The sequence below is a fragment of the Bradyrhizobium uaiense genome (genome assembly GCF_010811875.1).
In the GTDB taxonomy this organism is placed as follows: Bacteria; Pseudomonadota; Alphaproteobacteria; order Rhizobiales; family Xanthobacteraceae; genus Bradyrhizobium; species Bradyrhizobium uaiense.
In genome coordinates this window covers 1-45765 of record NZ_VKHP01000045.1, presented here as the reverse complement: position 1 = coordinate 45765, position 45765 = coordinate 1, and the positions used below count along the sequence as shown (strand labels likewise).

Sequence of the window (45765 nt, the reverse complement as noted above, 5' to 3'; positions counted from 1 at the left end):
AGCCGTCGAGCCTATACGGCGCGCCCGCGCCGGAGCGGCCGTTTTCCCAGGAGGTCGGCCGCGATCCCGGCCATCGGCGCATCAGCTACACCGACAAGTCGCCGGATTGCGGCCACGATTGATTTCGCGCAGAGCCTGCCGCGGGAGGTGATCGACGCTGCCGCCGACAGGGACGTCACATTCACGTTCCGGAGCGACCAGGCTGTTCACGGGCAAGTCCCTGATCCTGACCTTCAGCGTCCCGCAGTTCTTCTTTCACGTCGCAACGGCCTACGACATCCTGCGTCATGCCGGCGTCGATCTCGCGAAGAAGGACTTCCTCGGACCGCCGCGGCAGCCGCAGGATTAGGCCTCGTTGCGGTCCTTGCTCGCCTGAAGGGCGGTCGCGGTGCGGCTGATGATCTCGTGCCTGAACTGCTCGAAGCGCCGCCGCGCTTCCGCTTCGCGATCGTCGACGAATTTGATTGCGGCGTCCCTGTCCATCGGGCCGTTGACCAGCGGGGTCGACCCTTCACCGACGGTCTCGTCGACGAAGTATTCGGCGCCGTCCTCGCGCACCGTCCAGCGGAAGCGCAGCGCGGCCATCGGACCCGGGCCGGACTTTGAATAGCCGTTGGCCTCGATCGGTTGGGGCGGCTGGATCGGCTCCGGCTCGCTCGGCTCCGGTTCGTCCACTTCCGGTTCGACCGCTTCCAGCTCCGGCTCGTTGAGCTCGGCCTGTTCGATCTCCGGCTCGGCCTGTTCGAGCGGCGGCGGCTCGATCGCCGTCGGTTCGGCCTCAACGGAAACCGCCTCGACAGCAGCGACCGTGATGGAAGTGGGCAGAGGCGGTGGCATTGCAATGGAGGCCGGCGGCTCCTGAGCGGGCTCGGCTGCCTTGTCCGCCGTCTTGTCGGACGACTTGTCGGCCGATTTGGCCGTCTCGGGAGGTGTCGTCGTCTGATCGAGAATGCTCGCAATCGCAGCGAGCGCATTGTCGGTCGGATCACTCACGGTTCGGTCTCCCAGGCACGACGCCAGCGGAATCGCGCCGACGCCCTTTCTATCTACCTGATCTGACTACCCTTTGTCAGCCCGGCGCTTCTGCTCCGGCGCAGCCTAAGCGCAGACCGGCGGACGCCGGTCCTTCCAGGGGCGGACCTGCTCGAGCTGGCCGGCGAGGCGGAACAGCAGCCCTTCCTCGCCGAGCTTGGCGGCGAACATCATGCCGAGCGGCAATCCGGCCTTGTTCCAGGCGAGCGGCACCGACATCGCCGGTTGGCCGGACATGTTGAACATCGAGGTGCCCGGCATGTAGCGACGCAGGACAGGCGCAATGTGGGTCAGGTCCTCTGACATCGTGTTCAGCTCGCCGAGGCGGAGCGGCGGCGCGCACAGCGTCGGGCTGAGGAAGATGTCGCAACCTTCGAAGAACGTCGCGAGCCCGCGCGAGATCTGGAATGCCGCCAGCTGCGCGGCGACGTAATCCGCCGGTGTCATCTTCACCGAATTCTCCGCGCTCGCCAGCGTCAGGCGCTCGACGTCGTCGGAGGTCAGTCTGCGCCCGACGCGCTGCTCGAGCAGCCGCACCGTCAGCGCCGTGTTGCCGCCGACGATCGTCGTCATGGTTGCTGCGGGATCGGCCGCAAGCGGCGGCGCGCGCTCCTCGACATGATGGCCGAGGCCCGCCAGCAGCTTGGCAATGTCACGGACCGCCGCGGCGATCTCGGGATCAATCGCGTCGCCATACGGCGACTTGTCGGTGAAGCTGATGCGCAGATGGCCGGGATCGCGGCCGACCTCCTGGGAAAACGGCCGCTCCGGCGCGGGCGCGACGTAGAGGCTCGACGGCTCAGGCCCATGGATCGCGTCCATCATGACCGCACTATCGCGGACGCTGATGCTGAGCACGTGGCCGACAGAGAAACCGCCCCAGCCTTCGCCGCGGTCGGGACCGCAGGGGTTGCGGGCACGCGTCGGCTTCATGCCGAACACGCCGGAGGCGGAGGCGGGGATCCGGATCGAGCCGCCGCCGTCGCTGGCGTGCGCGACGGGCAGGATGCGCGCTGCGACCGCGGCACCCGCGCCGCCGGACGAGCCGCCGGAGGAATGTTCGAGATTCCAGGGATTGCGGGTCGGGCCGAACAGACGGGATTCCGTCGTCGGCATCAGGCCGAATTCCGGGCTTGCGCTCTTGCCGAAGATCGCAAGGCCGGCATCGAGAAAGCGCTGGGCCAGCGTGCCGTTGTGGTCGGCGACGAAGTCCTTCAGCAGGCTGGCGCCCGACGTGGTGCGGGTGCCTTCGAGCAGATCGAGGTCCTTCAGCAGGAACGGCACGCCGGTCAACGGACCGTCGGGCAACCCCTTGGCGATCTGACGCTCGGCGTAATCGTAATGCTTGACGACGACGGCGTTGATCTTCGGATCGACCGCGGCAGTGCGCGCGATCGCCTCCTCGAGCAGCTCCTTTGGCGTCACGTCCTTCTTGCGGACGAGCTCCGCAAGTCCGACCGCGTCATAGTTGCCGAATTCCTTGAAAGCCATGTGCATGCTCCGCATCGCCGGGGCCGATCTTGGGGTGTCGGCCACGGCGCAATTGAGGACGGCTGAAAGCTCAGCCGAGGACGTCCTGGTTGATCACATTCTGGCGCAGCGGATTGCCGTCCAGCACGCTCAGGATATTGCGCGCGGTCTGCTCGCTCATGCGATCGACCGCCTCGACCGTCACGCCCGCAACATGCGGGGCCATGATCACGTTGGGCAGGGCGTGCAACGGCTGGCCGACCGGCGGCGGTTCGACCTCGAACACGTCGAGGCCGGCGCCGGCGAGCTTGCCCGACACCAGCGCGTCGTGCAGCGCGTTCTCGTCGACGATGCCGCCACGCGCGGTGTTGATGAGATAGGCGGTCGGCTTCATCAGCCTGATCCGCGCCGCGTTGAACAGGCCGACCGTTTCGGGATTCTTCGGGCAATGGATCGTGACGAAATCCGCCCGCGGCAGCGCCGCCTCCAAGCTCGGCACGGCCTCACAGCCGGCCGCGGTGATCTCGCTGGCGGGCTTGTAGGGGTCGTACACCAACACATTCATTTCCATCGCAAGGCAGCGCTTGGCGGTGCGGGTGCCGATGCGGCCGAAGCCCACGATCAGGACGGTCTTGCCGTAGAGATCGAACGGCAGCACACCGAGCCGGCTCGCCCAGGTGCCGTCCTTGACCACCGCGTGCATTTCCTGCGCGCGCTTGGCCAGCGTCAGCATCATGAACAGGGCTTGTTCGGCGACCGACGGCGAGTTCGCGGTGCCTGCGACCATCAGCGGCACCTTGCGGCGGGACAGTGCCGGAACGTCGACGGCGTCGTAACCGACGCCGATCCGGGTCACCACCAACATGCCCTTGGAGGCCTCAAGCTCAGCTTCGCCGAAGCGGGTCGCACCGAGCGCGACGCCATGGACCGGCGCATGCTGTTCGAGCATGACCTGAAAATCCTTGGCCGAGATCAGGTTGGGAAATTCGATGAGTTCTACGTCGTCCCGCTCGTTGAGGAGCACCCGCGCCCCCGGAGACAGAGTCTGGGTGATGAAGATCTTCTTCTTGTTGGTGGCCATTTCCTGCCCTTGAGGTTTCTTGTGCGCCGTCAAAGGACGGCGCCGGTCACCTCGTTTAGCAAATGCATATTGTTGAGGTCCACTGCCAATCGGAGCGGGCTGCCATCCTGCGCGCCGGCGTTGGGACTGACCCGACCGCAGACCTGGCTGCCCTCGAGCGTGAAATAGACCAGGGTCTCCATGCCCATCGGCTCGGTGACGTCGAGCATCGCATCGAACGGCTCGACGCCGGGCTCAGCATGCGGCCGCGCCTCCATGACATGCTCGGGCCGGATGCCCAGCAGAAGCTTGTCGGTGCGGGAGAGTGCCTGGTAGCGGGCGGCGCGTGCCGGCGGCAGCGTGAAGGCGAGGCGATCCGTCAGCCGCACGTTGAGCTTGCCTGCGGCGTCCTCGAGCCGGCAGGGTACGAAATTCATCGCCGGCGAGCCGATGAAGCTCGCGACGAACTTGGTCGCCGGCTTGTGATAGAGCTCGTTGGGCGTACCGATCTGCTCAATCCTGCCGTGGTTCATCACCACCACGCGGTCGGCCAGCGTCATCGCCTCGACCTGATCGTGGGTGACGTAGACTGTCGTGGTGCGGACTTTCTGGTGCACCTTCTTGATCTCGATCCGCATCTGCACGCGCAGCTTGGCATCGAGGTTGGACAGCGGCTCGTCGAACAGGAACACCTTCGGATTGCGCACGATTGCGCGGCCCATCGCGACGCGCTGGCGCTGGCCGCCGGAGAGCTGCTTCGGCTTGCGGTCGATCAGGTCGGTGATATCGAGCATGCGGGCGGCTTCGGTCACCCGGCTCTTGATCTCTGCCTTGGGATAGTTCTTCAGCCGCAGCCCGAACGACATGTTCTCCGCGACGGTCATGTGCGGATACAGCGCATAGTTCTGGAACACCATCGCGATGTCGCGGTCTTTCGGCGGCACGTCGTTGACGACGTCGCCGCCGATCATGATGTCGCCGTCGGAAATGTCTTCGAGGCCGGCGATCATCCGCAGCGTCGTCGACTTGCCGCAGCCGCTCGGCCCGACCAGCACCACGAACTCATGGTCGGCGATATCGAGGTCGATGCCGCGCACCGCCTCGACCTCGTCGTAACGCTTCACCACCTTGCGCAAACTCACGTCGGCCATGAATCCTACCTTTGTCGCGTTCAACCTTTTGTCGCACCGGCGGTCAGGCCGGCAATGTAGTAGTCCATCAGGAAGGCGTAGATGATCAGGGGCGGCGCGGCGCCGAGCAGGGCGCCAGTCATGATCTGTCCCCAGTTGAAGACATCACCCTTGATCAGGGTCGTGATGATGCCGACCGGCAGCACGAGCTGGTCGGTCGAGGTCGTGAACACCAGCGGATAGAGGAACTGGGCCCAAGAGACGGTGAAGGCGAAGATCGTCGCCGCGATCAGGCCGGGCAATGCGACCGGGATGAAGATCCGGGTCAGCGTCTGGAACCAGCTCGCGCCGTCGATGATCGCGGCCTCGTCGAGCTCCTTCGGGATCGAGGCGAAATAGCCGATCATGATCCAGGTGCAGAACGGCACCGTCAGCGTCGGATAGATGAACAGCAGCACGTACCAGCGATTGACGAGCTGGATGCCGGTCAGGTCGCCGAACACCGCGAACATCTTGAACAGCGGAATGAACAGCAGGCTGTCCGGAATGAGATAGGTGAGGAATACGCCGGTTGCGAGCGTCGCCGAACCCCAGAACTTCATCCGCGCCAGCGCAAAGGCTGCCGGCACGCTGATCAGCATCGTGACGGTGACCACGATGATCGAGACCCAGGCCGAATTCCAGAAGAAGCGCAGGAACTGGTTCGACGTCAGGAGCTGGATGTAATTCTCGAGGGTGGGTTGGTGCACCCACCACGGATTGGTCGCCGCCGAAATCTCCGCGCTGCCCTTCAGCGACGTGATCAACATGTAGAATGGCGGCGTCAGCGAGAAAATCGCAAACAGCGTCAGGAAGAAATAGGACCAGCGCAATGCCCAGGTCCGGTCGCGGCTCATGCTGCCGTATTTGACCTTGCGGGTCGGCCCGGACTTGTCGATCGTCATCGTGCTCATCAGGATTCGTTCCCGCGTTTGGTGATGTCGCGCAGGATGAAGATCGCCGCGACCGCGAGGATCGGCACCATGAACAGCGAGACGCTGGCGCCGAGTGGAATATCGCTGCCCTCGATGCCGACACGGAACGCCCATGTCGCGAAGATGTGGGTGTGGTCGAGCGGCCCGCCCGCAGTGAGGATGCGCACGATGTCGAAATTGGCGAAAGTGACGATCAGCGAGAACAGCGTGGTGATCGCGATGATGTTGCGCATCATCGGCAGCGTCACATACCAGATGCGCTGCCACCAATTGGCGCCGTCGATCGCGGCCGCCTCATAGAGCTGCTCGGGCACCGATTTCAAGGCTGCCAGATACATGATCATGAAGAACGGCGCGCCGTACCAGACGTTGACCAGGATCACCGAGAAACGCGCCCACATCGCGTCGCCGGTCCACGGGATCGGTCCGATGCCGAAGAACGACAGCGTGTAGTTGAAGGCGCTGTAGGAGGGGTCGAACAGCCACAACCAGGCCAGCGTGCTCATGGCCGGCGGGATCACCCATGGCACGAGCAGCATGCCGCGCCATTTGCGTTGCTTGTTGGCGGGCACATTGTGCACGAAATGCGCGACGATGAAGCCGATCAGGGCTTTGAAGATCACCGCCGAGATCGCGAAAATGCAGGATTGCTTGACCACCAGCCAGAAGGTGTCGCGCTTGAATAGAAACTCGAAATTGCCGAAGCCGACGAACTTCGTCATCGCCTTATTCAGCGTCGCGAGGTGCACCGAGTAGAGGGCCGGATAGATCACCAGCACGGCGATCAGGAGGATCAACGGCAGCGTCATCAGGAACGCGGACATCGACTTGCGCCGCAGCGCGTTGCGCAGGCCGACGCGCCGTCGCCCCGCCTGGGCTGCAGCTGTGCGGTTGGATTGAAATGCGACATCAACCATAACGCAGGTCCCTCGCGCGGGTTGGTTGCACAGCTCGCCGGCTCGGCGTCCGTGATGTGAAGACGGGACCCCGCGCGGCCGGCACGATCGGCGGCCGCGCGCGAACCCGTCCGCTCGTCAGCTTCGCATGAAGCCTTCGCACTCGCCCTCGGCCCAGGCGAGCGTCTTTTCCATGCTTTCACCCTGATAGTATCGCAGACACATCTTGGTCAGGGTGGCCTGGAAGTAGATCTGCTGGGCGACCTTGGGCGGCGCAGGCGAGGCGGCAATCGACAGCGTCTGGTGCTTGTAGGGGTTCGGGTAGTGATAGAGCGTGCCCTTCGGCGGCCCTTGCTCCTCCCAGACCTTCAGCGTCGTCAGCTTCTCGTAGGCCGGCAGGTCGTAGCCGCCGCTCGCGACCACCATCTTCTCGATCGATGCTGGTTGCGACAGGAAGGACAGCAGGCTCTTGGCCGCCTCCTTGTTCTTCGAGAACGACCAGATCGACCAGAAGAACGGCAAATAGGGGGCGAAGCGTCCCTTCGGCCCGGCCGGGAACCCATGGGTCCAACATTGCTCGGCGATTTGCGGAGCATCGCGCTTGGCGACCGCCCAAGCGCTCGGCGGATTCATGATCATGGCGCCCTTGCCGGCGACCAGCCACTTGTTGTTGGAGGCATCGTCCCAGGCGGCAACATCGGGCGGCAGGAAGGCGAGCAGCTTCTTGTAGAACTCGAGCGACTGGCGCACCGCGTCGGTCTTGACGGTGAGGTCGCCCTTGGCGTCGACCAGCTGCGCACCGAACGACTGGAAGATCGCGCCGGCGGTGTCGACACTGTCGCTGGTTTCGCCGAGGCCGATGCCGAACGGGAAGCCGGCCTTGTGGCAGGCTTCAGCCGCCTTGAGGAACGTATCGAGGGTCCAGTTATCAGCCTTCGGCGGGCTTCCGGCCGGATACATCTCCTGGACATCGATGCCGGCGTGCTTCTTCATCAGGTCGATGCGGGAGCAGGGCCCCTTGATCTGGCTGCCGACGCTGGCGGGAACGCCGAGCCATTTGCCGTCGGCCTGGCCGAGATACTTCACCGTGCCGTTGACCTCGCCGTTCAGCTTGATGAGCGGGTCCATGATGTCATTGACGGGCTCGAGCAGTTCCGCATTGGCCTGTGGCCACCATGTCGGCATCTGGAAAATATCGTGACCGGATTTCGCCTGCGCTTCGGCGGCGATGGTGACGATGTTCTTGTTGCCCTGGCTGGTGATGTAGTCGATCTGGACCTCGACCTTTTCCTTGGCGGCCCACTCGTTGACGAGCTCGGTGGACGCACTGTTCGCGCCTGGCACCCAGTGATCCCAGAAGCCCATCGAGAGCTTTCCGGCTGCATATGCGCCACGAACGTAGGGGGCTGTAATCAAAGCGGCCGATGACAGCGCTGTCGCTGCAACGAATTCTCGGCGTGAAAGCTTCTTCCGTGACATGGCGATCCCTCCCTGGCAGCCGACGGACAAAGACTTTGCATCCCGTTGTTGTTTTGTGCGTCGCGTTCGCGCGGCGTCGCGGGATTTCGTTGGCACCGATCAGAACAGAATTGCCGGCTGCTGTCGAGAAACGAGATGCTTGTGCCACGTAGTACTAACGTTGTGGTCAAATCGCAGGCAGCGTCGTCGGCGTCATCGTGATTGCAGGCCGTTTGCAGGCTTCGTGCGCTCATGCTGCGACGCACGCAAAATTTGGCGCGGACACCTTCGCAGACGGTGCGCGGTTGAGCCGCAGGTCTCCGGTCAACCCCGGCCGAGTTGTGTTCCGTCATGTTGATGCCCGGCCCGACCGATAGACTTGCGGAAGCCGGAAACGATAAAGTCCGGATTCGTCGAACCTACCCCTGCCTCAAATTCTGCAATCCACCATCGATCATGGAGACCCGATCATGCTCATCCCGGTAGCGAAGCTGCGAGCGCAATGGAGATTGTGCGTCGCGGTTGGGGCCGCCACCATCACGCTGCTCGCCATGCCTCATCTGGTCGATGCGCAGATCGTGCAGGGCGTCGAAAAGGGCGCGCGCGAGGGCAACAAGGCCGCCGGACCGGTCGGCGGCGTTCTTGGCGGAGCGATCGGCGGCGTTGTTGGGGTGGTGACCGGTGTGACCGGGGTGTTCACCGGCAACAATGCCAACAACGCCAACCCGAATGCCGGCAGCGGCAAGAACGCACAGACGCCGGCGCCCGGCGACAAGCAGGGCGCCAAGGCCACCAAATCGGCCAAGGCCGCCGCCAAGGACAAGGGCGCCAAGCAGGCACCGGCCGTGCTGACCCAGGCGGGCGCACCGCAACTCACCGCCGAACAGATCGTCGCCAACAGCGACGCCAACATCGAGCGGATCAAGAAGGAACTCAATCTGACGCCGGAGCAGGAGAAGAATTGGGCCGGCTTCAACAGTGCGATGCACTATCTCGGCCACAATGGCGCCGACCGGCTCAACCTGCGCATCGCGCGGGCGCAACGCGATCCACCTGACGACATCATCGAGCAGATGCGCAACGAGGCCCAGTTCCTCAACGACCGCGCGGGCGACCAGCGCAGCGTTGCCGACGCAGCCGAGCCGCTCTTTGCGAGCCTGGACGACAAGCAGAAACAAGTCTTCATCAACGAAATGGTCCGCCTCAGCCACGAACGCGGGCTCGACTAGAGCCGTTTCCGTTCCGATCGTCGGCGAAGTGGGGACGAATAGCCGGGCCACCATGCCCTGGGGTAGGTTAAAGGCGCAGCACCCGGCTATTCTGCCGCAGCGGCGCGGCCCGGTTAATTCGTCATTCAATGTTGAAGAAAAACGGACCGGATCACGCCCGAGTGATGGCCGAGTCAGGGCCATGTCGGGAACCAGTTTGGCGAAATGAAAAATGGCCGATGCTGGCTCAGCTCTTCGGGAAGTTCAGCTCCACACCGACCCCATCGGGATCGTAGAGGAAGATCTGGGTGTCGCCGGTGCGCGGCACGATCTGCTCGCGGAACGTGACGTTCTTCGACTGCAGGCGTTTGCGCACGCCTTCGACGTCGGTGGCGGCAAAGGCAATATGGTCGAGGCGGCCGGTGTCCTCATATTTCTTCTCGGTGCCGCGCACGACGATGCCGTCGCGCGGCTTGCGAGTGCCCATTAAATGGACAGTGGCCTGGCCTCCGGAATAAAGCCAGTAGCCGGGGAAATCGAGCGGCGGCCGATCGCCGTTCTCGAGCCCGAGCACGTCGCAATAGAACTCCTTGGTCTTTTCCAGATCCTGCGGCTCGATGGTGAAATGCTGTAGTCCGCCCAATGGCATGGTTCTTCTCCTTGAGAAATCGCGTTAGAGCGCCGGGCGCTAGACGAAGCTCAGGTCGGCATCGACGCCGAGCATCCAGGCGCCGACGGTCTCGAAATGACTGAAGCGGCCCTGCAATTGCTGGGTCACGGTGTGGATGTCGCGGAAGCGCCGTTCCAGCGGATGGCCGTCGAAGATCGCGGTGGCACCGGCCGTGTTGTAGGCGAAGTCGACCGCTTCCCGCGCCTTGTGGATGGCGTGCGTCGCGGCCACCCGGATCGTCATGCGCTGCGCGACCGTGATGCTGTGGCCTGCGACCAGATCCTTCCAGATGTCGGCCATCGACTGCAGCAGGAAGGCGCGGGCGGCACGCAGATTGACCTCGGCCTGGGCAAGGCCGGACTGCACCACCGCATTGTCGCGCAGCGTCTTCGCCATGCCGCGCGGCACCTTGTTGCGGGCGACGTCGACGAAATTGTCCAGCGCGCTGCGGGCAATGCCGCAGGCGACCCCGGCGAATCCGATCTGATAGCAGGTGTGGTTACTCATCCGGTATAGCGGACCGTTCTCACGGCACTCGCGGTCGAATTCCCGGGTGATCGAGCGGTCCGCGCGGACGAAGAAGTCGTTCAGCGCGAACTGGTCGCTGGCGGTGCCGCGCAGCCCGACCGTGTTCCAGATGTCGGTCCATTCGACGTCCTCGGTTCGCACCAGCATGGTGCGCTCGACTTGCTCGCCGTTGGTGTCGCGGCGGGGCGAGCCATCGACGGCATAGATCGGGCAGTGCGCACCGAGCCAGGTGGCGTGCCGCCCGCCCGAGGCAAACGACCAGACGCCGGTCACGCAGTAGCCGCCCTCGCATTCGATCGCCTTGACCCTGGGGCCGGGGCCCCAGGCCAGCACGGCGCGCGGGTCGGCAAACACCTCCTGAGCGACCGGCAGGTCCAGATAGGCCGCCGACATCGCACAGCCGCCGGCCTGGCTCAAGCACCAGGCCGTCGAGGCATCGGCTTTGGCGATGGTCTCGATGGCATGGAAGAAGGTGACGGGATCGGTCTCGATCCCGTCGGTCGAACGCGGCAGCAGCAGGCGGAACAGCCGCGCCTCGTGCAGCCGGTCGAGCAGATCGGGCGGCAGGCGTCGCGTCGTCTCGATCTCGGTGGAGGCGGCAGCCACCGCGTCCCTGATCGCCTCGGCGCGGGCGATCACCTCGCGATCGCCTGCAAGATCGGCTGAAGTGACGCTCATGTCCGCCTCCCTCAGGCGCGCCGGATGGTTGCGGAGGCCGCGACGTCAACCGTCGCGCTGAGCTCCCTGTCGATCTGCTCGATCGACTTGCCGCGGGTCTCGATCCCGAAGAAGAAATAGACGGCACCCGCCATCAGGAACCAGCAGCCGAGATAGACGAAGGCGGTCGGGATCTGGGTCAGCGGCACATCCGGCTTGAGGTAGTTGTTCGAGCCGACGATCAGGGCGAGCCCGACCGGCCCGATGATCTTGCCGATGCCGCCGAAGCCATAGGCCGACCCCATGCCCGTGGTGCGCAGATGCGACGGCCAGACCTCCGCGGCATAGGGCCCGACGATCGCAAAGCCGCCGTCGGCGAAGAAGAAGGCGGCCCCAAGCAGCAGCCAGAATGCCGACATGCCGAACAGCGTCGCGTCGTAGTGATAGCCGGCGACGATCGTCAGCGCGCCGGCGCCGAAGCCGAGCAGGCCGCCGGCGACACGTCGTCCCAGCAGCTCCGAGAACCACGAGAACGAGATCCGGCCAAGGAAGCCGGTGATGCTGAGCAGGATCATCATCTTGGCGGCCTCCTGCGGCGTAACCTTCAGGAGCAGCACGAACAGCGCCGGCGCCCACAGCGTGATGCCGTAGACGCCGGTCTGCGCGCCGGCATTGCCGAGCCAGGAGACGACCAGGCTGCGCGGATATTTGAACAGGTCGAACCAGCTGGTCTTGACGATCGGGCCGGCGTCGGCCGCGCTCGGCAAGGGCAGGTCGGACGGCGGCACCTGCAAGGCCCAGGCGAGCGACTTGCGGGCTTCGTCATAGCGTCCTTGGCGGCACAGCCAGCGCGGCGATTCCGGAACCCAGAGCCGGACCAGCAGCACCAGAACCGACGGCAGCACGCCGATCGCGAACAGCAGCCGCCACTGATCGGTACCCATGATCGCTCCCAGCACTGCGCCGAGGCCGACGCCGAGCGGGATCACGCAGGTGACGAGCCCGCCGACCCAACCGCGCTTGTGCGAGGGCATGAATTCCTGCACCAGCGGCAGGTCGACACAATAAAGCCCGCCGACGCCGGTGCCGACGAAGAAACGCAGGATCGCCAGATAGACCCAGCCATTGTCGGGGGTGAAATAGAGCAGACCGGTCGCGATCGAGAAGTTCAGCACCGTGCCGATGAAGACGATGCGGCGCCCGACCCGGTCGGCGAGCCAGCCCCAGAGATAGGCGCCGAGGATGGCGCCGATACCGGAGCTCATCAGCACGGTGGCCGACTGGCCGAAGGTGAGCTTCCATGGCCCGATCAGGAACGCGAGCACAAAGCCGATCAGGAAGTAGTCGAAGAATTCCAGCGCATCGCCGATGATGGCCGCCGCAAGGATCTTGATCTGGTTGCCGGTCAGAGTCGTCCGGCGATCGAGAATCTCGAACATGGCGCGTCTCCCCATGGCGCCTGTTCATTATTGTTCGGAGCGTGCGTCGCGCCAGCGCATCGCTCGTCGGGTGAGGCTATCCTCGCGCCGTCGCGAACGGCAAGCCCGCGCCGACGCGGGGCTCATCTGCACGGACGCGATAAGCAATTCGGCCTACTGCTGCGCACAAATGGTGGTGCGAAAGCCCGGCGTGAGCCGGGGGAGCCGTTGACTCCTGCAATGCCGATCGCCCACGTTTGCCCCGAACAAAGCTGGGGAGCAGGCTGAGTGGACGAAAAGCGCAGGCATCCGCGAACCGAGGTCAATGAACCCGGCTATGTCTCGTCGGGTGGTTCGGTCATGCACTGCACGATCGTGAACATATCATCGGAAGGGGCGGCCATCGAGGTCGAGAATCCGGCCTTCGTCCCGCATCGTTTCCGCCTGATGATGGCCCGCGACGCCTCGGTCGTCTACGAGTGTCAGGTGATCTGGAGCAAGAAGACGCGGATTGGACTAAGCTTCGTGACGACCGCCTGAGCAATCGATGGGGACGCCCATGATCGACCGTACCAGGGGTGCCCGGGTTTTGTTTCTGCAACAGCAGGCGATACGCCGATGACTCCGGAACCTGCAACGATCTGCCTCGGCTGCTGGCAAAACCTGCACATGCCGATTCCGCTGCGCGGCCCCTTGTCGGCGCCGTTCCGCCTGTTCGGTGTCCGGCCGAGCCGCATGAACCCGAACGTGTGCACGATCTGCGAGATGGCCTTCTCGAAGATCATGAAAGCGCGCGCCGTGACCATCGACGCCACCATCCTGTTCGCCGATCTGCGCGGCTACACCACACTGACACAGACCATCGCGCAGGACGGGCTGACCTCGCTGCTCGATGCGTTTTACGACGACTGCGCCGCCGCGATCTGGCGCTATGACGGCATTCTCAACAAGACGATCGGCGACGCCGTGTTCGCGATCTTCAATTTTCCGGTGCGGCGCGACGACCATGCCGCGCAGGCCTTGCTGGCGGCGCGCGACATCCAGCGGCGCTTTCACGACAGGCACGACGCGCTGGTGCGGGCGATCGGCGCGGGCGACATCGAGCTCGGCATCGGAATCGGGATGGATAGCGGTGACACCAATTTCGGTGAGTTCGGTCAGGCCCATCGCGACCTGACCGCGGTCGGCACCGTGGTCAATCGCGCGGCACGCGCCCAGGCGATCGCAAAGTCGGGCGAGATCCTGGTCACATCAACCGTGCGGGATCGAACCGGCGACATGGTCACGGCAGCCGGTTCCGACTACATGCTGAAGGGCTTCGCCCAGCCCGTCACGCTGTTTCCCGCGTGAATTGACGCGGCGCAAAAAAGACGGCTCCAGCGCGGAACACCGCGCCGAAGCCGTCTGGGATGGTCGTTTGCCGATTACGAACGCCGCGTCAACGCCGGGCCGGCAGCTTCGTTCCCGCCCGCATGCAGAAATCCTTCGGACCGGCGTCAGCGCCACATCCCGCGCATTCGGGCGCCGATGTCGATCGGCGGCGCGCGGCTGGCGGAGGCGGCCTGTGCGGCCGCGGCGCGCGGCCACGTGGTCCGCTCGAACATCGGCAGCAACCGTTCCGGGATGAAGCGGGTGCGCGAGGCGTACATGTGGCGGTCGCCCTTGGCGGCCTGGCCGTGGACGAAAAAGCGCTGCGGCACCAGCAGATGCAGATCGTCCTTGGCGCGGGTCATGGCGACATAGAGCAGGCGGCGCTCCTCCTCGAGTTCCGCCGATGTGCCGGCGCCGAGATCGGAGGGCATGCAGCCGTCGACGACGTTGAGCACGTAAACCGATTTCCATTCCTGGCCCTTGGCGGAATGGATCGTCGACAGGATCAGGTAATCCTCGTCGAGCAGCGGCACACCGGCCTGGTCGCTGGTGGCATCAGGCGGATCGAGCGTGAGCTCGGTGAGGAAGCGTTCGCGTGACGGATAGCCGGCAGCGATCTGCTCCAGCTGAATGAGGTCGGCGCGGCGGACCTCGCTGTCCTCATGGATGCGATCGAGATGCGGCTCGTACCATAGCCGCGCGCGCTCAATGTCGACCGGCCATTCCGAATAGCGGAGGTTCTCGATGGCCTCGACGAACAGCCGCCAATCGGCGCCGGCGCGCGGCGGGGCGGGCAGCGCGGCAAGCGCGGCAATCGGATCGGCGGCCTCGGTCATGTGGTCGAGCACGCGCTGCGCCGAGGCTGGCCCGACGCCGGGCAACAGATGCAGGATGCGAAAGCCTGCGACCCGATCGCGGGGATTGGCGGTGAAGCGCAACAGTGCCAGCATGTCCTTGACATGCGCGGCGTCGAGGAATTTAAGCCCGCCGAATTTCACGAAAGGAATGTTGCGGCGGGTCAGCTCGACCTCGAGCGGTCCGCTGTGCGAGGAGGTGCGGAACAGCACCGCTTGGTGCTTCAACAGCGCGCCTTCCTCCCGATTGGCCAGCACCTGCTCGACGATATAACGGGCTTGATCGGCCTCGTCGCGGATCGTGACCAGCAGCGGCTTGCGGGTCGAGGTCCGGTCGGTCCACAGGTTCTTGGTGAACCGTTCCTTGGCCAGCGAGATCACGCCATTGGCGGCCGCCAGGATCGGCTGCGTCGAGCGGTAGTTGCGGTCGAGTGTGACGATCTCGGCGGGCGGGCTGAATTGGCTCGGGAAGTCGAGGATGTTGCGCACGGTGGCGGCGCGGAACGAATAGATCGACTGCGCATCGTCGCCGACCACGGTGAGCCCGCGTCCCGCCGGCTTAAGCGCCAGCAGGATGGAGGACTGCAGGCGGTTGGTGTCCTGATATTCATCGACCATCACATGGTCGAAGCGGCCGCCGATCTCTTCGGCCAGCGCAATGTCGGTCACCATCTGCGCCCAGTAGAGCAGGAGGTCGTCGTAATCGAGCACGTTCTGCCGCTGCTTGGCTTCGACATAGGCCGCGAACAGTTGCTTCAATTCACCGGCCCAGCCGGAGCACCAAGGGAAGAACTGGCCGAGCACGGCTTCGATCGGCATCTCCGCGTTCACGCAACGCGAATAGATCGCAAGGCAAGTGCCTTTGGTGGGGAACCGGCTTTCGGTGCGCGAGAAACCGAGGTCGTGGCGGACCAGGTTCATCAGATCGGCGGAATCCTCCCGATCATGGATCGTGAAGGCCGGGTCGAGCGCGATACGTTCGGCGAATTCGCGGAGCAGCCGCGCGCCGATGCCGTGGAAGGTGCCGGCCCAGTTCAGCGCATCGGTCATGACGGAGGCGCGGTCACCGAGCACGCGGCGCGCGATGCGCTCGACGCGGCCGGCCATTTCCGCCGCGGCGCGCCGCGAAAAAGTCATCAACAGGATGCGGCGCGGATCTGCGCCAGCGACGATCAGATGCGCGACGCGATGGGCGAGGGTGTTGGTCTTGCCGGAGCCTGCGCCCGCAATCACCAGCAGCGGCGCGCCGACAATGCCGTCTTGGCCGACGCCGTGCTCGACGGCGCGGCGCTGCTCGGAATTGAGCGCATCGAGATAGGCTGTGTTGGCAAGATCAGGCACGAATCACCCCCACGAAACGCTAACAGACATTGCGATTCAGTGGAGCCGACACGCCCTGGCGTGAGCCGAGAAATTAGATTGACATTAGCGCGGCGCGGAGCACAACCGCGCCATGGGTGACGTATCAAAATCCGACACGCCGCTGAAGGCGACATTCAAGGTGCGGCTCAACGGCGAGACCGTGACGCTGGCGACCGTTGGCCAGGCCTATCGCTTCATCAGCAATCTCAGCGCCGTCGAATGGATGGAGTTCCGCGCACTGCATGACGACGCGGTTGCTGCGCTGGAGCTGGCGGCTGGCAACGCCATGCTGACGGTGCAGGCAACCAACGCGTTGCGGGTGCTGTTCGTCAGGGCAAAACTGCTCTGAAAAAAGAAGTGGGCCGCCTTGGCCCTCCAAGGCGGCCCGAGAGTGCGGCCGAGCGCATTGCGCACCAGCCGTCGCGTGTACCGCCGTTACCTTGTTTGCGGCCATAACGAACAGGCCGTACGAAACCGCCGCCGATTCGGCTGTAGCTGCTGCACCACAATCACGTGCCGACGTCGTCGACGAGCCGGTCATATACGAGGGCGGAGCGCATGTTCATCGTTGCGATCTTCAGATAGCCGGGTTCGCGCATGGCGTTGTTGAACATCATGATCGCCGTCTTCCAGTAGCCGCGCTCGCGTTGATCCACGTTCAGCGCGGACAAATAGTCCGCCGCATCGCCGACAGTTGCGAGCGTTCGGCCGTCCTTCAGCGTGATCGGGAACGCAAGCGGCGATCGCTTCTCCAGCTCCAGCACGTAAGGCTCCCCCAGGACCAAGCAGCAATAAGACAAAGCGGCAATAAGCAACAACAGGAACAGAACTAGCTGCGCCGCTATATCAAAGCCTTAAAGGGCTGTCCGGCCCGGTCGGGTACGGGGGTCAGAAAGAATCCGCCAGCGCGATCTCGGCCTTCAGGGCATCGATGCGCCGCTCGGCTTCCTCGGACGTCAGGTCACCCGCGAACTGGTTCGGCTGATAGGCCTCCTCGGCAAGGCTCCTCAACCGCAACGCCTGCGCACGGGTCATCAGTCCGCCAAAGCGTTCCGCAACCCCGCCAAATCTCACCGCTGCCATGCCCATCGCTCACCTCGCTTGCTGGATCGTGACTTGACAATATGTTCTATTTTTGTTCTAACAAGGCATGGACAACAAGATCAATGAAATTCGTCGGAAGATCAGCACCTTGCGGGCCGAAATGACGCTGGTCGAGGCGTCGATCCGGGACCAGGTCAACCGCGACCTCGATTGCAGCGAAGCGTCGTACCGGCTGATGGCGATGCGCGCCGAAGTGGCCGAGCTGATCGGTCGCTGGAAGGCTGCGGGCGGCGGCGACCATCTTCCGACGGTTCGGGAGCGGCTGAGCCGAGGCTACGGGGATCGCCCCGTTGCGGCTGTCAAGCCGGACAAGGCCAGGCCCAGGCCGGGCCACAGCAGCGCCAGAGCGTGATGCGGCCCGTTGGCCGAAGGACGGGCTAGCAGATCGCCTCGGGCTCAAATCAGGTTTCAGGGCGGGAACCCGAGCCGCAGGATCTGCATTTTCTTGTGGTGAGAGCCAACACTATAGCATCGCCCAGCGCCATGATCGCCGATCCGACCGCGCCACCGCGGGTATCGATGAATGACGATCGCAGCCCGTTGCTGACGCTGATCTCCTGCATCAGCTGCGTCAGGACGATGCGGCTTGAGAGCAGCTCTCCGGGCAGTGAGGGCAGGGACATCCTTCAATACCGCTGCGAACAATGCAGCCGCATCGAACGGGTGCAATTGGTGCGGCGGACCTGGCCGGCGGACCGTTAGCCCCTCGATTTGAATTTACGAACGCGCTCTCGCTTTTCTGTGCGCTTCATCTGCTGGGGAATCGATCTCGCTCGACGCGTGTTCAGATCGTTGCCCGGTCAGCTTCGACAGTTCGCGGCTGAGGTCGTGAATGTGGTACGGCTTGCGCAGGACCGGAAAGTCGGATCGCACGTCGCGTGCACTCTCGCTGTAGCCTGTCGTCAGCAGGATTGGCAGCGCTGGCTTCCTGTGCCGGATCGCGCGCGCCAACTTCAGCCCATCCATCTTGCCGGGCATGACGATGTCGCTGAACACCACATCGATCCCGTTGGCGTCGATTTCCGATAAGGCAACTTCTGCGTTGGACGCCCAGCGCACCGTGTAGCCGAGCTGTTCGAGCAGGCCCGTGCTGGCATCCGCGACGGCGGGGTTGTCCTCGATCAGCAGGACGGTTGCGGAGCCGCGCACGCTGTGACCTTCGGTCGTATCCGTTGCGTCCGCCGTCCCGCGCGGGAGGTAGATGCTGACCTTCGTGCCCTTGCCGAGCGTGCTGGCAATTTCGATCCGGCCGTCGGCCTGGTGCGCAAAGCCGTGGACCTGGGACAGTCCGAGGCCGGTCCCTTTGCCAACGGGTTTGGTGGTGAAAAACGGGTCGAAGACCTTGCTCAGCACATCCTGCGGGATGCCTTCGCCGGTATCGACTACGTCGACGGCGACCTCGGTGGTTGCGGGTACGTTTCGGGCCGAGACAGTCAGCGTACCGCCATTGGCCATCGCGTCCCGGGCATTGACGACGAGGTTGATCAGCGCGGTCTCAAACTCGTTCGGGTCGACGAAGACCGGCCAGAGATCCGGCTGAATATCGATGTCCAGCCTGATCGCGCCGCCGAGCGCGCTGCTCAGGACCTCACGGACCGCCGTGATCCGCTCAGCGACATCGACGGTCTGCGGGTTGACGCTCTGGCGGCGCGCGAAGGTGAGCAGTTGACTGGTCAGGGACGCTGCGCGCTCGGATGCGGTTTCGATCGCGCTCAGGGCGAGCCGGCCGCGCTCGCTCGTCACCTCGCGCCTGATCCGGTGCAGATTGCCGGAAATGATCATCAGGAGATTGTTGAAGTCGTGCGCGACGCCGCCGGTCAATTGGCCGAGCGCATCCATCTTCTGCGATTCCGCCAGCTGTCGCTGCACCTGTTCGAGCTTCTGCTGCGCCTCGCGCCGCTCGGAAATGTCCCGCGTGATCTTGGCAAAACCGACCAGGTTGCCGTCGCTGTCGCGGATCGGATCGATCACGACGCTGGCCCAGAAGAACGAGCCATCCTTGCGGACCCGCCAGCCTTCCTCCACATAGTGCCCTGTCTCTTCCGCGATCTTGAGCGCGCGGGCCGGCTTTCCGGCGGCCTGGTCGGCCGGCGTATAGAACCGCGCGAAGCTCTGGCCGATGATTTCGCCCGGTGAATAGCCCTTGATGCGTTCGCCGCCGGCGTTCCAGTTGGCGACGATGCCGGCCGGCGTCAGCATGTACAGCGCGTAGTCCGTGACGTTGCTCACCAGCAGTCGGAACTGGCTTTCGCTGGCCTCGAGATCGGCGCGCGCCTGCCGCCGCTCGGTCACGTCGCGGGTGACCATCGCGTAGCCGACCAGCTTGCGCTTCTCGTAGATCGGATCGATGACGACCGAGGCGAAGAATTGCGATCCGTCTTTGCGGACGCACCAGCCCTCGGCCGCGGCGTGCTTCTCCTTCCGCGCCAGCTGCAGTGCCTTCGCGGGAATGTCCGATGCGCGATCCTCTTCAGGGTAGAAGACCGAGAAGTGCTTGCCGAGAACTGCCTTGGCCGGATAGCCGGTGATGCGCTCGGCGCCCTTGTTCCAATGGATCACCCGCCCATCGGGGCCGAGCGTGCAAATCGCATAGTCGATCGCCCCTCCGGCCAGCAGCCGGAACCTGCGTTCGCTCTCGAAAATGCCTCGTTTGAGCTGATCTGATTTTTTAACCATCGCAAGTCCTGCCAACGCCGGAACGCTCCGGGAGGGCCAATGTTCCAATAGAGTCTTGGCAACCAAGCAATACGAACGGCTTACGCCAGTCGGGAAAGAGTTCCAATCCACATTGGAACCTTTAGTTCCATCCGCGATTAAGCTACTCGGTTTGCGTCACAAATCGCGGTTTTGGCGTTTTCCCGCTTGAATCAATCAAGGGCAGTCATTCTTATGGTCACACTGGCTTTTCCGAGTCCCTGGATTCGTAGCCGGCGCGTAGGGGAAATTACATGACCGATCTCGGTTCGCCGCCTCGTCCCCGCGCTGATACACGCCGCGCCCAGTCATCGAATAGAAGCCTCGATTCCTCGCATGATCTGCTGCAGTCGCTGCAGGCGATGCGCGGCGGCGATTTCTCGGTCCGCATGCGCGGCGACTATCTCGGTATCGACGGCAAGATCGCGGATGCCTTCAATGAAATCGCAGCCGCCAACGAGCGTATGGCGCAGCAATTGGCGCGCGTCGGACAAGTGGTCGGCCGCGAAGGACAGACCCGCCAGCGCGTCAATTTCGGTCTCGCCAGCGGCGCCTGGGCCGATATGGAAAGTTCGGTCAACACCCTGATCGACGATCTCTTGTGGCCGACCCGCGAAGTCACCCGCGCGGTGGCGGCGGTGGCACAGGGCGATCTGCTGCAAACCGTGCAGCTCGACGTCGAGGGCAGGCCGCTGCGCGGCGAATTCCTGCAGTCGGCGAACATCGTCAACACGATGATCAAGCAGCTCTCGGTGTTTACCTCCGAGGTCACGCGCGTTGCCCGCGAAGTCGGCACCGAGGGCAAGCTCGGCGGCCAGGCCCAGGTGCCGGAAGTGACCGGCGTCTGGAAGGACCTGACCGAGAGCGTCAACTCGATGGCCAACAATTTGACCGGCCAGGTCCGCAACATCGCCGAGGTGACGATCGCGGTCGCCAACGGCGACTTGTCCAAGAAGATCACGGTCGACGTCCGCGGCGAGATCCTGCAGCTGAAGGAGGCCATCAACACGATGGTCGATCAGCTGCGTTCGTTTGCGTCGGAAGTGACGCGCGTGGCCCGCGAGGTCGGAACCGACGGCAAGCTCGGCGGCCAGGCGATCGTGCCCGGCGTCGCCGGCACCTGGAAGGACCTGACCGACTCGGTGAACGCGATGTGCGGCAACCTGACCGCCCAGGTCCGCAACATCGCCAACGTGACCACGGCCGTGGCGCGCGGCGACCTGTCGCGCAAGATCACCGTCGACGTCAGCGGCGAGATCCTCGAGCTGAAGGACACCATCAACACGATGGTGGACCAGCTCAACTCGTTCGCCTCGGAAGTGACGCGCGTGGCGCGCGAGGTCGGCACCGAAGGCAAGCTCGGCGGTCAGGCTCAGGTGCCCGGCGTCGCCGGCACCTGGAAGGATTTGACCGACAACGTCAACTTCATGGCCTCGAACCTGACCGCGCAGGTTCGCAACATCGCCGACGTCGCGACCGCGATCGCCGGCGGCGACCTGTCGAAGAAGATTACGGTGAACGTGTCGGGCGAAATCCTTCAGCTGAAGGAAACGCTCAACACCATGGTGGACCAGCTCAACGCCTTCGCCTCGGAAGTGACGCGCGTGGCGCGCGAGGTCGGCACCGAAGGCAAGCTCGGCGGCCAGGCCAACGTGCTCGGCGTTGCCGGCACCTGGAAGGACCTCACCGACAACGTCAACTTCATGGCCTCGAACCTGACCGCGCAGGTCCGTAATATCGCGGGCGTCACCACCGCGGTCGCCAATGGCGACCTGTCGAAGAAGATCACGGTGGACGTGCGCGGCGAGATCCTCGAGCTGAAGGACACCATCAACACGATGGTGGACCAGCTCAACGCCTTCGCCGGCGAAGTGACGCGCGTGGCGCGCGAGGTCGGCACCGAAGGCAAGCTCGGCGGCCAGGCCGAGGTGCGCGGCGTCGCCGGTACGTGGAAAGACCTTACCGACAGCGTCAACTCGATGGCGTCGAACCTGACCGCGCAGGTCCGCAATATCGCCGAGGTCGCGACTGCGGTCGCGAAGGGCGACCTGTCGAAGAAGATCACCGTGAACGTGTCGGGCGAAATCCTTCAGCTGAAGGAAACGCTCAACACGATGGTGGACCAGCTCAACGCATTCGCCGGCGAAGTGACGCGCGTGGCGCGCGAGGTCGGCACCGACGGCAAGCTCGGCGGCCAGGCCGAAGTGCCCGGCGTCGCCGGCACGTGGAAAGACCTGACCGACAGCGTCAACTCGATGGCCGGCAATCTGACGGCGCAGGTCCGCAACATCGCAGAGGTCGCGACCGCGATCGCCGGCGGCGACCTGTCGCGCAAGATCACGGTCGACGTCCGCGGCGAGATCCTTCAGCTGAAGGAAACCCTGAACACGATGGTCGACCAGCTCAACCGCTTCGCGGGTGAGGTGACGCGCGTGGCGCGCGAGGTCGGCACCGACGGCAGCCTCGGCGGCCAGGCCAACGTGCCCGGCGTCGCCGGCACCTGGAAGGACCTCACCGACAACGTCAACTCGATGGCCGGCAATCTGACCGCCCAGGTCCGCAACATCGCCGAGGTGACGACCGCTGTGGCGCGCGGCGACCTGTCTCGCAAGATCACCGTCGACGTGAAGGGCGAAATTCTCGAGCTGAAGAACACCATCAACACGATGGTCGATCAGCTCAACGCGTTCGCCGGCGAAGTGACGCGTGTCGCGCGCGAAGTCGGCACCGAAGGCAAGCTCGGCGGCCAAGCCGAAGTGCCCGGCGTCGCCGGCACCTGGAAGGACCTCACCGACAACGTTAACTTCATGGCATCCAACCTGACCGCACAGGTCCGCAACATCGCCGAGGTGGCGAGCGCGATCGCCGGCGGCGACCTCTCGAAGAAGATCACGGTGGACGTGCGCGGCGAGATCCTGCTGCTCAAGGACACCCTGAACACGATGGTCGAACAGCTGCGCTCATTCGCTGCCGAAGTGACGCGCGTGGCGCGCGAGGTCGGTACCGAAGGGCGGCTCGGCGGCCAGGCCGTGGTGCCCGGCGTCGGCGGCACCTGGAAGGACCTGACCGACAACGTCAACCTGCTGGCCGCGAACCTGACCACCCAGGTCCGCAACATCGCGGAAGTCACGACCGCCGTGGCGCGCGGCGACCTCTCGCGCAAGATCACGGTCGACGTGAAGGGCGAAATCCTCGAGCTGAAGAACACCATCAACACGATGGTGGACCAGCTCAACGCCTTCGCCGGCGAGGTGACGCGCGTCGCGCGCGAAGTCGGCACCGAGGGCAAGCTCGGCGGCCAGGCCGAGGTGCGCGGTGTCGCCGGCACCTGGAAGGACCTGACCGACACCGTCAACGTCATGGCGGCGAACCTGACCGAGCAGGTGCGTGGCATCGTCAAGGTGGTGACCGCTGTCGCCAACGGCGACCTGAAGCAAAACCTCACAGTGAAGTCGAAGGGCGAGGTGGCCGCGCTCGCCGACACCATCAACAACATGACCGAGACGCTCGCGACCTTCGCTGAACAGGTCACCAGCGTGGCGCGCGAAGTCGGCGTCGAAGGACGATTGGGCGGTCAGGCCAACGTGCCCGGCACCGAAGGCACCTGGAAGGACCTCACCGGCAACGTCAATTTGCTGGCGGCCAACCTGACCTCGCAGGTGCGCGCGATCGCGGAAGTGGCGACCGCGGTGACCAAGGGCGACCTGACGCGCTCGATCCAGGTCGACGTGCGCGGCGAAGTCGCGGAGCTCAAGGACAACATCAACACGATGATCGGCAACCTCCGTCTCACCACGGAGCGCAACACGGAGCAGGACTGGCTGAAGACCAACCTGGCGCGGTTCACCAACATGCTGCAGGGTCAGCGCGATCTCGCGACCGTCGGCCGCCTGCTGCTGACCGAACTTGCGCCGCTGATCAACGCGCATATGGGCGTGATCTACCAGGTCGACAATCCCGAGAATGCGCAGCTGCGTCTGCTGTCGGCCTATGCCAGCGACAGCAGCAATCCGCATCCGCAAATCGTCCAGTTCGGCGAGGGACTAATCGGCCAGTGCGCGCTCGACAAGCGCCAGCGCCTGGTCTCGGACATTCCCGGCGATGCGGTGCCGATCAATTCGGCGCTGATGCGGATCATGCCGAAGAACCTCGTCGTATTCCCGGTGCTGTTCGAAAACCAGGTCAAGGCGGTGATCGAGTTGTCCTCGATCTCGTCGTTTACGACCTCGCAGATTACGTTCCTCGAACAGCTGACCGACAGCATCGGCATCGTGCTCAACAGCATCGAGGCGACGATGCAGACCGAGGCCTTCCTCAAGCAGTCGCAGACACTCGCCGGCGAGCTTCAGGCCCAGCAGAGGGAATTGCAGCAGACCAACGATCAGCTCGAGCAGAAGGCCCAGCAGCTTGCCGAGCGCAATGTCGACGTCGAACGCAAGAACCAGGAAATCGAGCAGGCCCGCCGCGCGCTGGAAGAGAAGGCGACCGAACTGTCGCTGACCTCGAAGTACAAGTCCGAATTCCTCGCCAACATGTCGCACGAGCTGCGGACGCCGCTGAACTCGATCCTGATCCTGGGCCAGCAGCTCACCGAGAATCCGGACGGCAATCTAACCGGCAGGCAGGTCGAGTTCGCCCGCACCATTCATGGTGCCGGCACCGACCTGTTGAACCTGATCAGCGACATCCTCGATCTATCCAAGATCGAGTCCGGTACCGTGACTGTCGATGCCGAGGAAATTCTGACCTCGAGCCTGCTCGAGACCGTTGGACGTCCGTTCCGGCATGAGGCGGAGAACCGGCATCTCTCCTTCAGCATCGATGTCGACGCCAACCTTGCGCGCAGCATGGTCACCGACTCCAAGCGGTTGCAGCAGGTGCTGAAGAATCTGCTGTCGAACGCGTTCAAGTTCACCGCGGATGGCGGCGTCAGCCTCACCGTGTCGGCGGCGCTCGGCGGCTGGAGCGCCGAGCATCCGATCCTCAATGCGGCGCCTGCCGTCGTGGCATTCGAAGTCTCCGATACCGGCATCGGCATTCCCCAGGAGAAGCAGAAGCTGATCTTCGAGGCGTTCCAGCAGGCCGATGCCGGCACCAGCCGCAAATATGGCGGTACCGGTCTTGGCCTTGCCATCAGCCGCGAGTTGGCGGGCCTGCTCGGCGGCGAGATCCATCTGCGTAGCGCGCCGAGCAAGGGCTCGACCTTTACGCTCTATCTGCCGCTGAAATATGCTGGACCGTCGGTAGCGCTGCGTCCGCAAACCCAGCCGATACAGATGCCGCAGACCTCGGCACCGTCGCTGCAGGCATCGGGCACGCAGGAACGTGTGACCGAGCAGCTTCCGGACGACCGGCTCGATCTCGAGCCCGGCGACACCATCCTGTTGATCGTCGAGGACGACCCGCATTACGCACGGGTGTTGATCGATCTGGCGCGCGACAAAGGCTTCAAGGTGTTGGTCGCAAGCCGCGGCGCCGAGGCGCTTGATCTTGCGAAGCAGTTCCAGCCGAGCGCAGTCTCGCTCGACGTCTTCCTGCCCGACATGCTGGGCTGGACCGTGCTGAGCCAGCTCAAGCACAATCCGTTGACCCGTCACATTCCGGTCCAGATCATCACCCTCGACGAGGATCGCCAACACGCGTTGGCGCGCGGCGCGTTCTCTTTCGTCAACAAGCCGACCACGACGGAAGGCGTCAGCGCGGCGCTGTCGCAGATCAAGGAATATGCCAGGCCACGCCGCAAGCGCCTGCTGATCGTGGAAGACAATGCGGCCGAGCAGCTCAGCATCACCGAACTGCTCGGGCATGAGGATATCGAAATCGTGACCAGCGGCACCGGAGCGGGGGCGCTCGCAACGCTGCGCGAAAATCCCTGCGACTGCGTCGTGCTCGACTTGCGCCTGCCCGACATGAGCGGCTTCGAGGTGCTCGATCAGATCCGCAAGGACGAGACGCTGTCCAGTATTCCCGTTGTCGTGTTTACCGGCCGGGAACTTTCGGCGGAGGAAGACGCGGAACTGCACACGATGGCGCGCAGCATCGTCGTCAAGGGTGTGGAGTCGCCGGAGCGGCTGCTCGACGAAACGTCACTGTTCCTGCACCGTGTGATCACGGAATTGCCCGTCGAAAAGCAGAGGATGCTGGAGAAGCTCAACAGTTCCGATGAGGATCTGATCGGCAAGACCGCGCTCCTTGTCGACGACGACGCCCGCAACATCTTCGCGCTGTCGAGCGTGCTGGAGCGGCGAGGTATGAAGGTGTTGACTGCGACAACCGGTCACGAGGCGATCTCGCTGGTCGAATCCAATCCGAAGATTGCGATCGTGCTGATGGACATCATGATGCCGCAGATGGACGGTTACCAGACCATCGGCGCCATCCGGCAAAATCCCGCCTTTGCGCGGCTGCCGATCATCGCGCTGACCGCGAAGGCGATGAAAGGCGACCGCGAGAAATGCCTGGAGGCAGGCGCGTCCGACTATCTGGCGAAACCCGTGAACACCGAACAACTGCTGCTGGCGATCCGCATGTGGCTGCACCGCTGATCGGCGATCGAACATGATGGACCATGAAAAGGTAAACATCCTTCTGGTCGATGACCAGCCGGCGAAGCTGCTGGCCTATGAGGTCATCCTGAAAGAGCTCGGCGAAACGCTCGTCGCGGCATCGTCGGGCCGCGAGGCGCTCGAGTTCCTGCTCAAGAACGAAGTCGCAGTCATCCTGGTCGACGTCTGCATGCCCGAGCTCGACGGCTTCGAGCTCGCGGCGATGATCCGCGAGCATCCGCGTTTCCAGAAGACCGCGATGATCTTCATCTCGGCAATCCAGGTCAGCGACATCGACCGGCTGCGCGGCTACGAGATGGGCGCGGTCGATTACGTTCCGGTGCCGGTCGTGCCCGAGGTGCTGCGCGCAAAGATCCGCGTGTTCGCCGAGCTCTACCGCAAGACACGGCAACTCGAACGCCTCAATGCCGAGCTCGAGGACCGCGTGCGCGCGCGGACCGCCGAGCTCGAGCAGTCGACCACGCGGCTGGTCGAGAGCGAGGCGCGCCGCAGCATGGCGATCGCCGCGGGTAAGATGGGCTCGTGGGACTGGGATTGGGTCAACGGCGACTGGATGTGGGACGAGGGGCAGTACAAGATCTTCGGCGTCGACCCGAAATCCTTCACCCTGACATCAGACAATATCCAGGCACTGTTTCACCCCGATGATGTGGAGGAGCTGAAGCAGGCCTGGGCCGGGTTCGGCAACGGACGGACGTCTTATGAAGCCGAATTCCGCGTCATGCGGCCGGACGGCGAGGTGCGCTGGTGCGTCGGCACGGCCGCGGCCACTAGTGACAGGAACGGCAGGGTGGTGCGGGTGAGCGGTGTTACCGTCGATATTACCGATCGCAAGAAGGCCGAGGAACGGCAGAGCCTGTTGACCCGCGAGGTCGACCATCGCGCCAAGAATGCACTCGCGCTGGCGCAATCGATCGTGCGGCTGACGCGCGCCCACAACGTGACGGCCTATGTGCGGGCGGTCGAGGGCCGCATCACGGCGCTGGCGCGGGTTCACACCGTGCTGTCGCTGTCGAGCTGGCAGGGCGCCGAGATCCGACGGCTGGTGACCGAGGAGATCGCGCCGTATTCCGAGGCCGGGCAGATCCAGATCGAGGGTGCCGAGGTGCAGTTGCAGCCCGCGACCGCACAGACGCTGGCGCTGGCACTGCACGAGCTCGTCACCAACTCCGCCAAATATGGCAGCCTTTCGGTGCTGTCAGGCCGGCTCGCGATCACCTGGGAAGTGCAGGATGACACGCTGATCCTGGCCTGGGTGGAATCCGGCGGACCGCCGGTGACCAAGCCGAAGCAGAAGGGTTTCGGCACCAGAAGCGTGATCGCTAGTATCGAGACCCAGCTCGGCGGGCGGGCCGATTTCGATTGGCACGTTGAGGGCCTGGTGTGCCGGCTCACGGTTCCGCTCAAGGCGCTTGTCGGGGAGACCCCGGCGTATCGCGACCTGTCGGCAGCCGCGCGTAAGCCCATGGTCGGTTCCAGGGCCATCTGATCCCGCGCACCTCGATCATCGCGCCGTGCAGTCTGACGGCGTCGCGCAAGGGGATCGAAGCAGACGACATTGTGACCGCAGCCGGCGGTGGAACTGCGCTATGAACTCTGCGACCGACGGGGACGTCGCGCGAGGAGCATATGCTTAAGACAAATCTTGCCGGCGTGAGTCTGTTCGTCGTCATCCTCGCAGCAATCAGCGTCACGCGGTCGGGTGCCGAGCCCGTGCTGAAAGGCGGGGAGGCCTTCGGCGACTGGCGGCGCGACAAGCCGGGCACGCTGCGTCTGATCAGCCCGCAGGACTTGCCGAAGCCGGGGGCTACGGCCTCCAGCAGCAATTCGTCGCGCGTCGTGCAGAGACCCGCATCGGCGATGCCGCAGGTGCCGGCGGGGTTCAAGGTCGAGCTGTTTGCGAGCGGGTTGAGCGGCCCGCGGATCATCCGGACCGCGCCCAATGGCGACATCTTCGTCGCGGAAACCGGCCCCGGCCGAATCCGTATCCTGCGCAGCACCGATGGTGCCACCAAGCCTGCGACCAATGAGGTCTACGCCACCGGATTGAACCGGCCATTCGGCATCGCGTTCTTCCCGAGCGGCGACAATCCGCAATGGCTCTATGTCGCCAACACCGACAGCGTGGTGCGCTTTGCCTACCGCAACGGTGATCTCAAGGCACAGGGAAAGCCCGAGACGATCGTCGCAAATCTTCCGCATGGCTACGGCCACTCCACGCGTGACATCGTGTTCACACAAGACGGCAAGCGGATGCTGGTGTCGGTCGGCTCCGCAGGCAACGCAGGCGAGGGGCTTGGCCAACCTCCTGGCGGCATCGAGACCTGGAGCCGTAACCACGCGCTTGGCGCGGCCTGGGGAGCCGAGACCGATCGCGCCGCGGTGCTCGCCTTCGATCCGGATGGCAAGAACCAGAAGCTGTTTGCCACCGGGATCCGCAACTGCGTGGGACTTGCGATCCAGCCCGGAAGCGGCACGCCGTGGTGTTCGACCAACGAACGCGATGGCCGCGGCGACAACCTTGTGCCCGATTATGTGACGCGGATTCGCGAAGGCGCGTTCTACGGCTGGCCCTGGTATTATATCGGTGCCAACGAGGATCCCGCGCATGCCGGCGCGCGGCCCGACCTGAAGGACAAGGTGACGGTCCCCGATGTACTGTTGCAGGCGCATTCGGCCTCGCTTGGCCTGACCTTCTACACCGGCAGCAAGTTTCCGTCCGAGTATCGCGGCGACGCGTTTGCCGCCGAGCATGGCTCGTGGAATCGATCGAAGCGCACCGGCTACAAGGTCATTCGCATCAGGCTGAAGGATGGCGTGCCGACCGGCGAGTACGAGGATTTCGTCACCGGCTTTGTCGTCGGCGACAACGAGGTCTGGGGTCGTCCGGTCGGCGTGACCATGGCGCGCGACGGCGCGCTGCTGATCTCCGAAGACGGCAATGGCACGATCTGGCGCGTCAGCCACGACTAGCCGTTCGATCAGCTGCCGCTATCCGAGGCCATCCTTGAGGCCGTAGTCCTCGTAGATCGTGAGCGGGTCGGTATCCGGAAACAACCGGCACTTGGCCTGCGCCAGATGCAGCGTGACCGCCCCGGCCTCGCATCTCGCGGTCAGGATTTTCCGGACATCCTCCATATGCGCACGCGGCTGATGCTTTGACGGCAGCTGTTCGAGCGCAACCAGCGCGGTAGCCAGGGCCTCCGTGACCACCCATTCGTCATGTCCGGTAATTCCCTTTCGCGGCATTGCGACATCCTCCGTAGCACCGGCTGCGGCATTGTAACGCGAGAAGGGTGGGGGCTGTCATCAGCCAACATGGGCAGGGCAGCAAGGAACCGGTTCGCGCGAGCCATGCCACGATGCGTCGCAGGGAACCAGCGTGGCAACGCGCGGCGGCAATGATAAGAACGACGGTCGCGCCCTTTCATCGATAACCACGCTGCCGGATGTTCGAACCCTATCTCTCGGCCTGGAGCCTCGTCCCAGACGGCGACCCGATCGTGACGCACGCCGCAGGGTTGCTGCCGGTACGGCGGCACGGCGAGCCCGCAATGCTCAAGCTCTCGCACGAGCCGGATGAGCGCCTCGGCGCCATCGTGATGGAGTGGTGGCATGGAGACGGAGCGGCGCGCGTCCTTGCCTGTGACGGCGATGCGCTCCTGCTCGAACGGGCGATGGGTTCGGCGTCGCTCAGCCGAATGGCGCGAACCGGCCAGGACGACGAGGCCTGCAGAATTCTCTGTGCAACGGCCGATCGGCTTCACGCCCTGCGAGCGAAGCCACGGCCGGATCTGACGCCGCTTGCGGACTGGTTTCGCGAGCTATGGCCGGCGGCCGGCGCGCATGGCGGCATTCTGAACCGATCGGCTGAGGTCGCCCAGGCACTGCTTTGCGATCAGCGCGAGATCGTGGTCCTGCATGGCGACCTGCACCACGACAACGTGCTCGACTTCGGGGCGCGGGGCTGGCTCGCGATCGATCCAAAACATCTCGTCGGCGAGCGCGGCTTCGACTTCGCCAACATCTTCACCAATCCCGACCTTGCGGACCCGACATCGCCGGTCGCGACAGAGCCCGGACGCTTTGCGCGGCGTCTCGACATTGTGGTGGAAGCAGCGCGGCTCGATCGCGGGCGCCTGCTGTCATGGATCCTGGCTTGGACCGGTCTGTCGGCGGTATGGTTTCTCGGCGACAACGATCCGCTCGCCGAAATCGACCTGCAGATTGCAAAGCTTGCCGCGGCCGAGCTCGACCGGATGGCGTAGCGCCGGCAGCGGCTACGCCGCCGCAGTACTCGCTCCACTCAGCGATACACTCAGGATTCGCCACTTCGAAATATCGAAGAAGTAGGCGGCCTTGATGCGCGCGGATGCGGGGTCCGGCGCCTGAATCGCCGTGTGGAATTGCCGCGTCCCATCGCTCAGCGAAATCCGGAATGTCTGCATTGGTCGAACCTCCACGCGCGGATGCTGCGGCAAGGAGGGTTAACATCCGGTTCCTGCGACCGTGATTGCACGGTGCGCTCGCATCCGCGCGGTCTCTTTCTCCGCTAGGCCGACGGCAAGCGCACCATCGTATCCTCTGCGCCGACGACACGTCCGTCCTGCGCGCGCAGTTCGAGCCGCCGCACCGGCAGGCCGCTCTTGCGGTCGACCAGCAGCACATGCGCCTCGTCGGGCTCGAAGAAGAAATCCTCGCCCCATTGCCGTAGCGCGACGAGGAGACGGAATAGCCCGCGTCCTTTTTCGGTCAGCACATATTCCTGATAGGGGCTGCCGTCCGCCGCGGGCACGGTCTCCATGATTCCGTGCGCCAGCAGATTGCGGAGCCGGGCCGAGAGGATGTTCTTGGCAAGCCCGAGGCTCTTCTGAAACTCGCCGAACCGGCGCAGCCCGTCGAACGCGTCGCGCACGATCAACAGCGACCACCAGTCGCCGATCGCATCCAGCGGCCGGGCGACGCCGCACATCGAGTCCCTGTGGCTCACTCTCTTGGCCATTGCGATTCGCCTGACGCTCCTCATTCCCTGCGTTGATCGGCTCGGTCTCGCGGCCGCTGCGACCGTCCGATCATGGCTTCGATATATCGGTTGCAAAGTAAAACCTCAAGCGATAGACGATGGTTTCAAATTGAAACCATACGAGATCGACCATGATCCAATCCGACGCCACGTTCGACGGTACCTTTCCCTTCACGCCGCATTTCAGCGCGGCTCCAGGCTTCCGGATGCATTATGTCGACGAGGGCCCGCGGCACGGCGAGGTAGTGCTTTGCCTGCATGGCGAACCGACCTGGGGCTACCTGTTCCGCCACCTCGTGCCGGCCCTGTCCGCGACGCATCGCGTGGTCGTTCCGGATCACATGGGCTTTGGGAAGAGTGCGACGCCGGCGCAGCGCAGTTATTGGCTGCAGGACCACGTCGATAATCTCGAGGCGCTGGTTCACGCGCTCGATCTCACCAACATCACCCTCGTCATGCATGATTTTGGCGGGCCAGTCGGCATGGGCTTCGCGACCCGCCATCCGGATCGGATCCGCCGGATCATCTCGGCCAACGGGCCGACGCCGTTCGGGCAAAGCGATCTGTTCGAGCGCATCACGGCGAATGCGCGGGTCTCGCCCTGGTTTCAATGGATCGCCAAGGCCGAGGCCAACGGCGAGCTCGAGCCGGTTCTCGGACAACTCGGCTTCAACATCCTGAGCACGCTGAAACTCAACGGCTTCGAGAACAATGCCATCATCACCGACGCCTGGCTCTCGGCCTACGGCGCGCCCTTCGCACGTCCGGCTGACTGCCTCGGCGCGATCGGATGGGCGAAGGGCTTTGCGACTGGCGTGCACACGTTCGCAACGCCCGATCCCGTCGCCGACCGTTTGATCCGCAGCAGACCCGCGCTCGCCATCTGGGGCGAGGCGGATCGCACCCTGCACGCGGAGCATTTCCTGCCGCTGTTTTCCGCGATCTTCCCGGCAGCGCCGGTCAGGCGCCTTGCCGGCGTCGGGCACTACTGCTTCGAGGATGCCCCGGAGGAAATCGGCAACCTGATTGCGGAGTTCATCCGGCAGACGTGACAACATGCCGGCCAATGCGGGGCAGGGCGCACCGATCATGCTCGACATCGGCGCGAATGGCGCCCCAACTCGGTACACGGGCTGGGGCGCTGCACGATGGGAAAGGGCGGCCCTTGCGACGGCGGTGTATCGGCAAATTCCGCGATGACGCAACGAAACGTCGGCTAAAAAGATCGCTTCAGCAGACGACTGCTTCAATGACCTGCGCGATGATCCCGCGTGCCTGTTTTGGGATAATAGCTGGCTCCGCAGGCGTAGGTCTCTCCGCAATGTCGGCCGAGGTTAGCCCCCGGCGTATTGGATACGGATACTCCGCCTTCTCCCTGCGCTGAACCGCGATGGTCGCGGACGGATGTTGCGAGTGGCGCGAATGCGTGCCCGCCGCCACCGGCACCCGCGAAAGCTGATGATCCTGAGAGAAGTGCGATGGTGACGCCAACCGCGGCAATATACTTGTTCATCTAATCGCTCCCTTTGCAAACCGGATCATTCCGGCGACGGCAGGACCTTGCGCAGAGACGGGGACAAATGCCGTGACTCGCGTCACGTTCGGCTATCGAGGCGCTGACGCGGCGTGACTTGCGCGGCTGGAAAACCAGATTTCGCAGCGGAAGTCTGAATTGCCCACGCGTGTTGTCGCGGCGGGCGGGTTGCCAAAGTCGCTCCGACGGATTTCAATGTCGACATGGAAATCAATATCCGATGCCCGCCATCCATGATCCCTCATCTGCAGCTGATCCAGCGCGGTGAGTATGACGTCCCATACAATCATCCCCGCCCGATCATCCTCGACGTCGGCGCGAATGTCGGCGGCTTCGCGGTCTGGGCGATCAAGCGTTGGCCGGGCTGCGAGATTTATTGTTACGAGCCGCTGCCGGACAATTTCGCGATGCTGGAAGCAAATGTTGGCATTCTCGCCACTGCTCGAGTCTCGAACAGCATCCATGCTCACAACTTCGCCATCGGCGACCCACTACACACTCAGATGTTTCTGGGGAAGAACAATTGCGGCGAGGCCAGTTTCTTCGACCTCGGAGAACAGGCGCGAAGTTCAGTCTCGGTCGCCACCAAGCCGCCGACGGTCATGCCGCCGGCACAGATCCTGAAGATCGATACCGAAGGGTGCGAAATCGAGATTCTGTCGGGGCTGAAGTCGATCGACTACGACGTCGTTCTGCTCGAATACCATTCCGAACTAAACCGGCGAGAGGCAGATGCGTTGCTGCGTGACTACACGCTGACCGGCGGCTATGCGCGCGGCCCGCACCGCGGCATCCTCAAATACATGCACTCGCGACTGATCGCATCGTCCGAACAATCGCGATAGTTGGACCGGTGAGGAATACAGCCTGCCGACGAAAGCGCTGATTTTACTGGGGATTCCGAACAGTGCAGAACAACGGAGAACAGTGTACTGGCGGAAGGGGTGTCCTGTCAACCCTACTGAGATAATTCAGCTTTCTGATCTCTTGTTTCCGAAAGCTACGGTCTCGGCCACGGGAAATACCCGTCATGCAGCCATCATCGATTGGATTGCCGCGCTTGGCTTGGTGATCGTCGGGACCGGCGATTGAGCGTCGGCTACTCGGGCCCCTGTTTGCTCTCGAATAGTATCCGCTCGGCCGCGCCCTCCAGATCATCATACTGGCCGTTCTTGAGCGTCCACATGAACGAGGCGAGACCGGCCAGGCCGAGGCCGATGGCGATTGGGACGAGGAAGAAGAAGTCGATCATTTGAGCGCCCCCAGCACGGTAGGCCGCCTTGCTGCCCGTCGGACCTCACGGCTTGGTTCACACCGCGGCCGGCCATCGAGCCGCAGCGCATTGGCAACGACTGTCACCGACGAGAGTGACATGGCGATCGCAGCCAGCAGCGGCGTGACCCCGCCGAGGACGGCAAGTGGGATCGCCACGACATTGTAAGCGACCGCGAGCAGGAAATTCTGCCGGACCAGCGCGCGGGCTGCGCGCGACAGCGCGATGGCCTGCGGAACGGCCTCGAGGTTATCGCGCAAGAAGACGAGATCGGCGGCGTTGCGTCCAATGTCCGACGCCGACGCCGGCGCCATCGAAACATCGGCCGCACGCAGCGCGGGTGCGTCGTTCAATCCGTCGCCGATCATCAGAACCTTGTTGCCGGCCTGCTTCAATGCCGAGATGTGCGCGATCTTATCTGCAGGGGTGGCGCCAGCAATCCAGGTTAGCCCAAACTGCTGCGCAATGTCGCGGACACGCGCCTCCTTGTCGCCGGACAGAATTTCCACGAAAGCGTGCGATCGTCTGATGTCTGCGACGGCCTCGCGAGCTCCCTCACGCAAGGTGTCATCGAAATGAAAATGGGTTGAGGCGACGCCGTTGACCGATAGAGTGACGGCCGCGTCTTCATCGTTCGAGGAGCATTGTCGGTCGAACACGGCCCAGTCCGGACGTCCCAGGCGGTAGACGTTGCCGTCGGCACGCGCTTCGATGCCTTTGCCGGGATATTCGGACACCGCATCGAAGGTGAGGCGCTGTCGGACAGGCTCGAGGCTTGCTAGCGCTTGCGAATAGGGATGGCGGGAGTGCATCGCGAGCGCGGTGGCGAGACCAAGAGCATCAGAATCCGTGTTGCCCCTCGCAGTCAGGCGCGACTGACCGGCGGTCAGCGTGCCGGTCTTGTCGAAGAGGATCACATTGACTTCGGCAAGCCGTTCCAGCGCGCCGCCGTCCTTGATCATGATGCCTTTGTCGAACAGCCGCCGGGCCGCGACGACGTGGACCATCGGAACGGCAAGGCCGAGCGCGCATGGGCAGGTGACGATCAGGACAGCGATGGCGATGGTAATGGCGCGGTGCGCATCACCGGTCGCGAGCATCCAGCCGAGGAAGCTCAGGAATGCGACCGAATGAACCAGCGGGGCGTAGAGCCGGGCGGCGCGGTCGGCGATCCGGCGATAGGCTGATCGGCCGGCTTCGGCGGCATCCATCATTCGCCGCATCTCGGCGAGGAATGATTGGTCCGCCGTGGCGGTCGCAACGATCGTCAACGGTCCGGTCAGATTGAGAATGCCGGCCTGGAGCTCCGTGCCTTCGACGGCGCGCTGCGGTGCGCTCTCGCCGGACACGAGCGAATAGTCGAGTTCGGACTCTCCCTTGAGAACGCGCGCGTTGACGGGCACGCGGTCACCGGCGGCCAGCCGGATCGTCATTCCCGGCTCGATCTCGTCAACAGGCAGATAGGCCTGACTGCCGTCGGCGTGCAGGACGAGCGCACCGCGCGCTGCAAGGCGCGCGAGCCCACCCACAGCCTGCCGCGCACGTTCGCGCATGACGTGGTCCAGCGTCCGGCCGATCAGCAGAAAGAACAGCAGCGATACCGCCGCATCGAAATAGGCGTACGGACCGTGATGGGCGGTCTCGTACAGGCTCATGACGAAGGTGAGCAGCACCCCGATCGTGATCGGGACGTCCATGTTGGTCCGCGCGTGTCGCAGGCTGTGCCAGGCCGAGCGGAAGAAAATCCGGCCGGAATAGGCAAGGGTCGGAAGCGCGATCCACGCCGAGATCCAGTGGAAGAGGTCGCGCGTTTCGGCTTCTGCGCCCGCCCAGACCGAGACCGACAGCAGCATAATATTGCTGGACGCGAAGCCCGCGATCGCCAAGGAGCGCAGCAGCTGAGCCAGCACCACGTCCTTCGCGCCGGTGTCGATATCGTGGACGTGAGACGGATATCCGATCGACCTTAGTGTCCGTATGAGCGGAGGCGGCCTGTCGCCGCGCCAGAGCACCTTGACGCGTCGGGTCGAGAGGCTGGCCCTCACTTCCCCCACGCCGTCGAGCGCGTCAAGCGTCGCCTCGATTTGCTGCAGGCAGCCGCCGCAATGGATGCCGGGCACCGACAGGTCGGTCTGGCGCAGCCCGTCGTGGACTGGCCGGCTGGCAAGCAGGACCTCATCGTCCTCCGCCGCGGCTTGATAGAGGTAGACTTCAGCGCCCGGTGCACAACAGCTCATGGATCAGCTCCGCGGCTTTCGCGCGATCACTTAGCTTCCGGCTGCACCGCCCGATAGGCGTGCCATGTGGCGTGGCCGAGCAGGGGGTAGGTCACGATCAGTCCGATCATGCCGGTTGCGAGACTGGCCAGGAAAAGACCGAGCACGATCGCGGCCCAGAGCATCAGCACGCGCAGGTTGTTCCAGACCAGCGCCATGCTGGAGCCCATCGCTGTCAGGGCATCGATCCGTTGGTCGAGCAGCATGGGAATCGAGAATGCGCTGATCGCGAAGGAGAACGCCGCGAACAGGCCGCCCACCAGGGTGCCGACGGCGAGCATCGCCCATCCCGTGGCGGTCGTGAACAGCATCGGTGCGATGCGGTCGAGGCCGGGAAACGCCACCATGCCGAAGAACAGAGCGTAGATCAGCACAGCCGCGCGGATCCAGATGATCATCAGCAGGCAGAGCAATACGCCAGTAAACAGGATCTGGCCGCCTGAGCGTGGCCTGACGAAGAAGAGATTCCGCCAGCTGACCGGCAGGCCTTCCTCGATCCGCCGGCTTTTCTCATAAAGTCCGACGGCCAGGATCGGTCCGATGACCATGAACCCTGCGAAGACCGGGAAGAGGATGTAGTCACGCTTGAGCGCGATCAGGCCCGAAACCAGCCCGAGCGAGATCGCGATGATCAGCATGCCATAGGCAAGGCTCATCGGCATCTGTGTGCGAAAATCGCTCCAGCCCATTGCCAGCCATTTGAACGGATCAGCCATCGTGAGCGGGCGGGCCCATCTGTTGACCGTCTGGAGCGGAGGCGCGACCGAAGGGAGCATCGTCATCGCTCGTTTCCTCGTGCAGATGGGCGAATCTCGGACGGCGAGCAGGACGACCCGGCGGCGCGGTATTGGCCCGGCGCATCGCCGGCTTCGTCCTGGCGGAGATGGTCTACGCAAGGCGGCTGCGAGGTCGAGGCGAGATAAAGCATGTGAGCATTGGCCGCGAGTACAGCGATCACTCCGCACGCGATCAGGATCCAGAGTGCGATGGCTGCTCTGCCGCTCGTTCGCCGCCCGAACGCGAGGTCGGTCATGGGCCCGGTATCCTCTTGTCGACCAGATACAGTGTCAGGATCTTGCGATCGAGCTGGGATAGCCGGCTCTCCCAGGTCGGCATGTGACCCTGGCGGCCGCCCCACACGGTGGTGTCGATGGTGTCGAAGTCTCCGCCGTAGATCCAGAAGCGATCGGTCAGGTTGGGAGCTCCCAGCTCCGGATTGCCCTTTGCGTCGGCACCGTGACAGGCCACGCAGTTGGCGGCGAAGATTGCTTTGCCTGCTTCGATGTTCGCGGGATCCATGTCCGCCGGGCGCGGATGCGACAGCAAGTAGATGTAGCTCGCCACCTTGATGACGTCCTGGCGGGGCAGCATCTGGTCGCGGCCGAATGCCGGCATCTGGGAGACATGCGTGTCAGGATGCGTGGAATTGACGCCGACGCGAATGGTGTTGAAAATTTCCTCCGGTTTGCCGCCCCAGAGCCATGAGTTCGTCGTCAGGTCCGGGAATCCGGGCCCGCCCTTGGCATCCGTGCCATGGCACGCCGCGCAGTTATTTCCGAATAGGGTGTGACCGGTCTCGCGCACGATCGTCATCAGGCGCGCGTCGGACTGAATCCTGGAGAAGTCCTCGGTCTCGATCCGCTTGGTCCAGACGCTGCGTTCGAGCGCGGCATCCTGCAGCGAAGCTGTCACGAGCGTGCGCTGGTCGATGCCCAGCAGGCCCTTGGTATAGGTCACGCCAAGCGGCCAGGCCGGCATCAGAACCCAATAGCCGACCGAGAACAGGAAGGCCAAGGTCAGGAAGAAATAGAGCACGCGCGGGACCGGCGTGTTCAATTCCTTCAGGCCGCTCCATTCATGGCCGGTCGTGAGATAGCCGGTGTAGCTGTCGCGATCTGGTTGCTCTACCGCCATGGTCCCGCCTCGTCGCGAAGGATCGATTGGGCCGCCTCATCGAACCGCTTCTTGTTCGACGGCCGCATGGCATAGATCACCGCGGCAACCGACAGCGCGACCAGATAGAACAGGCCGAACGACTTCGAGAAACCGACGAGGAACGCGTGCTCGATGATCATTGGCCGGCCTCCGCCTGCGCGATCGATTTGTGTGCCGCGTCGGTGAGGCGCCCCAGGACCTGGAGATAGGCGACCAGCGCATCCATCTCGGTTAGTTTGCTGGGCAACCCGTCGAAGGCCCGCATCGTGGTTGCCTTGCCGTAGCGCTTGATGACGCCGTCCGCCTGCGGTGAATCCGGATTGGACTGGGCGTAGGCGTCCATCGCGGCATTGGCGATCATATCGTCGGTATAGGGCACGCCGACCCTGCGCTGGGCCTTCAGGTGAAGGTCGAGATCGTCGGTTCGCAATTCCGTCGTGAGCAGCCAACCGTAGGCGGGCATCACCGATACGGGGACCACATCGCGCGGGTTGTTCAGGTGGGCGACGTGCCACTGATCTGAATATTTCTCGCCGATCCGAGCGAGGTCGGGACCAGTGCGCTTTGAGCCCCACAGCATCGGATGGTCATATTTGGACTCGACCGCCAGCGAGTAGGGGCCGTAACGGTCGACGTCATCGCGCAAGGTGCGGATCATCTGCGAATGACAGGCGTAGCAGCCCTCGCGGATATAGATGTTGCGGCCGGCGAGCTCGAGCGGCGTGTAGACCCGCATGCCGGGAGCGTCCTCCACGGTCTGGTGAATGGTGAATAGCGGTGCGATCTCGACGAAACCGCCGACGCTCGCCGCGGCGATGATGCCGATCGTCAGGCCGATCGCCTTGCGTTCGAGCCGGTAGTGAAAGCCGAACAACGACATGACCGTCACTCCGCTGCGGCGTTGAGCGCGCCGGCCAAGGCAGGCTGCGGAAGATCGCTGGCATGCTCCTCGGTCACGCCGGGGACAGCGATGGTCTTCCAGATGTTGTAGGCGCCGAGGCAGCCGCCGATCAAGAACAGCAGTCCGCCCACGGCACGTGCGATGTAGTAGGGGTGCATTGCGACCAGCGTGTCGACGAACGAGTAGGCGAGTGTGCCGCTGTCGTTGTAGGTCCGCCACATCAGTCCCTGGATGATGCCGGAATTCCACATCGCGAAGATGTAGATGACGGTGCCGGCCAGTGCGAGCCAGAAATGGGCTTCGACGAGCTTCGGCGAATACATCCGCTCGCGCTTCCAGAGCCAGGGGACGCAGGCGTAGATCGATCCGAAGGTGATCATGGCGACCCAGCCGAGGGCACCGACGTGCACATGGCCCACGGTCCAATCCGTGTAATGCGACAGCGAGTTCACCGAGCGGATCGCCATGAATGATCCCTCGAACGTCGCCAGCCCGTAGAACACGCCCGCCACCATCATGAAACGCAACGTGGCGTCGTCTCGGACCTTGTCCCAGGCGCCGTTCAGCGTCAGCAGGACGTTGCCGGCCGACGCCCAGGACGGGATCAGGAGCATCAGCGAGAACGTCATGCCGAGCGTCTGCACCCACTGCGGAAGCGCGGTGTAGTGGAGGTGGTGCGAACCGGCCCACATGTAGAAGAACGTGATGCCCCAGAAGCTGATGATCGACATCCGGTAGGAATAGATCGGCCGTCCCGCGCGCATCGGCAGGAAGTAGTACATCATGCCGAGGAAGCCGGCGGTCAGGAAGAACGCCACAGCGTTGTGCCCGTACCACCACTGGGTCATTGCATCCTGCACGCCGGAGAAGGCTGAATAGCTTTTGGCGTGGCCGAGCGAGACCGGCACGGCGAGGTTGTTGACGATGTGCAGGATCGCCACCACCAGGATGAACGCCATGTAGTACCAGTTCGAAACGTAGATGTGGGGCTCTTTGCGACGTGCCAGCGTGCGCAAATAGAGGATGAAATAGGTGACCCACACCACGACCAGCCAGATGTCGGTGTACCATTCCGGTTCGGCATATTCCTTGGACTGGGTGATGCCCATCATGTAGCCGGTGACGGCAAGCAGGCAGAACAGGTTATACCCGAACAGCACGAACCACGGGCTGACCTGGTCCGGCAGCCGCGCGCGAGACGTTCGTTGCAGCACGTAGAACGACGTCGCGATCAGTGCGTTGCCGCCAAATCCAAAGATCACGGACGTTGTATGGACCGGCCGCAGCCGTCCGAAGCTCGACCATCCGGTGCCGAAGGTCAGGTCGGGGTTGACCAGCTGCCAGGCGACCCAGTCGCCGACACCGAGTCCGACGATCACCCACATCATGGAGATGACGATACCGACCTTGCTTGGATCGTCGTAGTAGTGCCTGAGGCGATCGTCGGACGGAGGCGGCGCATAGTAGCTGCCGCCGATGCGGAAGATCATGAGGATGCTCGCGACGAAGATCAGAGCGCCATGAGCGCCCATCGGATCGTCGCGGCCAGCCAGCATCATCAGAAAGCCGAGCAGGGCGACGGCGGCGCTGATCAGGATCGCGCGCTGTCGCTCTATCAGGGTCAATTGGGCGATCATGCGACTATCCCTGCGTGCTGCGTCAAATATGCGGACCGAAGTCTGGCCCGGGGCACCGGCTGGCCTCGTGAAGGCGGTTGCCGATTCAAGGACGTCCTTGCTGTATTGTCAGGCGGTGTAGGAAATGCATCGGAGCATTATGCAGCGCATCGCTCTCGCGCGATCGTCCGGCGCCGATACAACGTATCGGACCCGTGCATCGAGCTTCCGCGGGCAGATCAATTGCGCTGCGCAGTCCAATAGCCCGAGCATTGCGCGCTTCCGGCGTGGCCACGCCATGTGCCGCGGCCACCGATTCTAGAAAGTCGGCCAACGCCCGAGGCGTATTTCTCGTGAACCGTCACCGAAGCGCGGACCGCCCCTGACTTTGCGACATATCCTCTGAATTTCACCAGGTTGGGATGGGTGACGACGCCATTCGAGACATTGACAGTGAAATTATAGGAGGAATCGCAGCCGCCGGCTTGGGTTACAAAGACAAGGTCCCACCAACCGTCGTAGGCAGATCGGGCATGCGCCGCGGGCGCCAGGCCGATCACAAGGCCTGTCGCTATGGCTCCAAGCCAAGGCTGTCTCATGGAAATATCTCCTGATCATTATCGATGTCGCCCTGCCGGATCGACGGGGGCGTGGGTTGATCAAATCGTTCACTTCACGTCGTCGAACTACGATCTGATCTCGCCCACCGACAAAGCTCTTGTTCAAATTTGCTTCAATCCGCGGTGCAGGCTGTCCGAGGGAGGGAGCTCGACGTCCTTTCCAGCGGCCTTGATGCAGTGCTAGGCTGATGATCGCAGGGAGAACCTGCTCCCTGTTTCATACCGAACGGGAGAACGACATGCCTGAGAGCGTCTACAAGGTCATTGAGCTGATCGGCACCAGCAGCGACTCCTGGGAGAAGGCCGCAGCCAACGCGGTCGAGCAGGCCGCCAAGTCTCTCCGGGATCTTCGTGTCGCGGAGGTCGTCAAGCTCGACATGCAACTGGACGACAAGGGCAAGGTCGAGGCCTATCGCGCCAAGCTGAACGTGTCGTTCAAGTTCGAGGGCACCTGAGTTTTTGCTCAACCTCGCCTCGCTCGCGAGGCGAGGTTGGCTTGCGCCGTGGTTGCCTGGCGGTCACGCTGCAGGGTCATTCGTGTTACGCGGCCGGGTGACCCCGCTCGCGCGCCGGGGCGCGTTCAGGCAGGATCGTGAGCCGATATGCGATCAGCCTAGTTCCATCGAAGATTTCAAGGGCTGTCTCACAAACCGGGCAATGATACTCGTCCCTGATTCCAGGTTCGGACCATAGCTCCAATCTTCGAAAACCAGCGCCACATCGTGGGCAAGTTACGTCCGATTTTTTCATCCGTCGTCCCTGAGCCCGAGCTCTGCCGATGACAGCTTAGCAAAACGAGTAAGACTGAACCATGTTTCCCGAAAGGGGTACTCATGCCGGACATATTGATTTGCTGTTCGGAGACCAGGAAGCCGGTGCAGACCTGATTGGACACTGAAACGGTGGTCTTTGAGGCGCTCCCGAGTATTGCCATTCCGGTCAGGTGTCCGCATTGCGAGCAAACACACTTTTGGAAGCCGGCGGAGGCTTGGGTCTACGACAGCAAAAGCTCGCGACCGCACTAACGCCTATGCCGTGAATTGGTTTCGGATTGAACGGGACAAAGGCGTTCCAGGTGCGACAACCCCGTCCAAGAGCGATCGGCTGGTCCGCCGTACTCCGTTTCGGATGACGCCAGGCGGCTTCAGCAAGCGAGATCGTCAGGTAGACCGATGAGCACCGTTTCAAGCGAGGATCTTTCGCAAGCGAGAGGCTCGTCGGTTGCCGGACCGCAAGCAAGGCGTAAGCGCATCGTAATCATTGGTGGTGGGTTTGCCGGGATTGCCGCTGCGCGCGCATTGAATGGGACCGATGCTGAAGTCGTCCTGATCGATCGGCGCAACCATCATATCTTTCAGCCGTTGCTCTACCAGGTTGCGACTGCCGTCCTGGCCCCGTCCGAGATCGCAACACCGATACGGCAGCTTGAAGCTGCGCAGAAGAATCTCAACGTGGTTCTGGCTGAGGTCACAGGGATCAGCTTGGACGCCCGAACGGTCGAGGCCAGCCACCCAGGGCTCGGAATCCGCAAGATCGGCTTCGACTATCTCGTCGTGGCCGCAGGGATGCGCCCAAGCTATTTCGGGCATGATGAGTTCGCCTTGCACGCGCCGGGCCTGAAGAGCCTCAATGAGGCGGAGAACATCCGGACCAAGATCCTCAGTGCTTTCGAGCTGGCTGAGGCAACCGAGGACGATGCCGAGCGTGCCCGCCAGATGACATTTGTGCTGGTCGGGGCTGGTCCAACCGGCGTCGAATTGGCGGCGTCGATTGCGCACATGGTGTCGATCACGCTCCGCAACAATTTTCGCAGCATCGATCCCGCGCGAAGCCGGATTGTCCTGGTCGATGGTGGCAATCGTATTCTGCCAAGCTTTACCGAATCCCTGTCGGGGAAGGTCGAGCGGCGGCTCGCGAGGCTCGGTGTCGAAGTCAGGACCGGCCTCAAGGTCGAGAAGGTCGACGAACTAGGCGTCGTTGCCGGCGGCGAGCGGATCGCCAGCGCGACAGTGCTGTGGACCGCCGGAGTGGCGGCGTCGCCGGTCGTCGGAATGCTCAATACCAGGATTGACCGGGCAGGGCGCGCCGTTGTTGGTCCCTACATGGAAATCGCAGAAGCCGGCGACGTATTCGTGGCCGGCGATGCGACTTCATTGGTGCAGGACGATCGCCCGGTGCCAGGTGTCGCGCAGGCGGCAATCCAGCAGGGGCGGTTTGTCGGCAGGCTGATCGCGAACCGCGTCAGGGGACGCAAGGACGGCCGCCCGTTCCGCTACCGGAGCAAGGGCAACATGGCCGTCGTCGGCAAGAATTTTGCGATCCTGGAGGCCGGCCATCTGCGCACCAGCGGCTTTGCGACCTGGGTTGTATGGGCCGTCCTCCACGTGCTTGCATTACCCCAGCTTCAGAACCGCTTCAGGGTGCAGACGCAATGGCTCTGGTCGTACCTGTCCGGCCAACGCAGCTCGCGGCTGATTGCAGAGGCGCCTCGTGCCATCGAGCCGGCCAAACAAGAGGCGTCGTGATGGACGCGTCAATCATCTCGGCCATTGCCGCCCTGACCGGCACTGCCGTCGGCGGAATGACCAGTCTTATTGCCAATCTGCTCAGCCAGCGCGTCCAGCTTCGCGCGCAATGGCTGTCGCATGAGAAAAACCGGCGGCAAAACCTTTACCGGGACTTCATCGAGGAGGCCTCGAAGTGCCACATCGACTCGCTCCAGCACGATGAGGCAGACATACCGAGCCTGGTCAGTCTTTACGCCAAGCTCAACCGGATGCGGGTGCTCTCGAGCGATCCGGTCGTCAACTGCGCCGATCAGATCGCCAGGACGATTCTCGATACCTATCTCGAGCCGGACAAGAGCTTTACCGAGCTTCGAGACATGGCCGCCAACGGCACAATCGACCTGTTGCGCGAGTTCAGTACCGCATGCCGTGTGGAATTCGAGGCCCTCGACGCAGCCCACCGGAGATTTTGACTGTCACAGCCGACGCCTGTTCCGTTCGGCTAGGCCTATGCTGCGGAGTGCTTTTGCTCCTTGGCGCGTGGCACGGCGCCGCTGACCAGCAGACCCTCGACCCGGCTGTCGTCATAGCCGAGCTGTTTCAGGATCTCGGCATTGTGTTCACCAAGCTCGGGGGCGCGGCGAGCCGCGACCTTGGTCACGCCATGGACCTTCAACGGGCTGCTGACAGTGAACGTCAGATTGCCTCCCGCGCCTACGAGCGGAACGACGATGTCATTCTCCTGCAGCTGCGGGTCCTTGATCACCTCGTGGGGGGCACGGACTACGCCGAAGGTGATGTGGTTGTGATCAAAGACGTCGTGCCAGTGCGACATCGGCTGCGCGCTGAAGACCTCGTCGAGGATCGCAGTGAGCTGGGTTGCGTTGGCCACCAGTTTGGCTGCGTCCGAGAAGCGGGTATCCGACAGCAGGTCCGGACGGCCGATCCCGGTCGCAAAGGCCGGCCAGCGGTCGGGAGTCAGGACGATCAGGAACCAGGTCTCGTCGGAGGCCTGGTAAACATTGAAGATCGCGTTCGGCGGGCTCTTCCGATCGTGCAGCGGATAGAATTGGGCATCGCAGAGCGCTGCCTGTACGGAAACGCCGCAAGCCCAGACGCCCGATGCGAGTAGCGACGTCGTCACGTAGGAACCTTGGCCAATCCGCTCGCGCCGATACAGCGCGGTCACGATGGCCGAATAGAGGCTTACGGCCGTCGCATGATCGCCGCTGCCGGAGACCGGCAAGGTCGGCGGTGCGCCGGCGTCGCGCGTGAGGGACAGCAGGCCACTTCGTGCCCAATAGGCAGTGATATCGAATCCGGGCAAGTCAGCGTCGGGACCCTTGTCGCCGTAGCCGGTGATATCCGCATAGATCAGGCGGGGATTCCAAGCGCTGACGTCCTCGTAGTTCAGCTTCAGTCGTTTGCGTGCCGGGTGCGGTGTGTTGACGATCAGGACGTCCGCCCATTTGACCAGCCGCTCGAGGATCTCGGCAGCATGCGGCGACTTCAGGTCGAGCGTCAGGCTCCGCTTGTTGCGATTGTTGAGATGCCAGGGATAGTTGTCCTTGGCGCGGGGCTGCGGAGGAATTTTGTATCCGATCCGCCAGGTGTCGCCGCTCGGTGGC

Annotated in this window: 43 protein-coding genes; 16 read left to right on the top strand and 27 right to left on the bottom strand. The window is 63.7% G+C overall.

What is annotated here, in order from left to right:
• The first annotated feature begins 157 nt into the window (after nt 1-157).
• A complete protein-coding gene (locus FNJ47_RS50500) occupies nt 158-349 on the top strand; it encodes a DUF1993 family protein (protein WP_163153880.1) in 192 nt (63 codons plus the stop codon).
• Here the strand turns inward: FNJ47_RS50500 and FNJ47_RS51190 are convergent.
• The 7 genes from FNJ47_RS51190 to FNJ47_RS13810 form a co-directional block, all read right to left on the bottom strand.
• Nucleotides 346-993, bottom strand: coding sequence for a hypothetical protein (locus tag FNJ47_RS51190; protein WP_235999870.1), 648 nt, complete (start codon nt 991-993; stop codon nt 346-348). The two genes, FNJ47_RS50500 and FNJ47_RS51190, sit on opposite strands and share 4 nt — an antisense overlap.
• A gap of 105 nt (nt 994-1098) precedes the next feature.
• The gene (locus tag FNJ47_RS13835) at nt 1099-2523 is read right to left on the bottom strand and encodes an amidase (protein ID WP_163153866.1); all 1425 of its coding nucleotides are present in this window, start codon (nt 2521-2523) and stop codon (nt 1099-1101) included.
• 70 nt (nt 2524-2593) lie between these two features.
• The gene (locus FNJ47_RS13830) at nt 2594-3583 is read right to left on the bottom strand and encodes a hydroxyacid dehydrogenase (protein WP_163153864.1); all 990 of its coding nucleotides are present in this window, start codon (nt 3581-3583) and stop codon (nt 2594-2596) included.
• A 29-nt stretch (nt 3584-3612) separates the two neighbouring features.
• A complete protein-coding gene (locus FNJ47_RS13825) occupies nt 3613-4713 on the bottom strand; it encodes an ABC transporter ATP-binding protein (RefSeq protein WP_163153862.1) in 1101 nt (366 codons plus the stop codon).
• A gap of 20 nt (nt 4714-4733) precedes the next feature.
• Nucleotides 4734-5645, bottom strand: coding sequence for a carbohydrate ABC transporter permease (locus FNJ47_RS13820; RefSeq protein WP_163153860.1), 912 nt, complete (start codon nt 5643-5645; stop codon nt 4734-4736).
• On the bottom strand, nt 5645-6583 hold the full coding sequence (locus tag FNJ47_RS13815) for a carbohydrate ABC transporter permease (RefSeq protein WP_163153858.1): 939 nt from the start codon (nt 6581-6583) through the stop codon (nt 5645-5647). The genes FNJ47_RS13820 and FNJ47_RS13815 overlap by 1 nt, the downstream gene beginning before the upstream one ends.
• A 117-nt stretch (nt 6584-6700) precedes the next feature.
• The gene (locus tag FNJ47_RS13810) at nt 6701-8041 is read right to left on the bottom strand and encodes an ABC transporter substrate-binding protein (protein WP_163153856.1); all 1341 of its coding nucleotides are present in this window, start codon (nt 8039-8041) and stop codon (nt 6701-6703) included.
• Between the two features lie 449 nt (nt 8042-8490).
• Between FNJ47_RS13810 and FNJ47_RS13805 the strand changes: the two genes are divergently transcribed.
• The gene (locus FNJ47_RS13805) at nt 8491-9249 is read left to right on the top strand and encodes a Spy/CpxP family protein refolding chaperone (protein ID WP_430649377.1); all 759 of its coding nucleotides are present in this window, start codon (nt 8491-8493) and stop codon (nt 9247-9249) included.
• Nucleotides 9250-9475: 226 nt separating this feature from the next.
• Here the strand turns inward: FNJ47_RS13805 and FNJ47_RS13800 are convergent, their stop codons facing one another.
• The 3 genes from FNJ47_RS13800 to FNJ47_RS13790 are packed head-to-tail and all read right to left on the bottom strand — an operon-like array spanning nt 9476 to nt 12522.
• Nucleotides 9476-9877: a VOC family protein gene (locus tag FNJ47_RS13800; RefSeq protein ID WP_163153854.1), complete on the bottom strand. Its 402-nt coding sequence runs from the start codon at nt 9875-9877 to the stop codon at nt 9476-9478.
• A gap of 39 nt (nt 9878-9916) precedes the next feature.
• Nucleotides 9917-11104: an acyl-CoA dehydrogenase family protein gene (locus FNJ47_RS13795; protein ID WP_163153853.1), complete on the bottom strand. Its 1188-nt coding sequence runs from the start codon at nt 11102-11104 to the stop codon at nt 9917-9919.
• 11 nt (nt 11105-11115) lie between these two features.
• A complete protein-coding gene (locus FNJ47_RS13790; RefSeq protein ID WP_163153851.1) occupies nt 11116-12522 on the bottom strand; it encodes an MFS transporter in 1407 nt (468 codons plus the stop codon).
• Between the two features lie 267 nt (nt 12523-12789).
• Here FNJ47_RS13790 and FNJ47_RS13785 point away from each other — a divergent pair, with 267 nt between their 5' ends.
• Together FNJ47_RS13785 and FNJ47_RS13780 are read left to right on the top strand one after the other, a co-directional pair.
• Nucleotides 12790-13041 (top strand): PilZ domain-containing protein, encoded by a 252-nt coding sequence (locus tag FNJ47_RS13785; RefSeq protein WP_163153849.1) that lies wholly within the window; start codon nt 12790-12792, stop codon nt 13039-13041.
• Nucleotides 13042-13119: 78 nt separating this feature from the next.
• Complete coding sequence (locus tag FNJ47_RS13780) at nt 13120-13851, top strand: adenylate/guanylate cyclase domain-containing protein (protein WP_163153847.1); 732 nt, start codon at nt 13120-13122, stop codon at nt 13849-13851.
• 146 nt (nt 13852-13997) lie between these two features.
• Here FNJ47_RS13780 and FNJ47_RS13775 read toward each other — a convergent pair whose 3' ends face one another.
• Nucleotides 13998-16067, bottom strand: a complete 2070-nt coding sequence (locus tag FNJ47_RS13775) for a UvrD-helicase domain-containing protein (protein ID WP_163153845.1) — start codon at nt 16065-16067, stop codon at nt 13998-14000.
• A gap of 112 nt (nt 16068-16179) precedes the next feature.
• Here FNJ47_RS13775 and FNJ47_RS13770 point away from each other — a divergent pair, with 112 nt between their 5' ends.
• The gene (locus FNJ47_RS13770; RefSeq protein ID WP_163153843.1) at nt 16180-16437 is read left to right on the top strand and encodes a hypothetical protein; all 258 of its coding nucleotides are present in this window, start codon (nt 16180-16182) and stop codon (nt 16435-16437) included.
• Nucleotides 16438-16597: 160 nt separating this feature from the next.
• On the opposite strand, the gene FNJ47_RS13765 is transcribed toward FNJ47_RS13770, so the two are convergent.
• A complete protein-coding gene (locus FNJ47_RS13765; RefSeq protein WP_163153841.1) occupies nt 16598-16852 on the bottom strand; it encodes a hypothetical protein in 255 nt (84 codons plus the stop codon).
• A 124-nt stretch (nt 16853-16976) separates the two neighbouring features.
• Complete coding sequence (locus FNJ47_RS13760) at nt 16977-17171, bottom strand: DUF3072 domain-containing protein (RefSeq protein ID WP_229186532.1); 195 nt, start codon at nt 17169-17171, stop codon at nt 16977-16979.
• A 67-nt stretch (nt 17172-17238) separates the two neighbouring features.
• Between FNJ47_RS13760 and FNJ47_RS13755 the strand changes: the two genes are divergently transcribed.
• Nucleotides 17239-17544, top strand: coding sequence for a hypothetical protein (locus FNJ47_RS13755; protein WP_163153802.1), 306 nt, complete (start codon nt 17239-17241; stop codon nt 17542-17544).
• Between the two features lie 131 nt (nt 17545-17675).
• On the top strand, nt 17676-17894 hold the full coding sequence (locus FNJ47_RS13750; RefSeq protein WP_163153839.1) for a hypothetical protein: 219 nt from the start codon (nt 17676-17678) through the stop codon (nt 17892-17894).
• Nucleotides 17895-17909: 15 nt separating this feature from the next.
• Here FNJ47_RS13750 and FNJ47_RS13745 read toward each other — a convergent pair whose 3' ends face one another.
• Complete coding sequence (locus FNJ47_RS13745) at nt 17910-19868, bottom strand: PAS domain S-box protein (protein WP_163153837.1); 1959 nt, start codon at nt 19866-19868, stop codon at nt 17910-17912.
• A 380-nt stretch (nt 19869-20248) separates the two neighbouring features.
• On the opposite strand from FNJ47_RS13745, the gene FNJ47_RS13740 reads away from it, so the two are divergent.
• The 3 genes from FNJ47_RS13740 (at nt 20249) to FNJ47_RS13730 (ending at nt 29425) form a co-directional block, all read left to right on the top strand.
• The gene (locus FNJ47_RS13740; protein ID WP_163153872.1) at nt 20249-26431 is read left to right on the top strand and encodes a HAMP domain-containing protein; all 6183 of its coding nucleotides are present in this window, start codon (nt 20249-20251) and stop codon (nt 26429-26431) included.
• Nucleotides 26432-26447: 16 nt separating this feature from the next.
• A complete protein-coding gene (locus FNJ47_RS13735; RefSeq protein ID WP_163153870.1) occupies nt 26448-27941 on the top strand; it encodes a sensor histidine kinase in 1494 nt (497 codons plus the stop codon).
• 140 nt (nt 27942-28081) lie between these two features.
• The gene (locus FNJ47_RS13730) at nt 28082-29425 is read left to right on the top strand and encodes a PQQ-dependent sugar dehydrogenase (protein WP_163153835.1); all 1344 of its coding nucleotides are present in this window, start codon (nt 28082-28084) and stop codon (nt 29423-29425) included.
• An 18-nt stretch (nt 29426-29443) separates the two neighbouring features.
• Here FNJ47_RS13730 and FNJ47_RS13725 read toward each other — a convergent pair whose 3' ends face one another.
• Nucleotides 29444-29701 carry a hypothetical protein gene (locus tag FNJ47_RS13725; RefSeq protein WP_163153833.1) on the bottom strand — a complete coding sequence of 86 codons (258 nt, stop codon included), beginning with the start codon at nt 29699-29701 and terminating at the stop codon, nt 29444-29446.
• A gap of 200 nt (nt 29702-29901) precedes the next feature.
• Between FNJ47_RS13725 and FNJ47_RS13720 the strand changes: the two genes are divergently transcribed.
• Nucleotides 29902-30720 (top strand): aminoglycoside phosphotransferase family protein, encoded by an 819-nt coding sequence (locus FNJ47_RS13720; protein WP_163153831.1) that lies wholly within the window; start codon nt 29902-29904, stop codon nt 30718-30720.
• A gap of 12 nt (nt 30721-30732) precedes the next feature.
• Here FNJ47_RS13720 and FNJ47_RS49840 read toward each other — a convergent pair whose 3' ends face one another.
• Nucleotides 30733-30900, bottom strand: a complete 168-nt coding sequence (locus FNJ47_RS49840; protein ID WP_165445677.1) for a hypothetical protein — start codon at nt 30898-30900, stop codon at nt 30733-30735.
• A gap of 104 nt (nt 30901-31004) precedes the next feature.
• Entirely contained in the window at nt 31005-31454 is a 450-nt protein-coding gene (locus tag FNJ47_RS13715) for a winged helix-turn-helix transcriptional regulator (protein WP_163153829.1), read from the bottom strand.
• 152 nt (nt 31455-31606) lie between these two features.
• Here FNJ47_RS13715 and FNJ47_RS13710 point away from each other — a divergent pair, with 152 nt between their 5' ends.
• Both FNJ47_RS13710 and FNJ47_RS13705 read left to right on the top strand, forming a co-directional pair.
• Nucleotides 31607-32527, top strand: a complete 921-nt coding sequence (locus tag FNJ47_RS13710; protein ID WP_163153827.1) for an alpha/beta fold hydrolase — start codon at nt 31607-31609, stop codon at nt 32525-32527.
• Nucleotides 32528-33242: 715 nt separating this feature from the next.
• Nucleotides 33243-33854 carry an FkbM family methyltransferase gene (locus tag FNJ47_RS13705; protein WP_163153826.1) on the top strand — a complete coding sequence of 204 codons (612 nt, stop codon included), beginning with the start codon at nt 33243-33245 and terminating at the stop codon, nt 33852-33854.
• A 254-nt stretch (nt 33855-34108) separates the two neighbouring features.
• Here the strand turns inward: FNJ47_RS13705 and ccoS are convergent, their stop codons facing one another.
• The 9 genes from ccoS to FNJ47_RS13660 form a co-directional block, all read right to left on the bottom strand.
• Nucleotides 34109-34261 carry a cbb3-type cytochrome oxidase assembly protein CcoS gene (ccoS, locus tag FNJ47_RS13700; protein WP_163153824.1) on the bottom strand — a complete coding sequence of 51 codons (153 nt, stop codon included), beginning with the start codon at nt 34259-34261 and terminating at the stop codon, nt 34109-34111.
• A complete protein-coding gene (locus FNJ47_RS13695) occupies nt 34258-36519 on the bottom strand; it encodes a heavy metal translocating P-type ATPase (RefSeq protein ID WP_163153823.1) in 2262 nt (753 codons plus the stop codon). The genes ccoS and FNJ47_RS13695 overlap by 4 nt, the downstream gene beginning before the upstream one ends.
• Before the next feature lie 26 nt (nt 36520-36545).
• On the bottom strand, nt 36546-37340 hold the full coding sequence (locus tag FNJ47_RS13690) for a DUF2189 domain-containing protein (RefSeq protein WP_163153821.1): 795 nt from the start codon (nt 37338-37340) through the stop codon (nt 36546-36548).
• Complete coding sequence (locus FNJ47_RS13685) at nt 37337-37591, bottom strand: hypothetical protein (protein WP_163153819.1); 255 nt, start codon at nt 37589-37591, stop codon at nt 37337-37339. Before FNJ47_RS13685 ends, FNJ47_RS13690 begins: the two co-directional genes overlap by 4 nt.
• The gene (gene ccoP, locus FNJ47_RS13680; RefSeq protein WP_163153817.1) at nt 37588-38472 is read right to left on the bottom strand and encodes a cytochrome-c oxidase, cbb3-type subunit III; all 885 of its coding nucleotides are present in this window, start codon (nt 38470-38472) and stop codon (nt 37588-37590) included. The genes FNJ47_RS13685 and ccoP overlap by 4 nt, the downstream gene beginning before the upstream one ends.
• Nucleotides 38463-38633 carry a cbb3-type cytochrome c oxidase subunit 3 gene (locus FNJ47_RS13675; protein ID WP_163153815.1) on the bottom strand — a complete coding sequence of 57 codons (171 nt, stop codon included), beginning with the start codon at nt 38631-38633 and terminating at the stop codon, nt 38463-38465. Before FNJ47_RS13675 ends, ccoP begins: the two co-directional genes overlap by 10 nt.
• Nucleotides 38630-39373, bottom strand: a complete 744-nt coding sequence (ccoO, locus tag FNJ47_RS13670; protein ID WP_175068374.1) for a cytochrome-c oxidase, cbb3-type subunit II — start codon at nt 39371-39373, stop codon at nt 38630-38632. Before ccoO ends, FNJ47_RS13675 begins: the two co-directional genes overlap by 4 nt.
• A 5-nt stretch (nt 39374-39378) precedes the next feature.
• Entirely contained in the window at nt 39379-41031 is a 1653-nt protein-coding gene (ccoN, locus tag FNJ47_RS13665) for a cytochrome-c oxidase, cbb3-type subunit I (RefSeq protein WP_163153813.1), read from the bottom strand.
• A 218-nt stretch (nt 41032-41249) separates the two neighbouring features.
• Nucleotides 41250-41609: a hypothetical protein gene (locus FNJ47_RS13660; protein WP_163153811.1), complete on the bottom strand. Its 360-nt coding sequence runs from the start codon at nt 41607-41609 to the stop codon at nt 41250-41252.
• 260 nt (nt 41610-41869) lie between these two features.
• Here FNJ47_RS13660 and FNJ47_RS13655 point away from each other — a divergent pair, with 260 nt between their 5' ends.
• The 3 genes from FNJ47_RS13655 (at nt 41870) to FNJ47_RS13645 (ending at nt 44610) form a co-directional block, all read left to right on the top strand.
• Complete coding sequence (locus FNJ47_RS13655) at nt 41870-42085, top strand: dodecin family protein (protein ID WP_163153809.1); 216 nt, start codon at nt 41870-41872, stop codon at nt 42083-42085.
• A 717-nt stretch (nt 42086-42802) separates the two neighbouring features.
• Nucleotides 42803-44155, top strand: a complete 1353-nt coding sequence (locus FNJ47_RS13650; protein ID WP_163153807.1) for an NAD(P)/FAD-dependent oxidoreductase — start codon at nt 42803-42805, stop codon at nt 44153-44155.
• Entirely contained in the window at nt 44155-44610 is a 456-nt protein-coding gene (locus tag FNJ47_RS13645; protein WP_163153805.1) for a hypothetical protein, read from the top strand. Before FNJ47_RS13650 ends, FNJ47_RS13645 begins: the two co-directional genes overlap by 1 nt.
• 35 nt (nt 44611-44645) lie before the next feature.
• Here FNJ47_RS13645 and FNJ47_RS13640 read toward each other — a convergent pair.
• Nucleotides 44646-45765 (bottom strand): CaiB/BaiF CoA transferase family protein (locus FNJ47_RS13640; protein ID WP_163153803.1); only part of this gene is annotated, 1120 nt, incomplete at its 5' end.

Excerpts from the sequence above, each read along its gene's own strand:
- FNJ47_RS13710 (WP_163153827.1), top strand. The coding sequence starts at position 31,607 with ATGATCCAATCCGACGCCACGTTCGACGGTACCTTTCCCTTCACGCCG.
- FNJ47_RS13720 (WP_163153831.1), top strand. The coding sequence starts at position 29,902 with ATGTTCGAACCCTATCTCTCGGCCTGGAGCCTCGTCCCAGACGGCGAC.
- FNJ47_RS13770 (WP_163153843.1), top strand. The coding sequence starts at position 16,180 with ATGGGTGACGTATCAAAATCCGACACGCCGCTGAAGGCGACATTCAAG.
- FNJ47_RS13745 (WP_163153837.1), bottom strand. The coding sequence starts at position 19,868 with ATGGTTAAAAAATCAGATCAGCTCAAACGAGGCATTTTCGAGAGCGAA.
- FNJ47_RS13755 (WP_163153802.1), top strand. The coding sequence starts at position 17,239 with ATGGACAACAAGATCAATGAAATTCGTCGGAAGATCAGCACCTTGCGG.
- FNJ47_RS13715 (WP_163153829.1), bottom strand. The coding sequence starts at position 31,454 with ATGGCCAAGAGAGTGAGCCACAGGGACTCGATGTGCGGCGTCGCCCGG.
- FNJ47_RS13835 (WP_163153866.1), bottom strand. The coding sequence starts at position 2,523 with ATGGCTTTCAAGGAATTCGGCAACTATGACGCGGTCGGACTTGCGGAG.
- FNJ47_RS13815 (WP_163153858.1), bottom strand. The coding sequence starts at position 6,583 with ATGGTTGATGTCGCATTTCAATCCAACCGCACAGCTGCAGCCCAGGCG.
- FNJ47_RS13655 (WP_163153809.1), top strand. The coding sequence starts at position 41,870 with ATGCCTGAGAGCGTCTACAAGGTCATTGAGCTGATCGGCACCAGCAGC.
- FNJ47_RS13705 (WP_163153826.1), top strand. The coding sequence starts at position 33,243 with ATGATCCCTCATCTGCAGCTGATCCAGCGCGGTGAGTATGACGTCCCA.
- FNJ47_RS13735 (WP_163153870.1), top strand. The coding sequence starts at position 26,448 with ATGGACCATGAAAAGGTAAACATCCTTCTGGTCGATGACCAGCCGGCG.
- FNJ47_RS13740 (WP_163153872.1), top strand. The coding sequence starts at position 20,249 with ATGCGCGGCGGCGATTTCTCGGTCCGCATGCGCGGCGACTATCTCGGT.
- ccoP (WP_163153817.1), bottom strand. The coding sequence starts at position 38,472 with ATGGCGGTAGAGCAACCAGATCGCGACAGCTACACCGGCTATCTCACG.
- FNJ47_RS13725 (WP_163153833.1), bottom strand. The coding sequence starts at position 29,701 with ATGCCGCGAAAGGGAATTACCGGACATGACGAATGGGTGGTCACGGAG.
- FNJ47_RS13810 (WP_163153856.1), bottom strand. The coding sequence starts at position 8,041 with ATGTCACGGAAGAAGCTTTCACGCCGAGAATTCGTTGCAGCGACAGCG.
- ccoS (WP_163153824.1), bottom strand. The coding sequence starts at position 34,261 with ATGATCGACTTCTTCTTCCTCGTCCCAATCGCCATCGGCCTCGGCCTG.
- FNJ47_RS13645 (WP_163153805.1), top strand. The coding sequence starts at position 44,155 with ATGGACGCGTCAATCATCTCGGCCATTGCCGCCCTGACCGGCACTGCC.
- FNJ47_RS13825 (WP_163153862.1), bottom strand. The coding sequence starts at position 4,713 with ATGGCCGACGTGAGTTTGCGCAAGGTGGTGAAGCGTTACGACGAGGTC.
- ccoO (WP_175068374.1), bottom strand. The coding sequence starts at position 39,373 with ATGTCGTTGTTCGGCTTTCACTACCGGCTCGAACGCAAGGCGATCGGC.
- FNJ47_RS13750 (WP_163153839.1), top strand. The coding sequence starts at position 17,676 with ATGATCGCCGATCCGACCGCGCCACCGCGGGTATCGATGAATGACGAT.
- FNJ47_RS13830 (WP_163153864.1), bottom strand. The coding sequence starts at position 3,583 with ATGGCCACCAACAAGAAGAAGATCTTCATCACCCAGACTCTGTCTCCG.
- FNJ47_RS13675 (WP_163153815.1), bottom strand. The coding sequence starts at position 38,633 with ATGATCATCGAGCACGCGTTCCTCGTCGGTTTCTCGAAGTCGTTCGGC.
- FNJ47_RS13780 (WP_163153847.1), top strand. The coding sequence starts at position 13,120 with ATGACTCCGGAACCTGCAACGATCTGCCTCGGCTGCTGGCAAAACCTG.
- FNJ47_RS13805 (WP_430649377.1), top strand. The coding sequence starts at position 8,491 with ATGCTCATCCCGGTAGCGAAGCTGCGAGCGCAATGGAGATTGTGCGTC.
- FNJ47_RS49840 (WP_165445677.1), bottom strand. The coding sequence starts at position 30,900 with ATGCAGACATTCCGGATTTCGCTGAGCGATGGGACGCGGCAATTCCAC.
- FNJ47_RS13685 (WP_163153819.1), bottom strand. The coding sequence starts at position 37,591 with ATGACCGACCTCGCGTTCGGGCGGCGAACGAGCGGCAGAGCAGCCATC.
- FNJ47_RS13790 (WP_163153851.1), bottom strand. The coding sequence starts at position 12,522 with ATGTTCGAGATTCTCGATCGCCGGACGACTCTGACCGGCAACCAGATC.
- FNJ47_RS13695 (WP_163153823.1), bottom strand. The coding sequence starts at position 36,519 with ATGAGCTGTTGTGCACCGGGCGCTGAAGTCTACCTCTATCAAGCCGCG.
- FNJ47_RS13800 (WP_163153854.1), bottom strand. The coding sequence starts at position 9,877 with ATGCCATTGGGCGGACTACAGCATTTCACCATCGAGCCGCAGGATCTG.
- FNJ47_RS13795 (WP_163153853.1), bottom strand. The coding sequence starts at position 11,104 with ATGAGCGTCACTTCAGCCGATCTTGCAGGCGATCGCGAGGTGATCGCC.
- FNJ47_RS13730 (WP_163153835.1), top strand. The coding sequence starts at position 28,082 with ATGCTTAAGACAAATCTTGCCGGCGTGAGTCTGTTCGTCGTCATCCTC.
- FNJ47_RS13690 (WP_163153821.1), bottom strand. The coding sequence starts at position 37,340 with ATGACGATGCTCCCTTCGGTCGCGCCTCCGCTCCAGACGGTCAACAGA.
- FNJ47_RS13820 (WP_163153860.1), bottom strand. The coding sequence starts at position 5,645 with ATGAGCACGATGACGATCGACAAGTCCGGGCCGACCCGCAAGGTCAAA.
- FNJ47_RS13660 (WP_163153811.1), bottom strand. The coding sequence starts at position 41,609 with ATGAGACAGCCTTGGCTTGGAGCCATAGCGACAGGCCTTGTGATCGGC.
- FNJ47_RS13760 (WP_229186532.1), bottom strand. The coding sequence starts at position 17,171 with ATGGCAGCGGTGAGATTTGGCGGGGTTGCGGAACGCTTTGGCGGACTG.
- FNJ47_RS13650 (WP_163153807.1), top strand. The coding sequence starts at position 42,803 with ATGAGCACCGTTTCAAGCGAGGATCTTTCGCAAGCGAGAGGCTCGTCG.
- ccoN (WP_163153813.1), bottom strand. The coding sequence starts at position 41,031 with ATGATCGCCCAATTGACCCTGATAGAGCGACAGCGCGCGATCCTGATC.